The organism is Flavobacterium sp. CAU 1735, assembly GCF_039888695.1.
Classification (GTDB): Bacteria; Bacteroidota; Bacteroidia; order Flavobacteriales; family Flavobacteriaceae; genus Flavobacterium.
This window is the reverse complement of the sequence record NZ_JBDQQQ010000010.1, coordinates 57672-115342: the sequence shown is the minus strand read 5'-3', so window position 1 is coordinate 115342 and position 57671 is coordinate 57672. Positions and strand designations below refer to the sequence as shown.

Below are 57671 nucleotides of genomic sequence, written 5' to 3'. Positions count from 1 at the left end.
TGTCCTAAAGATACCGTTGTAAAATAGAACGGTCCGGCCCAGTTACTTGGAACACCACCGGTACAGATAGAACGAACGCGATACTGATAAACAGTTCCTGGTGCTATAGGTGCACCCGTTGAAGTTGTAGTAGCCGTATATGGATTCGAGTTAATAACTTGTCCTACTCCGGTTAAAGGATCGGCAGAAGGGATTAATTCGATTTCCCACTGTGTAGAACCACTTGGATTCGTCCATGTTAATACAGCTGAATTCGTTGTAACATTGCTCGCTACCCCATTGCTAGGATCCAAACACTGCTGAACCAAATTGATATCATCAATTACAAAACGGTCACCATCGGCTGCAGTTCCAACTTGTGTATGCTCTCTTACAAAAGCAATATACACTTGCTGGTTAGCTGCTACAGCTGGCGACAGGTTCACTACCACCTCTCTGTATTCCCCTGCAACAGGAGATACCTGAGTTTCAGTCAAGTTGGCCACCTCGGTAGTAAAACTAGCCAAGTTGGTTTGTGACGACGTTGATATTTTAATTTTCAGTTTTGATCCCTGATCTCCGGCGCGGCCGTGAAGTCCATAGAAACGTAACTGCCCATTAGCCGGCACAGTAACCAAAGGAGAGATTAACCAATCCTGCTCGGTGTTTCCGTCTCCAATATTCACTCTTTCAACCATCGCGGCATAATTGCCTGTGTGGGGAGGGGATGCTGTGGAATTTAGCGGTGTACGCACCCACAGGTTCGCGTTAGCGGGTCCCATTCCTATGCCATTATGAGAGACAACCCAAGCTCCCCCAGGTCCTGACGGCGGAAAAGCACCTTCAAATCCTTCTGGGAAAACCTGTGAGTAACTCACAAAACTCAATAATGACATAAGAATTAATAATGTAATTTTTTTCATAATTAATCCTATGATTTTTGATAAGTTTAATCCCCAAATATAAAATAAAATTAGCAATAACTTAACGTTATATGTTAAAATTCACAAAAAAACCAGCTTAATAGCTCACTCTTTTTGTATTGTTAAATTATTTTATTATCAATTTCTTAACAATTCTCAATTCGAATGTTTGGTATTTCACATTTTCCCTCAAATACAACCGTCACAGCCTATCTCCTTGAAACCAGTCTCTTATAATTTTACTGCAATCATCTCAGTAAAAAGTTTTTCAAAAAGTCCAATAGCACTACTATTTTGGGTAATTCCGTAGCCAAAAAGAGGCTAACAACCCCATTTCCGTTAGTCATTAACAGGAAAATAATGACTATAAAATTTCAAAAACTTTATTTTTCGTTCACAAAGGAGTAAAAAACACTTTAATACGCTTCTGATATATTTTAATATTTATTACCATTAATCGCGAAATGTTTATTTTTGTGCTTTAATAGAAAAGAATGTTAGAGAAAGAAGTAATCAATTTTGAAAAAACCGTAATTGTCGGAATCATTACCAAAGAGCAAAGCGAAGAAAAACTTAGCGAGTATCTGGATGAACTGGAATTCCTGACTTTTACTGCCGGAGGTGAAGTGGTGAAGCGTTTTTCTCAAAAAATGGACAAGCCCAACCCCAAAACATTTGTGGGAACCGGTAAAATGGAAGAGATCCAATACTATATAAAAGATAACGACGTTAAAACTGTGATTTTTGACGACGAGCTTACACCGGCACAACAAAAAAACATTTCCAAAGTATTGGATTGTAAAGTGCTGGATCGTACCAACCTTATTCTGGATATTTTTGCCCAAAGAGCCGAAACATCCTATGCCCGTACACAGGTAGAATTGGCACAGTGTCAGTATTTGCTACCGCGCCTTTCGGGTATGTGGACGCACCTTGAACGACAGCGAGGTGGTATTGGTATGCGTGGCCCCGGTGAAACCGAGATTGAAACCGACCGTCGTATTGTTAGGGATCGTATTGCTTTATTAAAAGAAAAAATCAAAACCATCGACCGCCAGATGTCGGTACAACGAAGCAATCGCGGCGCTATGGTTCGCGTAGCCTTGGTGGGTTATACCAACGTAGGAAAATCAACTTTAATGAATGCCATTGGTAAAAGTGATGTGTTTGTTGAAAACAAATTATTCGCTACTTTGGATACAACCGTTCGTAAAGTCGTGATCAAAAATTTACCATTCCTGTTATCGGATACCGTTGGATTTATCCGCAAATTACCAACACAATTGGTGGAATCCTTTAAAAGTACGCTGGACGAAGTACGCGAAGCCGATTTATTACTACATGTGGTGGATATTTCGCATCCGGACTTTGAAGATCATATCGCCTCTGTAAATCAGATTTTACAAGATATTAAAAGTGCCGATAAACCGACGATCATGGTATTTAACAAGATCGACGCTTATAAACACCTGACGATTGACTCCGATGATCTGATTACCGAACGGACAACCAAACACTATACGCTGGACGAATGGAAAAACACATGGATGTCGAAGGTGGGTGAAAACAATGCCTTATTTATTTCGGCAACCAGTAAGCAAAATTTCGAGGAATTCCGTGAAAAAGTATACGAAGCCGTACGAACGATTCATATTACGCGCTTCCCTTATAATAATTTCCTGTATCCCGATTATAAGGATGCTATTGAAAAGGAAGAAGAATAAAAAAAGGCTGTCGATCGACAGCCTTTTTCTATTTATTTACACCTCTATATTACACCTGACAGGTTTTAAAAACCTGTCAGGTGTAAATTTTAAAATCCGTAATTGATTCCAAGTCCCAATACCTGACGGATCTGAAATCCTTTAAAAGCATTGTCGTCATAAATGGTTTGGAAAGCCAGATTGGTCGATAAATATTTGTTGATCTTCATCACTATATTTAACTGATAATCCAAATCGACGTTTTGCGGATCCTCCAGATAATTGGAGTACAGGTTTAGTATGTTTTCAACCGATACGTTTTCCATCAGGCTAAACTTATAATAAGCCGATGCATTAAAACCCAGTTCATACCGCATACTTTTTCCTTCATCCACGCCAAAATAGGCCTGATTGGGCAAGGTAAAATTCTTGTCAACAAACGTTAGTTTAGACGTCGCCGGTGACAGGTTTACTTTTAGATTATCGCTTTTTTTCCAAAGCATACCCGGACCAAAAGACAGGTATCCCGGAGACAAAATGTTAGTGTATTCACTTCGGGTTTCGGCACCGTCGGCATCTGTACCATACGTATACCCTTTTGTCATCTGCGTTTTAAAGTTTAAAAAAGCAGAATAATACCAATAGCCTGATGCTTTTTTACCCAATAGCGAGTTTAACTCCAATCGGTCGTCCGTTTTCTTTTCAAAAGCGGAGTTCTTCGTTTTTACAAGCCCGTAAGCGGCAATAATTTTATTGTCCCAGGACCAGTCACCCTTCTTATAATTAAAATCGTAATTCACGCCGAGATTACCGGCGATATTGTTTTCTCCCCCGGCAACCCAATTGTTAAAGGCCGATTGATTAAGAAGGAATGAGATATTCCCTTTGGTTGTCCAGTGTTTTGTAGTATCCTGAACAGGTTCCTGTGCTTGAACGGCCATAGTACCGATAAAACAAAGCAGTGTCAATGCAATTTTTCTCATAGGTAGAATTTTCTGTTTCACACAAAGTAACAAAAATTCACAAAAAAATCACAAAAAACAGTGTAAAAACCGACAAATACTATTTGCGTTTATAAACCGGAACGGCCGAACAGGCTTCGCCAAACATAATGCTTTTGGCAACTGGCATCAGCTTTTGTGTAGCCAGCACATAGACTTCCTGCGGAACCGGTTTGCGGGAACATCCTTTGATGATCACCGGTTTATCCTGATAACTGCTATAATCCAGCTTTTGCAGGATTTCCTGATACAATCCGATTTCCATTTGCGGAATCGTTCCCCAGAAAACATTTTTGGCAACCGGCTCCAAATAAGCTGTGATCAACATAAACGCCCATGCGGGAACAATCGCATCCGTACTACAGGATAACGCCACAAAACCGTCTTTATAGGTTTCCCAGTTATGGTTTTTAAGTTGCTCGCGAAAATCTTTTTCGCGCAGCACCAAGCCTTCGTATAGCCATTGCGAAACATCAAGGGAAAAACGAGGTCCTTCCGGATAATAGTCTTCCAGGTCAAAAACCTGCAAGACACTATTCGCGACTCTGTTTACAATCTCTTCCATTATAGCATTCCCAGTTCGAGTTTGGCTTCTTCGCTCATCAGGTCTTTACTCCATGGCGGATCGAAAGTGATTTCCACTTCACAGGATTTTACCGCATCGATGGATTTGATTTTTTCTTCTACCTCCATCGGTAAGGTTTCCGCTACCGGACAGTTTGGTGAAGTAAGTGTCATTAGGATTTTTACATCGTTGTCTTCGTTGATCATCACATCATAGATAAGACCCAATTCGTAAATATCCACCGGGATTTCGGGATCATAAATACCTTTCAGTACTTTTACCACATTTTCTCCCAGATTTATAGTATCGTTAAATTCTTCCATAACATTTAATTTTTGGACTGAAACGCCAAAGCATACATTTTAATTTGTTTGATCATCGACACCAGTCCGTTCGCACGAGTTGGTGATAAGTGTTCTTTCAGGCCGATCTCGTCGATAAAATCGGTGTTGGCTTCTAAAATAGCCTGCGCCGACTGGTTCGAAAAGGTACGGATCAGGATGGCAATAATCCCTTTGGTCAGGATCGCATCGCTATCGGCTGTAAAAACGATATTTCCGTCTTTTTCTTCCGCATACAACCATACTTTCGACTGACAGCCTTTAATAATATTTTCGTCTTTTTTATACTGTTCTTCAATGAGAGGCAGACTTTTACCCAGTTCAATGATGTATTCGTACCGTTGCATCCAGTCTTCAAACATCGAGAATTCGTCTACAATCTCCTCCTGAATTGCTTTTATCGTCATCTTCTTATTTTTTGTCGGCTAATTCATTTAGCTTATTTACAATTTTTTCAATCGCTGCCGGCGGAAATCCGTGGTCAAATGTAGGCGCGGTATACGTTCCGTCTTTGGTTTGTATCGTAAAATTGGCCATCGCAGCACCGTCATAAAACCTTTTTTCGGTAGGCGCTTTTAATTCCGGCACCGCTTTCAGATCTACTTTTTTAAAGTTGGCCAGAATAGCATTCCATTCCTGATCCGAAAGTTTTATCACCGTAGGTTCGCCCATATCGTCCCTTTTACTGGTCACACGTAACTCCTTATTGTCCAGTACGATTTTTCGATAGAATCCTCTTGATGAAGCATCATATTCAAAAACCGGGTTTTGTTGTTCCTGTTTCATCGTTAGTTCGGTTTCTTTTTCTGTCGATCCGGCTATATTTTTCTTCGTACAGTTACATCCTGTACAGGTAATAATAACCGATGCCAAAAGGGTTACTAGTCTCATAGGCTTGTTTTTAGGATAACATTTGTTTTGCTTTTTTTACCGCTTCCACAAAGATATCAATTTCTTCTTTCGTATTGTAAAACGCAAACGATGCACGAACCGTACCCGGAATATCAAAGAAATTCATTACCGGCTGCGCACAATGGTGACCGGTTCTAACGGCGATTCCCAGTTTGTCTACAATCGTACCGATATCATACGGGTGTATTCCTTCGATATTAAATGAAATCAGCGAAGCTTTATGCGCTCCGGTTCCGTATATTTTTACGCCTTCAATTTCCAATAATTTTTCGGTTCCGTAGGCTAGCAATTCCTGTTCGTAGGCTTCGATCGCTTCAAATCCGATTCCATTCATATAATCGATAGCGGTTCCTAAAACGATTCCACCTGCGATATTGGGCGTTCCGGCTTCAAATTTATGGGGTAAATCGGCATAGGTTGTTTTCGCAAAGGTAACTTCTTTGATCATTTCACCTCCACCCTGATAAGGCGGTAGTCGGTTTAACCAGCTTTCTTTTCCGTACAGGATTCCCACTCCGGTTGGTCCGCAAACCTTATGACCGGAAAACACATAGAAATCACAATCCAGTTCCTGTACATCGGGACGTAAATGGGGTGTCGCCTGCGCACCATCAATCAAAACCGCAGCACCAATTTGATGCGCTTTTTCAATGATTTCGGCAATTGGGTTAACCGTTCCCAAAGCGTTGGAAATATGATTTACCGCAATGATTTTCACCTTTTCATTTAGCAACCTGTCGAATTCCGAAAGGATCAATTCTCCTTTTTCGTTCATCGGAATCACCACCAGTTTTGCACCGGTCCGCTCGCATAAAAACTGCCACGGTACGATATTACTATGGTGTTCGATAGCCGAAACCATCACTTCATCGCCCGGTTGTAACAGTGCGGCAAAACCATTGGCCACCAAATTAATTCCGTGTGTCGTCCCCGAAGTAAAAATAATCTCGTGATTGTGTTTGGCATTCAGGTGTTTCTGAATCGTATTACGGGAAACTTCATAAGCATCGGTTGCCAACTGGCTCAATGTATGCACTCCTCTATGGATATTCGCATTGATTTCCTCGTAATATTTTGTAATCGCATCGATTACCACTTTAGGTTTTTGGGCGGTAGCACCATTATCGAAATAGACCAGCGGTTTTCCGTTTACCGTTTGTGAAAGTATTGGAAAATCGGCTCTTACGGCCTGAATATCTAGTTTTTTCATCTGATTACACTGTTTTTTGTCAGATGGAATTGCAGACAAGTGAATCACCTGTTCCTCCATTTTTTTAATCCTTGCAAATTTACGGGATGTTTCTTTAAAAGACGCATAAATTAAGACAGATTTAAGGGAGCCTTCCCGGAAAGCAAAAAAGGCTGTCCAAAAGCAGACAACCTTTTTATTTATACCGTACCGACCTCGCATTTCGGTACGGCTTTATCATTTAGATAACGTATTATATTTTCTTCGAATAAACCTGACAGGTCTTCGAGACCTGTCAGGTTTTAAGTATTATATTTTCTTTGTTGGATGGATCCAGTAATACAAGGCCGGAATGATTAGCGGTGCAAAAACAAGCGTACTTAACAATCCTCCGATAATTACCGTAGCCAACGGACGTTGTACATCGGAACCGATTCCGGTTGATGTTGCCGCCGGTATCAATCCCAATACGGCCAATACCAGAATGGACAAGATCGCCCGCAATTGCTCTTTGGAGACTTTTTCGACCGTCTCTCGCGAACTTTCTCCGGTAATCCCTACATTGGCCCTGTTGAGCGCCGAGACGAGCAATACTCCGGCCATTACCGATATACCAAATATCGATACAAATCCTACACCTGCCGAAACGTTAAAGTAGTAACCACGCAATAACAAGGCTGTGATTCCGCCACCAAGGGCAAATAAGATACAAGCCATCGTAATCAACGTGTCTTTAAAGTTTTTATAAAGTGAGAACAGTAATATAAACACCAATCCGATCGTTAACGGAATCGTCAATAATAATTGTTTTCCGGCACGTTCCAGGTTTTCATATTGTCCACCGTAAATGATCTGGTAGCCTTTTGGTACTTTCACCGTTTTGTTGATTTTTCCTTCCAGTTCTTTTACAAAACTCACCTGATCGCGTCCTACGATATTGGTACGTACGGTAATCATACGTTTGCCATTGTAGTGGTAGATATTGGTTTGTCCCTGAATAAAGCTTACATCCGCCAATTGATCAATCGGAATTAAAGCACCGTTGGTTGACGTCACCAACAACGATTTGATCTCGTCGATGTTCGCACGGTGTTGTGGCAAATACCGCACTACAATATCGTATCGTTTTACACCGTCGTACAAGGTAGTGATCGCTTTTCCACCGATGGCGGCTTCGATAATATCTTGAACATCGGAAACATTAATTCCGAAACGGGCCGTTTTTTCACGGTCGATATGGATCGACAACTGTTCCTGTGGCCCTTCCTGTTCGATATTAACCGCGGCACTTCCTTTCATTTTATTGACAATCGACACAATACTGTCGGCTTTAGAACGCATCAACTGCAAGTCGTCTCCTACAATACTCACGGCTAAATCGGCCGCACTACCCGTTACGATTTCCATCACCTGGTCAATAATGGGCTGACCGGACGAGAAGCGTACACTTGGCAACGCATGTTCAAGGTCGGTACGAACCATTTTTACCAGTTCTTTTTTGGTAATCGTATCACTCCACAATTTATAATCTTTTAATCCGATCAGAATTTCATTACGGTTGGCCGGGAACGGGTCGGTTCCATCGTCATTTCGTCCCGCCTGCGTAATGATATAGGAAATCTGCGGATATTTGGAAATCACTTTTCGGATTTTAGGCGAATAGGTCGAGTTTTCCTGAATCGAAATACCGGCCGGGAAATTTCCACGGATAAAGATAGATCCTTCGTCCAGTTCCGGTAAGAACTCCGATCCCAAACGCGATCCGAAAGCAATCAGTACGAATACCACCGCCATTCCGATGTATACGGTTTTCTTATAGTTATTCAACAGTCCGTTAAGGAGTTTGCTGTACTTTTTATCCAGATAATCCAGTACAATATTTTTATGTTCCTTGATTTCCGAATCGATATTCGAAACCACTTTGTTGTACACAAACGAGATCAGTACCGGTATCAGTGTTAACGCTGCCAACATCGAACCTACTACCGCAAACGACAGTGTTAACGCCATTGGAGAGAACAGTTTCCCTTCTACACGAGTCATCAATAAGATCGGCATATAGGCCAGAATGATAATCGCCACCGAGAAGAAAATCTCCCGTCCCACTTCCTGAGCCGAAAGCATGGTGATTTTCACAATTCCTTCTTTGCGTTCTTCGATTGTGGCCTTTTTATAACGCCTGATCAGGTGTTCGGCCATTACCACGGCACCATCTACGATAATCCCGAAGTCGATTGCTCCCAACGATAGTAAGTTGGCCGGAATACCGGTTAATCGCATAATGATAAAGGCAAACAATAACGAAAACGGAATGGTAAGCGCTACCACTAACGCACTTCGCCAGCTTCCAAGGAAAAAGATCAATACGATAATCACAATACTGATTCCTTCGAATAACGTATGCCCTACGGTTTCCAGCGAGTGGTTGATCAGGAAGCTACGATCGTACATCGTACGGATTTTCACCCCTTCCGGCAATTCGTGATCCTGTAGGTCGGCAATACGTTGTTTTAGGGCTTTTAAAACCTCACTCGGGTTTTCGTAACGGCGTAATAAAACGATCCCTTCCACCCCATTATTTACATCTACTTTTTCGTCCGGGAACGTATAACCCAAAACGCCACTTGGCGGTGGTGGCATGATTTCCACTTCCCCTACATCGCGGATAAAAACCGGAAGTCCGTTGGCTGTTTTGATTACGATGTTTTCAATATCTTTTTCACTTTTAATCGCTCCGAGTCCGCGAACCGCGAAAGCCTGTCCGCCACGTTCGATTGTATTCCCTCCGGAGTTGATATTATTGGCAACCACTTTTTCTTCGATATCGGAGATTTTAAGGTCGTATTTTCGCAGTTTTTCAGGCGATAGCTGGATATGAAACTGTTTTAACGGTCCGCCAAAGGTTGTAATATCGGCAATACCGTCGGTTTGCAGCAAATACGGTTTGATCACCCAGTCCTGTAAATCCCGGATCTGAATCGGCGTAAAACTTGGCGGTGCTTCCACCACATAACGGAAAATCTCTCCAACTGCAGTTGACAATGGCGCCAGTTCGACTTCCACACCATCCGGCAGATCGGCTGTTGCCAATCGCTCCATAACCTGTTGTCGGGCGAAATAATCGTCTGTTCCGTCTTTAAACGTCAACTGAACGATTCCCAGTCCGAAAATCGTACGGCTTCTTCTGTCCAGTACGTTCGGTGTATTTTGCAGCGCCCGTTCGATCGCCACCGTAACCTGTTGTTCCACCTCTTCGGCAGCACGCCCTTTGTATTGGGCCACAACAATTACATTGGTATCGGCAATATCCGGATACGCTTCAATTTTTAATTGCGTAAAGCAAAAATAGCCCACCAGCATCAAAGCGATACTGATCCCCACTACAATCCATCGGTTTCTAAGTGAGAATAAAAGTAAATTCTTAATCATTTTTTACCATTGTTCCACAGCATGTGTGATAATTAATCCTCCGCTGTACACGTTTCGCAATTCTTTTATAGCTTCTTCCACATTTTCTTTTGTATCGACAAAAGAGATCACCAGAGGTGTTTCGTCAAAAGAAAATTCGCGGTTAGGCCTCTTTAGCTTTTGGTGTTTGCCAAAGCCCATAAATCCGTTAAATGCTGTTGCGCCTGCAATGTTTTTTTCCAGCAGGAACAATAAGATGAATTCGTATAAAGGACGCGCGCCTCTCAATTCGTCTTTGTCAATAAAAATCTGAGCCTGTACCATTGTATAACTTTTTAGTAACCGAATGACAATCCTTTAAGCTGCATTACTCCGTCTTTTACGACTTTACTTCCATTGTCGACACCTCCGAAGATGATAATACGATCGCCAATCTGTTGTCCGATCTGTACTTCTTTTCGTTCAAACTGAGAGTCGCTTTTCTGTATAAACACATAGTTTTTCCCTTGTACCGTTACGATAGCGGTTTTCGGAACACTAATCGAATTATTACTTTTTAAACCGAAAGCCACATTGGCATACATCCCCACTTTTAGTCGGTCGTCGGAATTATTTAATCCGATTCGCAGTTTCACCATACGCGTGGTAAAATCCACACGGTCGGCAATGGCTTCAATTTTACCTGTAAAGGTTTCGTTCGGATAGGCGGTAAACTGAATGCTACAGGTATCTCCTTTTTTTAATTTGCTGATTTGATTTTCCGGGATATCACTCACCAGATACGCAGCTCCTTTTTGTGCTCTTCGCAACAAATCCGGATCGAAACCAGCCGATTTTAACATGGCTTCGTGTTCGATAATCGCTGCTTTTTCGTTCGACAAATTGGTCATCTCCATCGATAAAGCTGTCTGCGCATTTAACAACTCCTGACCGGTCATCGCGCCATGCTGATTCAGGTCTTTTGCCCGAGCCAACTCAATCTGACGTTGTTTGATATTGACATTACTAATTTGTTTAATGTTGATCTGGTGTTGGATCAACTGGGTATAATTGGAGGACAGTTCGGGGTTTTCGAACAACACAATATTGTTGGAACTACCGGAATCCGATCCCAGTACTGTTGCGCCCACCTGACCAACCGCCATCAAATCGCCGGTTAAGGAACCGTTACCGATTACTTCGGTTTTAAAGAGATTGAATATACTCTTATCCTTGAACGTGATAAGGCTTCCGTCGTTTTCTACTTTCGGAGGCTGTGGGTCTTCTACTTTCTTTTTCTCTTTGGAATTGCAGGAAAGCAAGAGCCCTAAAACTAAAATTGAAAAAACACGTTTCATTATTGTGCAATTTGATTTATTAAACCTGTAGTGTATAGTAATTGGATATAACTTTCTTTATGTTGGTATACCGCTTCGTAATAATTCTCCTGACTGTCATACCAGGTACGCTGTGCTTCCAGAAAGTCGATTAAAGTGGTTCCGCCGCGCATATAGGCATATTTCACATTACTTAAAATCTGATACGACTGTTCTTTCATCTTCTTCAGATTGCCGGCATTCTGTTCGAACTGTTTGTAACTGGCATAGGCATTTCCAATTTCTGTTTTAATACGCTCCTGAGAAGTCGCCAGTTCTTGTTCGGCTTTATCTTTCGTTACCTGTGATTTTTTGATTTCACCTTGATTTCTATCGAAAAACGGCAGATCGATCGTAGCATAAATCCCGACATACGGAACACTGTTTTGCGGATTATAAACGGCACCCAATTCCGGTTGCGGATAGGCCATGCTTTTCTGAAGGGAGATATTGCTTTTCATCATCTCCACATTGTTTTTCAGCACGTTGATATCGCTTCGGTTTTCAATGGCATTTTGCAACATCTGATCCTGATTTTGCAGTGCCGAAAGTTCGACCGCATCATCAGAAGCAATCGCAATATCGTTGCTTACACCCAAAGAAAATTTCAGTGTATTCAGTTTGTTCAGGTAATCCTGTTTTGAAGTTTGCGACAACAGGTTGTATTGATTGGCTACCAATTCGGTACGATTGTAATCGGTCGTCGTAATCACCTGATTTTTCAATCGGTTTTTATTGATCGTTACCAGCGTATCCCAGTTGTTTTTGGCCATCAAAGCCGTTTGCCATTTTTTTTGCGCCAACCATACATCAAGCCATTTCATCGCCACATCGGTAAGCAGGTTGCGTTCGAAATCCTTGTAGGTTGCTTCCGAAACCGCTACGCTTTTGTTGGCCACATCGATTTTATTTTTCCGTTGTGACGGAAGCTGGAATTGTTTGGTTAACTGCCACCAAACCTGACGGTTTTGGGAATTACTCCATTTGGTATCGGGCGCATAATGTGCCGACTCAGCCAGTTGTAGTGTCTGATTGTTTAAGGTAAGATTGGGCCGTAATTTCGCCGTAACCACGTCGGCTTGCGCCACCTGCACGGTGAGCTGTTCCGATTTGAGTTCCCGGTTATTGGCTTTTGCGGTTTGTAGTGCCGTTTTGATATCGTAAACCGTTTGCGATACCATAACGTCTTTTGCCATAACTACCAGGGCAAAAGTGAGCAATAGTTTCAATTTCATATAAAAACAGTATTGAAATTTGTCTTCAACAACGAATCCTAATTCTGCAACAAAATTCCACCTTCACCCAAATAAAAGCTAATTTATCTCATTAGATTTTTATTAGATTTTCATTAAGCCTCTGCATCTCGCAACTAAAATTAACAATAAAAATCGTAATATACTCGTATAAAATCATTTAAAATTCGCAAAATGCATCTTAAAACAAAAAAAGCCTGACAATTATGTCAGGCTTTCATTTATTTTTAGTGGTCTTATATTACAAATCGAATCCCATATTAACCCCTAATTTAGTGGCAATGATACGGGCAATTTTGTTTTTTAATTCCGGTATTTTAATACTTGCCGTAACCTCACTTGTAAAGGCATACATCAATAAGGCTTTTGCTTCTTTTCTCGGAATTCCGCGTTGTTGCATATAGAACATCGCGTTTTCGTCCAATTGTCCGATCGTACAACCGTGCGAACATTTTACGTCATCGGCAAAGATTTCCAATTGCGGTTTAGCATTTATCGTCGCTTTATCGCTCAACAAAATGTTGTTATTTTGCTGGAAAGCATCCGTTTTTTGTGCTTCTTTTTCCACATAAATCTTTCCGTTAAACACACCGGTTGAATTGTCCCCAAAAATACCTTTGTAATTCTGGTGGCTTTCACAATTAGGCTGTGAATGGTGTACCAACGTATAGTGATCCACGTGCTGCTTATCGCCAATAATTGTAATTCCTTTTAACGTACTGTCGATACGCTCTCCTTCGTGATAGAAGTTCAGGTTATTACGGGTAATATTTCCACCAAACGTAAAGGTATGTACCGAAACGATACTTTCCTGTTTTTGGGAAATATAGGTATTGTCGATCAATGTGGTGGTTTGCACATCATTCTGAATTTTATAGAAATCGACAATAGCACGCTTGTGCGCGAAGATTTCGGTAACAGAATTGATCAATACCGGATTCTCGTTTAAGCTTTGATGACGCTCTGTAATTTGCACATGTGCGTTTTCCCCCACGATAATCAGATTTCGGGGTTGTACCATTAAAGCGGCTTCGTTTCCGGTGGAAAAGTAGATAATTTCGATCGGTTTGTCGGCTACTTTACTTTTTGGGATATTGATATACGCTCCTTCATAGGCAAAAGCCGTATTCAGAGACGTCAGACTTTCTTCTTTACTCGCTACCTGATTAAAATAGGTATCGATAATCATTTTGTATTTGGGTTTTGTCAATGCCGATGACATGAGACAAACATCCAGTCCGTCGTGAGTAGTCGATGACAAAAACGAACTAAAAACCCCGTCCACAAAAACCACTTTATAGGTATCCACATCATTCAGGAAGTATTTTTTTACCTCCTTAAAATCAACGGCACTTTCTTCTTTCGGAAATACACTGAAATCCTTTTTTAAAACCGCGTTTAGCGATGTATATTTCCAGGCTTCCTCCTTTTTGGTTGGAAAACCTTTATTTTCAAAGTTCTTCAAGGCTTCGGTACGAACGTCGTGCAGGGTTGCCTGTACATCTACTCGTTCTTCAAAAGCCATAAAAGAGGCTAACAGTTTTTCTTTTAAATCCATGTTTATGCGTTTCAAAACCGGAACTACCGGTTATACCGAAATCTAGTTTTCGTTTTTAATCCAATCGTATCCTTTTTCTTCCAGCTCTAATGCCAGTTCTTTTCCTCCGGTTTTAACGATTTTACCATCGTGTAAAACGTGAACGAAATCCGGAACGATATAGTCCAAAAGTCTTTGGTAGTGTGTAATTACGATTACGGCGTTGTCTTTACTTTTCAGTTTATTTACCCCGTTGGCAACGATACGCAAAGCATCGATATCCAAACCGGAATCCGTTTCGTCCAGAATAGCCAGTTTCGGCTCCAACATCGCCATTTGGAAAATCTCGTTTCTCTTTTTCTCACCACCCGAAAAACCTTCGTTTAACGAACGGGATAAGAATTTACGGTCGATTTCCAGTAATTCGGATTTTTCGCGAATCATTTTCAGCATTTCATTGGCCGGCATTTCTTCCAGACCTTGTGCTTTACGGGTTTCGTTGATCGCCGTTTTCATAAAGTTGGTTACGGAAACTCCCGGAATTTCAATTGGATACTGGAAGGATAAGAATACACCTTTGTGCGCTCTTTCTTCCGGTGCCAGTTCGATCAGTTCTTCACCTTCCAAAAGGATTTCTCCTTCGGTCACTTCATAATCTTCACGACCTGCAATTACCGAAGAAAGCGTACTTTTTCCGGCTCCGTTTGGTCCCATGATTGCGTGAACTTCTCCGGCTTTTACTTCCAGATTGATCCCCTTTAATATCTCTTTATCTTCTACGCTAGCGTGTAAATTTTTGATAACTAACATTTTCGCTTCTAATGTTTAATTTTTATTTGTAACGTTTCCGTTGCTTTTATACTGTTTGAAAGATTCGGATTAACCTACCGATCCTTCTAATGAAATTTCAAGTAATTTTTGTGCTTCCACAGCAAACTCCATCGGAAGTTTGTTTAGGACATCTTTACTGAATCCGTTTACGATTAGTGCAATCGCTTTTTCGGTTGGAATACCACGCTGATTACAGTAGAATACCTGATCTTCTCCAATTTTACTGGTCGTTGCTTCGTGTTCGATCTTCGCCGTACTGTTTTTGGATTCAATATACGGGAACGTATGCGCTCCACAATTGTTACCCATTAGTAACGAGTCACATTGCGAGAAATTACGAGCATTTTCGGCTCTGGCACTAACCTGAACCAATCCACGGTAACTGTTTTGTGATTTTCCGGCAGAAATACCTTTGGAAATAATTGTACTCTTGGTATTATTTCCTAAGTGAATCATTTTGGTTCCGGTATCGGCTTGCTGGAAGTTATTGGTAACGGCAATGGAGTAGAATTCGCCTACCGAGTTATCCCCTTTTAATACACATGACGGGTATTTCCAGGTTACCGCTGATCCGGTTTCAACCTGCGTCCAGGAGATTTTGGCGTTTTTCTCGCACAATCCTCTTTTGGTTACGAAGTTAAAAACCCCACCTTTTCCTTCTTTATTCCCCGGGAACCAGTTCTGAACCGTCGAATATTTAATTTCGGCATTGTCAAGAGCGATTAGTTCTACAACGGCAGCGTGTAATTGGTTTTCGTCACGCGATGGCGCGGTACATCCTTCCAAGTAACTCACATAACTACCCTCGTCGGCAACGACAAGCGTTCTTTCAAACTGCCCTGTTCCGGCCTGATTGATACGGAAATAGGTTGATAATTCCATCGGGCAACGAACGCCTTTCGGAATATAACAAAACGATCCATCGGAGAATACCGCCGAGTTTAATGCGGCATAAAAGTTGTCTTTTTGCGGTACAACCGAACCGATATATTGACGAACCAATTCCGGGTGTTCCTGAATGGCTTCCGAAATGGAACAGAAAATAATTCCTTTTTCGGCCAAAGTCTTTTTAAACGTAGTGGCCACGGAAACCGAGTCCATTACGATATCGACCGCCACACCGGCCAGTTTCTTTTGTTCGTCTATAGAGATACCCAGTTTTTTAAAGGTTTCCAGTAATTCCGGATCCACCTCATCCAAACTTTCGTATTTATCTTTTTTCTTAGGAGCAGAATAATAGGAGATCGCCTGGAAATCCGGTTTTTCGTAGTGTACGTTAGCCCATTCCGGTTCGATCATTTCCGTCCAGGCACGGAAAGCCTCCAGTCGCCAGTCGGTCATCCATTCCGGTTCCCCTTTCTTTTTCGAAATGGCCCGAACGATGTCTTCATTTAACCCAACAGGAAACGTTTCCGATTCGATATCGGTATAGAAACCATATTCATACTCTTTGGTTTCCAGTTCTTTTTTTAATTCTTCTTCAGTATACTTACTCATTTCTATATGCTTGTTCTTATACTTTTACCATGCGTCCGAAACGCGGATACATGGTAAAAGTGTAATGACTTATCTTTTAAAGTGAAAAACTTTCACCACAACCGCAGGTTCTGTTCGCGTTAGGATTGTTAAAAACAAATCCTTTTCCGTTTAATCCTCCGGAATATTCCAAAGTAGTTCCCACTAAATACAAAAAGCTTTTTTTATCAACCGCTATTTTTATATTATTGTCTTCGAACACTTTATCATCATCGCCTAAGCTTTTATCAAACTTTAAGTCATACGATAAGCCTGAACAACCGCCACTTTTTACGCCTACGCGAACATAATCGGTAGCAGCGTCAAAACCATCGTCTTCCATTAAATTGACGATTCTTTTTTTTGCTGTTTCAGATACTTTTATCATAATGTTTAAACAGATTATTTCTAATTTCCTGCAAAGATATTACAAATATTGCGGTTTGCCACACTACCTAACATTTTTATAACGAATAGCTTGATAGAAAATAGTTATAACATGATATTTGTCATTTTTAAATCCTAAAAAGTCCCTTACTATTGTAAGTTTTTACCTTTTTTATTCAAACCGGTTGCGGTTTCGCTGTATTTATTTTTCCTGATTTAGCATTAAAAAGTATCTTTACATTCCAAATTAAAACGAATGCAATGAAATTATATCCTATAGAAAGCGGCAACTTTAAACTGGATGGTGGCGCTATGTTTGGCGTGGTTCCGAAAACCATCTGGAACAAAACCAATCCTGCCGACGAAAATAACCTTATTGATATAGCAGCCCGATGCCTGTTGATAGAAGACGGCAACCGACTGATTCTGATCGATACCGGAATGGGTAACAAACAATCGGACAAATTTTTCGGGTATTATTCCCTTTGGGGCGATCATACGATTGACAAATCATTGGCGCAACACGGTTTTCACCGCGACGATATTACCGATGTGTTTATGACGCACCTGCATTTTGATCATTGCGGCGGTAGCGTTGTCTGGAATAAAGACCGGACCGGATATGAAGTCGGTTTTAAAAATGCGACGTTCTGGACCAACGAAAACCATTGGGAATGGGCGACCAAACCAAATGCCCGCGAAAAAGCCTCTTTTTTAAGTGAAAACATTTTACCGATACAGGAAAGCGGTCAGCTAAAATTTATACAACGCCCGGAAGGTGATTTCCTAGAAAAATCGGAATTGGGCTTCGGCATCTTTTTTGTCGACGGTCATACCGAAAAGCAAATGATTCCGCATATCGAATACAACGGCAAAACACTTGTTTTTTGTGCCGATCTTTTGGCTACTGCCGGTCATATCCCGATTCCATATGTTATGGGATACGACACCCGTCCGTTGTTAACACTGGACGAAAAAACCAAATTCATGAACCATGCTGCCGATAAAAACTATCTTTTGTTTTTAGAACACGATGCGCACAACCCAATCATTACCGTCGAACATACCGAAAAAGGTGTACGTCTAAAAGAGGTATTTACTTGTGATGAAATACTAAAGTAGTGTTAATCTCAACCCTTTTTGTAACAAAAACAAATACTTTCGACCTATAAAATCAGAAAAAACAAAGAATATGAAACTAATAAAACCGCTTTACTTAACTGCCGCACTAGCTTTAGCCCTGGCAAGCTGCAGCACACAAAAAACAAGTGTTTACGCACCTATTTCCGCACCGGATAATATGCCGGTTAAAGTGGGTAAACTGGCTGAAAAAGATTTAAAACGCTGGAGTCATCTGGATCTTATTAAAGATACGGTTCCCGGAATGAGTGTAGACAGAGCCTATGAATTTTTAAAAGGTAAAAAAAGTAAAAAAATAATCGTTGGTGTAGTTGATTCCGGAGTGGATATCGACCATGAAGATTTAAAACCGGTTATCTGGAACAATCCAAAAGAAACCCCTGGAAATGGTATCGACGATGATAAAAACGGATTTATCGATGACATCCACGGATGGAATTTCTTAGGAAAAGCAGAACATGAAAACATGGAATTTACCCGTATCCTGAAAAAAGGAGACACAAATTCCGAAGCCTATAAAAAAGCAAAAGAGGCCTACGATAAAGAATACAATGAAGTAATTCAGGCCAAACAACAATTGGATTTTATCTTAAATGCCAGCAATACCCTTAAAAAGCATTTAAAGAAAGACACCTATACTTTAGAGGATATTCAGAAAATCCAGACAACCGATCCGGCTGTAAATCAGGCGAGAATGGTTATGTCGCAGGTATTACCACAAACAGGGAACGACCTGAAGAAAATCGACGAGTTTAAAGACCAGGTATACAGTCAGGTGAACTACCACTTAAACCTTGAATTTAACGGAAGAAAGCTGGTTGGTGACAATCCGGACGATATTAAAGACGTAAAATACGGAGACAATAACGTAATCGGACCTGAAAAAGAAGGTGCAAAACACGGAACCCACGTAGCCGGTATTATCGCACAAACCCGCGGAAACGGATTGGGTGGCGACGGTGTTGCAAGTAATAACGTAGAAATCATGGCCGTAAGAGCGGTGCCGGATGGAGACGAATATGATAAAGATATCGCATTGGCAATTCGTTATGCAGTAGACAACGGTGCTAAAGTGATCAACGGAAGTTTCGGAAAATACTTCGCACAACATCCGGAATGGGTATATGATGCGATCAAATATGCCGCTTCAAAAGACGTACTACTTGTAGTAGCAGCCGGTAACGAAGGTTTAGACCTGAATGCTGATGGCGGTGTAGATCGTTTTCCGAACGACAACATCAAAATGGGACCAGAAATTGCAAACAACTTCCTTACGGTAGGTGCCTTAAACTATGTGTACGGACCGGAATTGGTTGCCGATTTCTCCAACTACGGTAAATCGGATGTGGACGTATTTGCACCGGGTGAAAAAATCTATGCGACTACGCCAAATCAAAGCTACGAATACCTACAGGGAACGTCAATGGCATCGCCAAATGTTGCCGGAGTAGCAGCCTTGATTCGTTCGTACTATCCAAGCCTGACAGCGGCTCAGGTAAAACAGATCATTATGGATTCCGGTATTGCGGTAAAACAGGATGTCATTTTAGGAGGTGATCCAAACAATGTACGCCCGTTTAGCGAAGTATCCAAATCCGGAAAAATGGTAAATGCTTATAACGCATTGATCATGGCCGACAAGATGGCTTCTAAAAAATAATTCCAAAACACGCTGAAATGGAAGGGACTCCCCTTCCATTTTGGCTATTATACCGATCGGCAACGATCCAAAAATCAATTACTACAAAATGAAAAAGTTATTCTTACTTTCTTTACTGAGCATTGGCAGTTTGTGGGCACAAAAGAATCCGGATCCGGGTTACTGGCAACAACATGTTGACTACAAAATGGAGGTAAACATGGATGTGAAAAACTTCCAGTACAAAGGAAAACAAACACTCGTTTACACCAACAATTCGCCCGATACCTTACGCAAGGTATTTTACCATTTGTATTTTAACGCGTTCCAACCGGGAAGCGAAATGGATGCCCGTTTAAAAACCATTTCCGATCCGGACAAACGGATGGTCAAAAGCTTTAAAACCGGAGACAAAACGGTAAAAGAAAGTAGAATCAGTACCTTAAAACCAAACGAAATCGGTTATCTTAAAGTGGCTAATTTCAAACAGGATGGTGTTGCCACCACTAGTCGCGTAGTGGGAACCGTACTGGAAGTTGAATTGGCCAAGCCTATTTTACCTGGAAAGTCCACTACATTTGCTTTGGATTTTGACGGACAGGTTCCGCTTCAAATCCGTCGTTCCGGAAGAAATTCCGACGAAGGTGTCGCGCTTTCGATGACACAATGGTATCCTAAAATTGCTGAATTCGATTTCGAAGGATGGCATGCCGATCCCTATATCGGGCGTGAATTCCACGGTGTTTGGGGTGATTTCGACGTAAAAATTACGATCGACAAAGACTATGTAATCGGATCGACCGGTTATTTACAAAACAAAAACGAGATTGGTCACGGATACGAAGACAAAGGCACTACGGTGACCTATCCTAAAAAGACCAAAACGCTTACCTGGCATTTTGTGGCACCAATGGTACACGATTTCGCATGGGGCGCCGACAAAGATTTTATCCACGATATCTATCCGGGACCAAACAATGTAGAACTACACTTTTTCTACAAAAACAACCCGAAATACATGGACAAATGGAAAGAGCTACAGCCAAAAACAGCCGCTCTAATGGACTTTTTCAATAAATCCGTAGGCGAATACCCTTACAAACAATATTCTGTGATTCAGGGTGGCGACGGCGGTATGGAGTATGCTATGTGTACCTTGATTACCGGCGACAGAAGTCTTCCGAGTTTAATCGGTGTAACGGCGCACGAAATGGCGCACTCCTGGTTTCAGCACGTTTTAGCGACCAACGAAAGCAAGCACTTCTGGATGGACGAAGGATTTACTTCTTTTATTTCGGATCTTGCAATGATCAAGGTAATGGATAAAAAACTTCAGGAAGACGAAAACCCCTTCCAATCGGCCTATAACAACTATTTCTATATGGTCAATACCGGTCATGAGCAACCACAATCCACACATGCGGATCGCTTTGACGAAAACATGATTTATAGTATTTCGGCTTATAGCAAAGGGGAAGTATTTTTAACCCAGTTGGGCTATGTAATCGGAATGGACAAAATGATGGAAACACTAAAACGTTATTTCCACGATTATAAATTTACGCACCCAACGCCAAACGACTTTAAACGTACAGCCGAACGTGTTTCGGGAGCGTCATTGGATTGGTATCTGAACGACTGGACCAAAACAACGAACACGATCGATTACGGAATCAAATCGGTTACGGAAGACGGGAAAAACACTAAAGTAACGTTAGAAAGAATCGGAAGAATGCCAATGCCATTGGATATTCTTGTAGTATATCAGGACGGAACCAAAGAAAGTTTCTATATCCCGAATACCTTAATGCGCTGGAACAAAGAGAATCCGTTCCCGGAAATCCAACGAACCGTTTTAGGAGGATGGGATTGGGCTTTTACCACGTATGATTTCACCATCGGAAAAGAGAAAAAAGCCATCAAAGCCATTGTGATTGATCCAAGTGATCTAATGGCCGATGTTAAAAAAGAAAATAACGTTTATGAGTCAAAACCATAAACGGACACAAACCAAAAAAAGCGGCTTTAGAGCCGCTTTTTTTATGGCTATATAGTATTGAATCCCAAACGGTCAGTCCAATTCATTTATTTACAATATTTTACCTGTCGGATACCAACCATCGTTTTTAATTTAATAGTACATTTACAGGGCTAAACAAAACCAAAACAACATGGACAAAGCTACACAGGATCGAATCAACAGGTTACATCCGTCGGTACGGGAAGAAGTAACCCGAATCATACAGGATTGTGACAAACAACTCACCGGAAGAGCCAAAATCCGGATTGCACAGGGATTGCGAACCAACAAGGAACAGGACGAACTGTATGCCATCGGGCGGACAAAACCCGGAAAGAAAGTCACCAATGCCAAAGGCGGACAATCCATTCATAACTACGGATTTGCTATCGATATCGTTTTGATTATTGACGGAAAAACCGCTTCGTGGGACACTAAAAAAGACTGGGACAACGACAGGATCGCCGACTGGTACGAATGTGTGAGTATTTTTGCCAAATATGGCTGGGAATGGGGCGGCAACTGGAAAACCTTTAAAGATTTGCCACACTTTGACAAACGCGGTTATAACGACTGGAAAAAATTATCAAAATTGAAGACCGATAAAAACGGTTATGTAATCCTTTTGTAATACATTAGCCACAACAAAATCCCCTGTAAACCGGGAAGGTAACCTCTTTGTTCCATGTCAAAAAAAATACGCATATTAAGCCTTGATGGTGGTGGTATCCGCGGAATCATTACCTGCGTGATCCTGAAATATATCGAAGAAGAATTGCAAAAACTGGATAATCCCAATGCAAAACTAGGCGACTATTTCGATTTGGTTGCCGGAAGCAGTACCGGCGGACTATTAACGTCCATTCTGTTATTTCCGGACAAAAACAAAAAAGCGAAATTTTCGGTAGAAGCCGCTTTGGATTTATACGCCAAAAAAGGGGAAAGTATTTTTAATGTTTCGCTTTGGGAACACATGATCAACCCGTTTGGATTGTTTAACGAAAAGATTTCGCAACGCAATCTGGAAAAACAATTACTAGAAGTTTTTGGCGATTTGCAGTTACAGCAATTTATCAAGCCCTGTCTGATCACATCCTACGATATTGGTCAGCGGAAAGCCAAATTTTTTACCAGTCACGAAGCCGAATCGACACTGGAAAACTTTTACGTCAGAGATGTTTGTCGGGCAACAAGTGCCGCACCGACTTACTTTGAACCGGCCAAAATAAAATCATTATACGGGCAGGAATTTACGTTGATCGACGGTGGCGTTTATGCCAATAATCCGGCGTTGTGTGCCTATGCCGAAGCGCGGAAAATTGCCTTTTCGAAAATTTTAGGCGATAAGGAAAAAATCGATTATCCGGCTATTAATGACATGATCATTGTTTCAGTCGGAACCGGAGAAGTACACAAACCGTATACCTTCGAAAAGTTTGAAAACGCCGGTAAAATCAAATGGATCGGGCCGTTAATCGACATATTGTTGTCGGCCAACGTGGAAACCGTCGATTACCATTTAACCAAAATGTACGAAACCTTAGGGCCACGTAACCAGAAAAATTATTACCGACTGATGCCACAATTAAAAAATGCTTCACCGGAAATGGATGACACCTCACAAAAAAACATCTACGAACTCATTCAGGCCGGTTTGTTTTATGTGGATCAGAATCGGGAAATGCTACGGGAAATCGCCAAGAAACTGATCAAAAACAAATAGTTCCGGTGTCGACCTCATACAAACCTGTCCCAGTTTTATACTACCTGACCCGTTTTATACTACCTTTTTGTACCTTTGCCGAATGAAGCATACCTATCCGAAAACCGAAAAACTCAAAAGCCGAAGCACAATCGACTTATTGTTCTCTCAGGGGAAGTCGGTTTCCAAATACCCGTTGCGTTTGGTATATGTCCCTTTGGAATCGGATGAATCGGATGAAAAAATCAAAATGGGTGTTTCCGTTTCGAAAAAATATTTTAAAAAAGCCGTAGACCGCAATTATTTTAAACGGGTGTTACGCGAAACCTATCGGTTAAACAAAAACATGCTATTGGATACGACCGACAAACCCTATGCCTTTATGTTTTTGTATCAAACCAAAGAGCGCTTGTCGTATCAGGAAATCGAAGAAAAAACCGTGCAGCTTTTTGAAAAGTTTGCCGATTCCATCCAAAACAAAGAATTGTAAGATTTTTCATTGTAGCGAATTCCAATTCCATCTAAAATTGTACTTTTAGTTGTGATTTTACGTTGTATATCAAACTAATGGTGTTTTCTATGAAAAAAATTCTCCTTGTTGTAGCGGTCCTTATCTTTTCTATTAGCTGTAAAAACCAGCATTCCGAAGATGTGGCTGTGGCGGAATCCCTGGATGTCAAAATGATGAATCTGGAAGCCGCACCTGTGGCTGCTTCTGAAACATCAGGTTCCGGTGGATCGGAAACCCTTATCGAAGCCAAAATCATTAAAAATGCCAACCTCCGGTTTGAAACATCCGACCTCAACCAGTCGTATGCCTATATTCAGAAAGCCCTTGTAAAATATAAGGCTACCATCCAAAACGATGTGACCGGAAAAAATAACAATTCGGTGTACCGCGACCTGACGATTCGGATTCCGAATACGGCTTTTGACGCATTTATCAACGATATCGGCAAAGGCGTTTCTCATTTTGATCGGAAAGAAATTTCATCCGAGGATGTAACCGAAGAGTATATCGATATCGAATCGCGTATCAACACCAAAAAAACGTTGGAAAAACGCTACCTGGATTTATTAAACAAAGCGACTAAAGTTTCCGAAATACTGGAAATCGAAAAAGGACTGGCTACGGTTCGCGAGGAAATCGAATCGATCGAAGGGCGATTAAAATATTTACAAAGCCGGATTGCGATGAGTACCATCACGATCGATATGTATACTCAAAATGCCTCCGAAAGTGGCGCAACCGTTTCCTACGGCAGTAAAATGTGGAATTCGTTTAAAGAAGGCTTTTTCGGAATTTCAACTTTCTTTCTTGACCTACTGCAAGTTTGGCCATTTATCCTTATTTTCGTGTTACTTTTGATTTATATACGCAAAAGATTTACCAAAAAATCCGTTTAAAAAATGCTACGTCAGTTTAAAAAAAGATATATCATTCCTGTAGTTGCAGGAGGTTTTTTGTTTGTAGGTGCCAGTTTCAGGGATGACTTTTTTGAGATTGCCAAGCAGATTGAAATCTTCACAACCCTATTTAAAACCGTTAATCAGAATTATGTAGACGAGACCAATCCGGCCGATTTGATGGACAAAGCCATTAAAAACATGTTGCTGGATCTCGATCCGTATACGGTTTACTTTAACGAACAGGATGTTGCGAAATTCAAGATCAATTCGACCGGGGAATATACCGGAATCGGCGCGTATATTTCACGCCGTGAAGGTCGGTTGATCATTCGTGAACCGTACAAAAACTTTCCGGCGGACAAAGCCGGTTTAAAAGCCGGTGACGAAATTGTCCAGATTGGCGATGTAAACCTGGTTGATTTTAAAGACGATGCCGCCCAACTTTTAAAAGGTTCTAAAAATTCCAAGATCGACATACAATACAAACGTCAGGGAAAACTAATGAATACGCAGATTGTACTGGATGAAGTCGAAATTAAGGCCGTGCCTTTTTATGCTTTGCTAGCTGACAAAACAACCGGTTATATTGTATTGTCGCAGTTTAATGCCAAAGCATCGGCTGAAACCAAAGACGCACTGGAAAAATTAAAAAGTCAGGGCGCGACCCGCATTATTTTGGATTTACGCGGAAACCCGGGTGGTCTACTGCATGAAGCCGTGAACATCTGTAATCTTTTTGTACCGCAAAACGAGGTAATCGTAACCACAAAATCAAAAATTGAAAAACACAATAACAGTTATAAAACACAAAAACAACCGGTTGACCTTACGATTCCACTGGCTGTTTTGGTTGATGGAAAAAGTGCTTCCGCGTCCGAAATTGTAGCCGGAGCGTTACAGGATCTGGACAGAGCCGTAATTGTGGGTGCCAGAAGTTTCGGAAAAGGACTGGTACAACGTCCGTTGGATTTAACCTACGGAACACAGGTAAAAGTAACTATTTCCCGCTACTATACGCCATCCGGAAGATGTATTCAGGCATTGGATTATTCCAAAAAAGATAAAAACGGAAAAGCGATTCGTACCGATGCGAGTCAGTATAACGCTTTTAAAACCCGTAAAGGAAGAACCGTTTATGATGGTGGTGGTATTCAACCCGACATCGAACTTTCGGAAGCGAAAACCAGTACCATCTCGGATGCTTTGCTAAAAAACGACGGGATTTTCAACTACGTAACGCAGTATTATTATAAAAATCCGAATTTAGGAACAACCATTCCGACTTTTTCGGACACCGATTTTACGGAATTCAAAGCCTTTTTGAAAAAGGAAAAATTCGAATTCGATACCGAAACCGAACTGGCTTTAAAAAATACCTTAGCCACGGCCAAAAAGGAAAAAATCGAAGAAAGTATTACTGCCGAATATCAGCAACTACTGGCCGCAGTACAACGAAGTGAAGAAAAAGAACTGGATAAAAACAAGTCTGAAATCAAAAAACTTATCGTTGACGAAATCATAAAACGCTATCAGTATAAAGAAGGATTGTATCAATATTACACAAAAAGTAACATAGAAATAACAAAAGCGCAAGCATTACTCAATAATCAGGCAGAATACAATAAAATTCTTAAAAATTAATTTTCGCAAGAATTGTGTAGGACTTTCGTTTTTTATGATAATTTTGTGATTTTAAATATTTCACATCGTGAGTTCTACACACAGCAGTAACCACCTTAATAAAGTGACCTTAGGTGGTTTAATTGTCACATTAGGAATTATTTATGGAGATATCGGTACCTCTCCATTATACGTAATGAAAGCCATTGTTGGAAAACAGGCTATCGATCCGGATGTGGTACTTGGTGCGATTTCCTGTATTTTCTGGACGCTAACCATTCAGACAACTTTTAAGTATGTAATTCTCACACTACGTGCCGACAATAAAGGGGAAGGAGGAATATTTTCGCTATACACCCTTGTCAAAAAACTCAAAAAGCGCTGGCTGATCGTTCCCGCCATTCTCGGAGGAAGCGCCCTGCTTGCCGACGGTATTATTACACCGCCCATTTCCGTTTCTTCGGCTATCGAAGGATTGCGAACCTATAATCCGGAATTAAACACCATCCCGATTGTTATTGGAATTTTATTTGTTTTATTCTTTATTCAGCGATTCGGAACCAAACTGGTTGGAAAATTCTTCGGACCCTTAATGTTATTATGGTTTGGAATGCTCGGAACATTGGGTGTGATCCATTTATTGGGTAATGTGTCTGTTTTAAAGGCATTAAATCCGTATTATGCTTTTCATTTATTAAAAATACACCACGAAGGATTCTATGTTTTAGGCTATGTATTCCTGTGTACCACAGGAGCCGAAGCTTTATATAGCGACCTTGGACATTGTGGTATCAAAAACATCCGAATCAGCTGGATATTTGTAAAAAGTATGCTGGTACTGAACTACTTCGGTCAGGGTGCTTATCTGATTTCCAATACCGGAAGTACTTTAGTGGAACTAAGCGGAAACGCAAACAATCCCGGAAATCCATTCTACCTTGTGATGCCGGATTGGTTTTTACCATTCGGAATTGCGATCGCAACGATGGCTGCGGTAATTGCCTCTCAGGCTTTAATTAGCGGATCGTTTACACTGATCAGTGAAGCGATGCGTCTAAACCTATGGCCAAAAGTACGCATCAAATACCCAACCGAATTAAAAGGGCAATTATATATCCCATCGATCAACTGGTTGTTATTTATCGGATGTGTATTTATCGTGGTACACTTCGAAGAATCCGGAAATATGGAAGCCGCCTACGGATTGGCGATTGTGATGTGTATGATTATGACCACCATTTTACTAGGCTTCTTTATGGTTTTAAAACGATATAACCCAATCTTTATCGTCTTGGTTATCGCGTTATACTTAACCATTGAGATCTCGTTCTTCCTGGCCAATATCGAAAAATTCCCACATGGTGGTTACGTTTCGGTATTCATTGCCGGTTTACTGGCCTTTATTATGATTGCCTGGTTTACGGCTAAAAAGATCCGAAAAGACTATACCGAATTCGTTAAAATCGACAAGTTTAAAAATGTTATTTCCGAGTTGAGTAACGACCTTTCGATACCAAAATATGCCACGCATTTGGTTTATATGACCAATGCCAGTCACGGAGACGAAGTGGAATCAAAAATTATTTATTCCATTCTTCAAAAACGTCCGAAACGAGCCGATATTTACTGGCTGATTCACGTAAACGTAGTCGACGAACCGTATGAAATGGAATACCGTGTTCGTGAGATTGTAAAAGACGATATTATCCGGGTGGATTTCTATTTGGGATTCCGTGTCGCACCGCGCATTAACCTGTTGTTTAAAAAAGTAGTTCAGGATATGGTTAAAAACGGCGAAGTAGACATTACCAGTCGTTATGAATCCCTAAACCGAAATAACGTACTGGGTGATTTCAAATTTGTACTGATCGAAAAATTTATGTCCTACGACAACGATTTCCCTTGGTACCAACGTATTATCCTGGATATTTATTTCTTCCTGAAAAAAATCAGTTTATCCGAAGAACAGGCATTCGGATTGGATAGCAGCTCGGTAAAAATCGAACAATATCCAATTGTGATCCATCCGCCGGAAGACATCAGTCTGACCCGAATTAAAGACCGAAAATAACCTTTGAAATATGAAACGTATTGCGCTTGTTTTTCTTTTTTTGCTGACGTGTCAGTTTCTGACAGCACAGGAAGAGGTTGTACATTCTGTTTATTTTGAATTTGACAAATTTAACCTGGAAGAAAAACAGGCCAATGACGTAGTAGCTTTCGTAAAGGCGATCGATACTTCCCGCATCGAGAGCATCCAGATTTACGGTTATTGCGACGATCGCGGTAAAGATGCCTATAACTATAAGCTTTCGAACAATCGGGCCAATACGATCAAGAATAAGCTTATTGAAAAGGGAATCAAAAACAAGATCATTGTAACGATCGAAGGAAAAGGTCGGGTTTTAATTGACGACGATATTGTGGATAACCTTCCGGAAGTACGCCAGAAAAACCGACGTGTCGATGTGGTAATGAACTTTAAACCGGTTCCACCAAAACCGATTCCCGGAATGCATTCGACCATTAAAGGCGATCTGATTGTTGGCGACCGAATCTATCTTGAAAAAATTCTTTTTGATAAGGGAAGCAGTCGTTTAACGCTAAAATCGAAAAACGAACTGGAGCGGGTGGCCAAGTTATTACACAAATACAAAAATCTGGAATTCGAAATTCAGGGACATATTTGCTGTACGCCAACATTCCAAAAAGAAGCGATCGACAAAGACACCAAAAAGAGAATGCTTTCGCACAACCGCGCACAGGCCGTTTATAAATTTCTGATTCAGAAAAAAATAGACAAAAAACGAATGACGTTTAAAGGCTACGGAAACACGCAACCTTTAGGCAACGGCCCGGATCAGGACCGTCGCGTGGAATTGGTTATTACGAAAGTGTAAATCGTTATTTTATCTGCATTTCGATATGCGGAATATTATCTTCCAGGTATTCGTCCGAAACCTGAACAAACCCGTGGGATTCGTAAAAACGTTTCAGGTACAGTTGTGCCGAAATGGTAATCGTGTCGGTACCGTAATGCGACTGGATTCCGTTTTTTGCTTCGCGGATCAGATCATGGCCCCATTTGCGGTCGCGGTACGATTGTTTCACCACTACCCTTCCGATGGATGCGGCATTTGGAAAATAATCGCCCGGCTGAAACAAACGGCAATACGCCACTAATTCGCCGTTAAAAGTCCCCATTAGGTGTAATGCTTTCTGATCTTTACCATCAATATCCTGATAAACGCAATCCTGCTCCACTACAAAGATTTCCGAACGCAGTTGTAAGGCAGAATATAGATCAGCAAGCGAAAGTTCGTTAAATCGCTTTATTTCGAATTTTAGAGTCATGTCTGTATGGTTGTTACTAAATTATTGCAGTATGTGAACGGATTTCATAATCGCCTCCAGTTCGAAAATCATATCTCTTTTGGCATTGGACGGATCATAAACAAAACCTTCCAAAATCAGATAGCGTTTATTTTTTTCATCGCGGATGGCATAATTCAGAAACGGTCCGCTCATAAAGTTATTCTGAAGTTCCCAGGTTCCTTTGGTTTCATAGGCGGTTTTGCCGTCGAGTCGCGTATTCATAAAATACGGCGAATAGCCTTCTTCGGTAATCATCGAGGAATGTTCCATCGTTCCGCGAATATACAAAGCACCAACAGAATCCCGAACTTTTATAATATTTCCGACGATGTCATTGTTTCTTTCGATTTGCGAAATAGGAACCTGATAAACCAAAAGACTGGAGCTACCGGAAGGAATGTCTTTCTTCATCCAATAAAAATATTCCTTTTCATCGGCATAACGATAGGTATCCGGAATCTCAATATTGATCATAAAAACACCACGGAGTTTATCGTCACTTAATCGGGCTTTCTCCATTTTCTGCTGGATATAATGTATTTCGGAATACTTGATAATCGAAATAAGGGTTTCCGAATGGGTTTCGATCAGGTCGAGAATCTCGTGAATGGAATAGCCGGTGATATAGAAAACATTTTGCGGTTTGGCATATTTGTTTTCCACGTGTTTGAATTCTTTGTTCAGTCCTTTAGACACGACCAAAATATTCCGACTTTGTGTTACGACACCTTCAAAAATTTTCGGAGAGTACTGGTTGATGGTAAAAATCGGTTCTTCCTGCGGCAATCCGTCAACCGGATAAGCCAGTTTTTTACGAAGACTATCGCCTACTTCCCCGTTCCACATTACATCGTCGATCACAATGGCAATCTCATTAATATTTCCTTTTGATTCAGGCAAAAATGCTTCCCCTTGTTTCTGTCTGTCTTTACAGGAAACAAGAGAAAGCATTGGTAAGAGTATTGCAAATAAGATTGCTTTTTTCACGGATTCTTTGGGGAAATCTACCCGTTGATTTTAAGTTTCATTCCGGGTTTGATATTTTCGTTATCGATGTTATTCCATTTTTTAATTTCGGCTACCGTAATACCCGGGTGCTTTTTAGCGATGCTAAACAGTGAATCTCCTTTCTGAACGATATACATTCTTTCTTTATTGTAGTTGCGTTCTTTGCTGTTATCACGGTTTATGATTTCTTTTTTAACTTCTTTTTCAGCTTTTTCAACCACTGCTACCGTTTCCTGAGCCGGCTCCTGAATGGTTAGTTTCTGACCGATTTTGATTTCGTTACTTTCGATGTTGTTCCACTCTTTCAGTTGATCGATGGTCACTTTGTTCTTTTCGGCAATGGCGGTAAGATTATCCCCTTTCTGAACAACATACAAATCGTTTTCGATAGCTTTTGGCTCTACAATTTTAGGCTCGGCCACTTTTGGTTCCGCCGTTTTCTTTTTGGCTGCCGATCGGTCGGCTACCATAACATTGGTTTCGAATTCAATTTTTAGTTTTTGTCCCGCATTAACGGTATTCTTTTTCAGCTTGTTCCATTTCTTCAATTCGGCAACGGTCACATTGTTTTTTGAAGAAATCTCCGAAAGGTTATCACCACGCTTAACGGTATAATATCTAATACGCGTCTTTTTAACCGACTTCATCGGGAAATCTTCGACATTGGCTATAGCAAGCGAATCGCGTTTTGTGGTACGTTGTGCAATGGCATCTTTACGAATGTTGGTCGTGGTAAACGGTTTTTCACGTTTCTCTTCTTCATATTGCACGTATGCATAAATCTTATCTTCATTCGAAACAAACATTCCTGCTTTTTGTTTTGGCAAACGAATGTAATGGGCTTTATCGGTTACATAAGGAACCACATCCAGTTTATAGATTGGGTTTAACAAACGTAATTGTTCTACCGGTACATCCAATAAATCGGAAAGTTGTTTGAACGACATTTTTTGTTTTACCATTAGCGTATCGGTTTCAAAATACGTCAATGGTGCGCGTTTCGGAACGATTCCGTGTTCTTTGCGGTATTCGTAGATATACATGGTTGCCAGGAAAGCCGGAAGATAGCCTTGTGTTTCCTTGTGCATGTATTTACGGATATTCCAATAATTTGTCAATCCTCCGGAACGACGGATTGCTTTGGCTACGTTTCCAGGTCCGGTGTTATAGGATGCCAGAACCAAATCCCAGTCTCCAAAAATACCGTACATGGTCGACAAATACTGACAAGCGGCTTCGGTTGCTTTCATCGGATCGCTACGTTCGTCTACATAGGAATTCACTTCCAGGTTGTATTGTTTTCCGGTAGCATACATAAACTGCCATAATCCGGTAGCGCCGACTCTTGATTTTGCTTTTGGATTTAAAGCCGATTCCACAACCGCTAAATATTTAACTTCCAATGGAATATTATATTTGGCAAGCTTTTCTTCAAACATCGGGAAATAATATTCCGAAATGGCCATCATTCTTTCGAAAGCCTTCGGTCTGTTTTTCAGGAATGATTTAATAATATTTTCAAGTCCCTGATTGTATTCGATGTTGAAAGGTGATTTTTCGTCCAGTCTTTTTAAGCGGTCTTTCAGTAAATCCGTTGGCAGGTCGTAGGCTACTTCCTGATCGATATTTACTTTGGCAAGATCGGATTCCATATCGGTAAACAAATCCTGATTGCTTAATTCCTTCATCCACATTTCGTCGATGCAGGCACTGGTTTCATATTTTACGAACGTCGATTTTAGAGAGTCCAGATAGGACAATTTGATTTCCGGTTTAGCCGGGACTTCATTTTCGGCTGTCTCCTGAGCCATAGCGCCCAGACTGATCAGACCTAAAAACAAAGACAATAATTTTTTATTATCCATACATTCTATCTTATAACATATTAAAGTTCAATTTCTTATGTAAGCCATGCAAACATAATAGCTAATAACTTATATTTTGTTTAAATATTGTTAAAAATGGCAATTTATTCCAAAATGGCCGCGATTCCGGGCAATGTTTTCCCTTCCAGCATTTCCAACATTGCTCCTCCACCGGTGGAAACATAGCTCATTTTCGGTTCCAATCCAAATTGTTTTACTGCAGCTACAGAATCACCACCGCCTACAAGTGAAAAAGCACCGTTTTTAGTGGCTTCGGCAATAAAGTTTCCAAGGGTAATGGTTCCTTCTGCAAATTTTTCCAATTCAAAAACACCCAATGGTCCGTTCCATAAAATTGTTTTTGAGTTTTTGATTACGTCTTTTAACGCTTCCAATGATTTTGGTCCCACGTCCAATCCCTGCCATCCATCCGGAATCTGATTTACATCAACAATTTGGGTATTGGCTTCGTTTGAAAAAGCATCAGCAGCCACTACATCTACCGGAAGGTGAATTTGTACATTCTTGGCTTTGGCTTGTTCTATAATGTCTAATGCTAATTCCAGCTTATCGTCTTCACAAATGGAATTTCCGATATGGCCGCCCAATGCTTTGATAAAGGTAAAGGTCATTCCGCCACCAATAATCATATGGTCAATTTTATCCAGGATATTCTCAATTACGGTAATTTTAGACGATACTTTGGATCCGCCCAAAACAGCCGTTACCGGTTTTTCGGCTTGGTGTAGTACTTTGTTTAAACTTTCGATTTCTTTTGCCAACAGGAATCCGAAGCATTTGCTTTCCGGGAAGAACTGGGCAATAATCGTTGTTGAAGCATGCGCTCTGTGTGCCGTTCCGAAAGCATCATTCACATAGATGTCTCCCAGTTTGGCTAGTTTTTTAGCAAATTCCACATCGCCTTTTTCTTCTTCGGCGTGGAAACGCAGGTTTTCCAATAGCAATACTTCACCCGGTTTTAAGTTGGCTGCCGCATTTTCGGCTACCGAACCAATACAATCGGATGCAAATGTTACCGGAACACCTAATACCTCAGCGGTTTTTGCTACAATATGTTTTAATGAATATTTTTCTTCTACGCCTTTCGGACGTCCTAAGTGGGACATCAGAATAACGCTTCCACCCTCATTTAAAATTTTATCGATCGTTGGTTTGGCTGCTTCGATACGGGTTGCATCGGTTACTTCGAAATTTTCGTTAAGCGGCACATTAAAGTCAACACGGATAATCGCTTTTTTATCTTTAAAATTAAAATCTGTAAGGGTTTTCATTATATTTTCTTTGTTGATTGTTTGTTTAATAATCTACAAATATAGTATTTTTATTTTTTATGCCCTTTTTTCTATTTTATTTAAATTTTTTAAGTGGGTAAATGCGTAATGTTTATTTATCCGAGCCGAAATGCGGCTTTTACTGCGGAAATGATTTTTGAAAAGAAATGCGTAATTCCCGGTTATTCGTTTTCTTTTTCGAGATAGCAAATCGCCAGATTGGGATGCATCGGGAACGAAAGGATTTCCCAGTGCGCCGTAGCATCGGTATCTGTGGAAAGCAAATAATGCCTGTCGACAATATCGACCAGTACCATGAGCGGCGTATAAAATGTAATTCCGATTTTATGACGCGACTGGTCGTTGCTATCGGTATTCACAATGTCGAGTTTATAATTTACAAACGGCAAATAGGAATTTCCCAGCGCATCCTGCAACTCGTAGATGTTTCCTTTAAGCTGACGGATATAGGGTTCGGCCGCCATTCCGGTTAAAAAATGCAGCTTTTCGGCTTTTTCATTTTCGTATAACAACTCCCGAAAAGTCGGTTTTGGATTTTCCGGATTATTGTACAACTGTTGTTGCATCCGGTATTCCCGATAGGTATCTTCAAAAACATACTTTTGCCAGGTCACAGTGGTGGAGCTATCGATCACCAATCGGAAAGCCATTCGGATTTTAGAAAACTTCATCTTACAACGTGTTAAAGCAAAAAAGAAGATACCGTTTCGAGTATCTTCTTCTGTTTGCCTGAGTTATTATTGGACTATCATTTTTTTACTTTCTGTGAAAACACCGTTTTCATTTTCTATTATAACTCTGTAAATATAATAACCGCTACTCAGACTTTTTCTGCTGATCAACAAATAATTGGTTCCTGCCGGATACTCCTCATTTATGGGTGTATCGATGAGTCTTCCGGTAAGATCGTATAATTCCATTTTTACTTTTGAATAGGAATTTAACTCCAGTGGAATTTTGGTGCTATCGGTAAATGGATTCGGAAAATTCTGACTTAACTGGAATTCAGAAATAGCAACATCCTCAATTCCAAGCGTCGGTCCGGCTACAAAAATCGTATGGGATAACGTAAAGCCTTCGGCGATGCTTCCGGTAACCGCACCAAGCTCGTTGGTAACGCCATCCGAAAAAACATTATCGGTTGCATTGTATGTATAACCCGACATTCCTTTGGTATAACCATAACTCGTAGCCGAATTCACCTGAACCACCGCACTGTTAGCTCCTTCCGGGAAAGCAATTTGGGTGATCAGAAGTGAGGTTCCGGACGCATTGTAAATATGCACGTGAATATGCGTCGCTCTTCCGGTATACCATCCCGGAAAAATGGAGGTATAACTAACAAGTCCGTTAGCATCAGTAGTTTGTCTTCCTCTTAAAAAGTGGTTGGTTGTATAATTGGTTGGTTGCATACCGGTTCCGCCATATTCGGAATAATTACCGTCTTTATCGCAATGCCAGATATCGACAATAGCACCGGAAAAAGCATTGCAATTTCCATTGACATTTTTTACGGTAATATTAATCGTAAAAGGAACACCGGTACGGTCGCCAATAATGTTGGTTCGTACCCATGAAGCCGGCGAAATAGTTGGAAAAGGTCCTGCCGTTTCACTGTTGGTCACACTACACGCCAATGCGGCTGTTTCTTCCGGCATTTCTTTTTCGGTACCCATAGCACGCAAAAGTGATGGTGCCGCAGCAACCATTCCAAGGAAACCCAGACTGTTTTTTAAAAATACTTTTCTTTCCATACTCTTTTAGCTTTTTCGTTACTCAAAATTAAATTTGTTAACAGGGAAAGCCAAAAAAATGAGGTAAACTGTTTTTATTTTGCGGTAAATGTCATTTTAAGCATAGCATTCGAACAGCAAAAGCATACTGTTTTCGGCAAGCGATTCGAATTCAATGGTTTCGGAGGCATCGATAGCCAGGCCATCGCGGTTTTCGATGAGTCGGTTCTGAAATTCGAAAGCGCCGTTTAGTACAAAGGCAAAAATACCGTTGTTTTTATTTTGCGGAATATAGACATCTTCTTTCCGTCCGTCGAATATTCCGATGCGCATGGCAAAATCCGGATGTTCGATAACGTGTAACATTTCGTTCCTTTGATTCAAATCAAACGAAAATAAAGCCAACTCCAATTCCGCTGTTGTTTTGAAACGAATTTGAAGGTAATTCACCTGTCTGTTTTCGTAGGGATTCTGTAACGCAAAACCTTGTCCATCGGAAGCAGAAAAAAAATAACATTCCTCGATGTGGATAAAATACGTTCCGGAAGCCGTTATACAATCGATCGCACCAGCTAACGGAACAATCAGAATACTTTGATTATCGGCAACGGAATACCGAACTGTTTCTTTGGCCGCCAGCATTTCTTCGTTCAACACCTCTAGCAAATGATACGGTTTCCGGCTTTCCTCCTGATAGGTTTCAAAGTTAAAAGTGGTCAGACAACGATGGATATCCGTTTCAAAATGACCTCTCAAATGCGCTTTATAGATTTGCGCCTGTTGTTGTATGAATTTTGTCATTTACCTGTTTTCTAAAATTTTAAAAAAATCAGCTTCGTAGGTGGCGCTAACCGGTATTTCCTCTTTATCGATAAAAATGATTTTACTTTTCACCCGATCGATTTTGGATAACGAAACGATAAACGAACGATGCACTCTAAAAAAGGCATCCGTCGGTAATTTCTCCAGAATGCTTTTCATCGTCATTCGAGCCACCACGGTTTTCTGATTCCGGATATGGATTTTCAGATAATCGTCGAGACCTTCAATAAACAGGATTTCGGTAACCGGAATTTTTATCAGACTATAATCCGCGCGAATAAAAAGAAACTGCGAATCGGTTGCCGTATTTTTCTGATCCTGTACCAACTGGCTTTTAGCTTTTTCAACCGCCTGTTCAAAGCGTGAAAACGAAAACGGTTTTAGCAGGTAATCCGTAGCGTTGAGCGTAAAACCTTCCACTGCAAATTCCGAATAAGCCGTTGTAAAAATCACACTGATTTTATGGGGTACTTTTTTAAAAAAATCAATACCCGAAATCGATGGCATATTGATATCGAGAAACAGTAAATCCGTTGGATATTTTTTCAGGTATTTTAATGCTTCGTCCGATCGGGTAAATGTTTTTTTCAATTCAATGCCTTCGATCTGGTCGCAAAAACTTTGCAACACTTCCAAAGCAGGCGGTTCATCGTCGAGTGCTATAGCGTAAATCATAATTCGAGCGTTAGTACGGTAGTATAACTTTCTTTTGTTTCGGTAATTTCCAGATCGTATTTATCGGGATAAAGACGTTCCAGTCGTTCCATCGTGTTTTGCAATCCCATTCCTTTTTCGGTTTGAACCGAACTGACTTTTTTATTAAAAACCAACAATTGCAAAGTCGTATCGTTAATTAGAATCTGAATCCGGATTTCCGAATTCTCATCCGGATTTACCCCATGTTTAAAGGCATTTTCGATAAACGAAATCAGAAGCAACGGTGTAATTTTCTTTTCGAAATGTCCTTCCGGAGCGTCATACCCAATCGCAACGGTATTCCCGAGACGCGATCGTTGCAATTCGATATAATTGTGGATATAATTTAATTCCTTATCCAATGCAATGGTATCGTCGTGTGCATCGCGGATGATATAGCGCATCAGTTCCGAAAGCTGCACAATGGCATCGGCGGTACGATTATCTTTCCGAATCGCCAATGCATAAATACTGTTGAGTGTATTAAACAAAAAGTGCGGATTGATTTGCGCTTTAAGCAATGAAATTTCAGCCTGCATTTTATCGCGCTCCACATGTTGCAATCTTGTATTAATTGATAAGAAAAGACTTGTTAAAACACCAATTAAATAAATCAATACCGTATTAAAGTGTTCATTAGGTTTTTGCATCGGACCGGGTCCAAATCCGGGTTTTGGTCCCGGCGGATGAATTGGTTTTGGGCGTGCCATTCTTTCGATATTAAAAAGATCGATATCCGGTTTGTCGAAAAAATGAGAGGTAAAAAGCAATACGATCAGAAAAACAAAAAGCAACACAAAATAGAGCGTCTTCTTATTTGAAAAATAAAGCTTTGGAATAAAATAGTAATAGTTCACATAGAAAAAAACGAGCAAGCCTACATAAACCGAAAAGTACGTCCGGTCGTGGCCATTATGAAGAATATCCGGAATCCGGATAATACTCGTTTGCGAAGATAACAGATACGGCAATACCAGAAATGACAGGCAAATGCAAAAGTGGTAGGCATAAAACGAAATCTTCTTTTTCATTTTTCTAACAGTTAACCTATCAAAAATACAGTTATTTGATTGAAGCGATAAATAATTGCGGTAAATAATGCAATTTTTGCGGTGAGCGAGAAAGCTGTTTTTACTGTTGGTGTTTTATTCTATATTTGCTCTATGCTATTTTCAGAAATTTTAGGACAAGCCCATATTAAAAGCCATCTGACCAAAAGCGCCGATTCCGGACGCATCCCACATGCACAGCTTTTTGTTGGTCCGGAAGGATCGGGTACACTGGCGATGGCCATTTCGTATGCCCAATATATTTTATGTTCCAATACCAACGGAGAAAACACTTCGGGAAATGAAGCCTGTAATCTGAAATTCGAACATTTTTCACATCCCGATTTGCATTTTGTATTTCCGGTTTCGACCAATGACGAAATAAAAAGTCACCCGGTAAGTGCCAATTTTCTAAAATACTGGCGTGAGTTTGTAACCCAAACACCCTACGGTAGTCTTTTTGATTGGTATAAAACTATTGGGATTCAGAACAAACAGGGACAAATTGGTGTAGACGAAGCACAGGAAATTGTAAAATCCTTATCGCTCAAAGCCTACGAAGGCGGTTATAAAGTGATGATTATCTGGATGGCCGATAAAATGAATATCGCCACGTCGAACAAACTTTTAAAATTACTGGAAGAACCACCACAAAAAACGGTATTCCTATTGATCACCGAAAATGAAAACGATATCCTGCAAACGATTTTATCCCGTTGTCAGGTATTGCATTTTGGCGGACTTCCGGAAAGTATTATCGCCGACGCTTTGGTTTCACGTGAAAAAACAGACGAAAAAGCGGCTTTTAAAATAGCGCACCAAGCACAGGGAAATTATAATAAAGCCTTACAATTGCTACACAAAACCGAGGACGATTATCCGTTTGAAGCCTGGTTTGTACAATGGGTACGGGCAGCGTTTCGCGCCAAAGGAAATGCAGCGGCGATTCAGGATCTGATTTCCTGGAGTGAGTCTATTGCCGGAATTGGTCGTGAAGCACAAAAACAATTTTTGCATTTTTGTATTGAAATGTTCCGTCAGGCCTTATTACTCAACTACCAATCCCCTTCCCTGGTTTATATAGAACCAACGGTTGAAAAATTTAAACTGGAGAATTTTGCACCTTTCGTAAACGGTAACAATATCAACGATATTTTTAAAGAATTGTCGGATGCGATTTACCATATTGAGCGTAACGGAAATGCTAAAATTATCCTGACCGATTTATCGATAAAACTAACACGTTTAATTCATAAAAAATAAACACCATGACGAATACGGAAATTTTCGGAATTTTAATTCTGGCTTTTTTGGCCATCACTTTTTTACAATCCGGCTATGATAAAATTATGGACTGGAAAGGAAACGTAGCATGGCTTAAAGGTCATTTTGCACAAACATTTATCAAAAATCAGGTACCGCAATCGCTTTTTTTAATTTTAGTACTGGAAGTAATTGCCGGCGCTTTATGTGTTATCGGAATTGCGCAACTGGTAATGAACGGTGTAACGACATTTGGTCATTATGGTGCGACTTTTTCCTGCGTTACGCTATTGTTTTTATTATTCGGACAACGTATTGCGAAAGATTATGACGGTGCGCGAACCATTGTAATTTATTTTATTCCAGCTATTTTAGCGGTTTACTGGTTATAAGAAATTACTTTCTTTTTTAAAATATTACACCTGTCAGGTTTTCGAAACCTGTCAGGTGTTTTAGTTTTTAAGTAAAACGGCTTTATACAAGCGAAGTTCTTCCCAGCTAAATTCGTCGCCGTATTTTTCTTTTATTTCTCCCAATCCTTCTCCGCTATATTCTTTAAAAGCCGATGCCAGTTTTTTGAGTTTATCCTGTGGCAAAACTTCCGAAATTTCAATTGCTTCCATCTGAATCAGTTTCGAAAAATGGGTATATACCGTACCTACGGTAAGTTTTCGGATTCCCGCAATTTCAGCAATCGAAAGGTTTTGTGACCACAGTTCCAGCGTCTCTTCGTAGGTTGATTTTTTCGGTTCTTTTGTTTTTTTCTTTTTGGATGTATACCGTTCGATATCGTCTTCATCCTCGATAAGCGTAACCGCTGTTTTGCGCAAGGCTTCCCGGATAATTTCTATTTTATCCTGTTTGTATTTTTGCAAGTACGGCGACACCAATACTTCTTTTGATATTTCTTTGTTTTCCAGAACGGCACGTACCAATAATTTGACTTTTAGCAATCGTAAAACCGCGTTGGTCTGCAGTTCTTCCAGTTCTGACAATTCTTCAAAAAAGGCTTTTACTTTTTTTAGCCGTTTTATTTCCTCTATTTTCCAGTACAGCTCAAACGTCAGCTCATCCAATTTCGGGAAAAAATAATCGAATGCTTTGTTGATTCGCTCTTCGATAAAAGTGAGATCGACCGGCTCCTGCTGAAATAATTTTGTTAACTGCGCAATAAATTTTTGCGACGGTTCCCGTAATTCATGTACGGCCAATGACTGTTGTTGCGCCCATACCTTCGACTGTCCTTTAGGCGATTTTCCGGTTTCAGACAAATAGGTTTGCTGGTGCTTACTCCATTGCGTGGCCAGTTCGTGCCAGTTAAAACTGTCTTTCAGATAATTAAGCAAAAAAACACGTGTTTCGGATACCAATTCTCCTTCCAGTTTTTCGACCGAAACCCTACTTTGTGCATAATCCATCACATCGGCGTCGTTGGAAATACCATTCATTTGTATCGCAGAAAGCAAAATAAGCCCTTTTAACGAACGCAAACGCGAAAGAGCAACATAGGCCTGTCCGGGTAGGAAAACCTGTGATACATCGAGCGCTGCTTTGTCGAACGTCAAACCCTGGCTTTTGTGTACGGTAATCGCCCAGGCCAATTTGATCGGATAATGCGTAAAAGTGCCTAAAATCTCTTCTTCGATTTCCTTTGTCATCTCGTCTACATAGTAGCGGATGTTTTTCCATTCATAGCGTTCGACTTCAATGGTTTTATTTTCTTCCGGAAAATGCACAAAAATTTCGCGGGGCGAAATCGATTTTACAACGCCCATTTTTCCGTTAAAATATTGCTTTTCAAACGAAAGATCATTTTTCACAAACATAACCTGTGCGCCAACTTTTAATTTGAGCTGTTCTTCCACCGGATAAATCTTATCCGGGAAGTCACCTACAATTTCCGGTTGAAAGGTATATGCTTCTCCATCGAGCTCCGCCAAGGCATTACTGTTTATTGCATCGGCTTTAGCATTGTGCGTGGTAAGCGTAATAAAACCGGGATTCTTTTTAAAATCGAAATTCGGCTGAACATATTGGTTTAAAATAGCCAGGTCATTTGTAGTGACGGTATTGTTTCGCAGGTTGTTTAAAACGGAAATAAATTCGGAATCCGTTTGCCGGAAAATTTTATCCAGTTCGATATACAATGGCGGGTTTTGCTGAATCACATGCGAATGAAAAAAGAATTTTCCACGATAGTAACGCTGTAAGACCGACCATTCTTCATTTTTGATAACGGGTGGTAATTGTAGTAAATCTCCTATAAATAATACTTGAACGCCACCAAAAGGCATTTCATTTCTACGGACTTTACGAAGCATAAAATCCATAGCATCCATGATATCCACACGAAGCATACTGACTTCGTCGATTACCAGCAATTCCATGTTCTGAATTACGGCGCGCTTGGCACCATTCATTTTAAAATGCCGGCTTAAGGTATTTCTATTTTCGAAACGTGAATTTTCGGAAATATACGGATCCGTATTGGCATCCGGAAGAAACGCGGCAAATGGTAACTGAAACATCGAATGTATTGTAACACCACCTGCATTCAAAGCAGCAATACCCGTAGGTGCTACAACAACAGTATTCTTGTGTGTTGTAGTAATGATTTCACGGAGTAGTGTTGTTTTACCGGTTCCGGCTTTACCCGTAAGGAAAACCGACTTTTGCGTTTGGTTGATAAAACGCAATACATAGGCTGCAGCATTCGAAATAGTTTCCATTTGGCGTATATTTAAAAACTAAAAATACAATTATTTATCTGATTTTCAATAAAAAAGCCTTCACAAGGAAGGCTTTTCATTATTTCTTTTCTTCAGTTTTCTCTTCTTTCTTATCGGAAGATTTGTACTTATCGTTTAATTCTTTACTGATTTTCTCCGTTATATCCAGACCATCCTTACCATATAAGATTGAAGCGGCATCACCTGTTCCGTAGATATATTCGTAATTGTTTTTCTTACCGTAGTCTTTGATATATTCTTTAATTCTTTTTACCAAAGAATCCATTTCTTTACCACTTTCCTGTTGCAATGTTTGTAGCATCGCTTGTTGTTTCATACTGATTTGTTGCTCTCTTTTTTGCAACTCAGCTCCTTTTTGTTGTGCCCAGGCCATACCTTTAACTTGTGCGTCTCTTTGAAAATTAGCAGCGTCAGATTGGAATTGTTTGGCTTCACCTTCTAATTCTCTTCCCATCTCTTGCGACTTGGTTTTGTATTTTGACTCAATATCTTTAGCCTCTTGGTTTTCTTCTATCAATTTAGAAGTATCCACATAAGCCGTTTTATTTCCAGAAGCAGTCGTTGCTCCTTCTTTGTTGCAAGAAAACATTGCCAACGCAAGTCCGATAATTAAAAAGGATTTTTTCATTTTATCAATTGTGATTTTTAAAATTTATGTAAAAATAAGAATTCGTATTAAAGTTCCAAAAGTTGTGCGACCTAAAGTTTAAAATAAGATTTTAAACCATTTTTTCAATCTATAAAGTTTTCTTATCTGTTATTTAAAAAATAATAAGAAAATCTTATAAAAAACGGCCTTAAATAAAGCGTTTTAAGCGACTTTTAAAAAATCCCCGATAGATGGCACATTTCAACCTTTGATCGTGGATTATTTAATTCTATTTTAATTTTTCTCTGTTTTTTAGAATGTAAATATGCGATGAATACTCAAAATTTTGCTTTGCAGCTATATTTGATCGCAAACCAATCCAAAAGCCCTTTAAAAAATTCATTTTCCCGTTTTTATATTTTTCAGATAAAAGGGAAACATAAAAACTGTCAAAAAGCATCGGTTTGATTTTTACCAGTTGGATATGTTCACGTCCAAAAAGTTTTTCAATCGAAGTTTTCGAAAAATGCCAAAGGTGACGTGGTACATCATAGGCCGCCCAAAAGGCACCGTAATAATTTGCATCGTATGATTTATAATTGGGAACGGCAATAATTATAGTACCGGTTGGTTTTAATAATCGTTTTAAAGTTGCAATCTGATTTTCTAAATCCGGAACATGTTCCAATACATGCCACATCGTAATCACATCGAACGATTGATTTTCCAATTGTTCTAGAGTATCCGAAAATTGAATTCCTTTTCCGATAGCAATTCCTTTTGCTTTTTCACTTGGTTCAATTCCGATTGCATTCCATCCCTGACTTTGTGCTTCCAAAAGAAAATCACCTGTTCCGGCACCGATATCCAAAAGCGCTCCTCTTTCCGGTTGAAAAGAAGAAATTAATTTTACTTTATCGCGAATGGCTTTTCGTTTGATTAAATGATACACTTTTTCGAATAGCGAACGTTTTCCATCGGTATGCGAAATGTAATCATCGCTTTCATAATAAGACGGTAATTTTTCCAGGCTAGGTTGCGGAGCTGTTTTTAATAATTGTAATTCTTCGTCCAAAAGCAATTCAAAATTTTCTTTGGAAACGGAATGGTCTTTTACTTTTATAAAAACGGTATTATTTGAAAAATTCATTAATGCTAAAAAATTTATTTTTTTAAAGATTCCTTTGTTTATAAGGCTTCGCGGGATAGTTTCACGTGGAACATAAAATAAAAACAGCCAAAGATACTTTATCTATCATGGCTGTTTTTATTTTGTTTAAATATTTATCGTCCCATATGGACCAACAAAACCGAAACATCACTTGGCGAAACACCACTGATTCGGGAAGCCTGCGAAACGGAAACCGGTTTAATTTTCTTTAATTTTTCCCGAGCTTCAAACGAAAGCGATTTTATTTTATCGTAATCGAAGTTTTCCGGAATACGTACATCTTCGAGTCGGTTTAACTTATCGGCGTTATTTTTTTCTTTTTCAATATAACCGGAATATTTTACCTGGATTTCGGCTTGTTCGATTACTTCCAAATCCAATTCGTGTTCGGCTACATATTCTTTTACTTTTTCGAATTTTAAAATATCTTCCAAATCCAATTGCGGACGGGAAAATACTTTAAACATTTTATCCGGTTGCGAAATCGGTGCTGAACCTTTAGATTCTAAAATTGGATTTGCTTCTGCTACTTTTACACTCGTTTCTTTAAAAAACGAAACAAAAGCATCTGACTGACTTTGCTTCTGCTCCATTCGTTTTAATCGTTCATCGGTAGCCAAACCAACTGCATGTGCCATTGGCGTTAAACGGAAATCCGCATTATCCTGTCGTAATAACGTACGGTATTCGGCACGTGACGTAAACATACGATACGGTTCTTCCGTTCCTTTGGTAATTAAATCATCAATCAATACTCCGATATACGCTTCGTTACGTTTTAAAACAAACGGATCCTGATCGTATGCTTTTAAGTGTGCATTCATTCCGGCGATCAAACCTTGTGAAGCTGCTTCCTCATATCCGGTTGTACCATTAATCTGTCCGGCAAAAAACAAGCCCTCAATTAATTTGGTTTCCAACGTATGCTTTAATTGCGTTGGTGGAAAATAATCGTATTCGATGGCATATCCCGGACGGAAGAATTTTACATTTTCAAAACCAACTACCGAACGCAACGCTTTAAACTGTACATCTTCCGGTAATGAAGTTGAAAATCCGTTTACATATACTTCAACTGTATTCCATCCTTCCGGTTCTACAAAAAGCTGGTGGCGTTCTTTATCGGCAAATCGATTGATTTTATCTTCAATCGACGGACAATAACGTGGTCCTAAACTTTTGATTCGCCCATTAAACATAGGCGAACGATCGAAACCTTCACGAAGCAAATCGTGAACCAGTTCCGAAGTGTAGGTCATATGACACGGTTTCTGAACCGTTAATGGTTTTGTGATATCCAGATACGAAAATTTCGAAGGATTCTCATCCCCCGGTTGAATCTCCATTTTCGAATAATCCAGCGAACGACCATCTACACGTGGTGGTGTTCCTGTTTTCATTCGACCCGAAGTAAATCCTAACTTTATCAAATCTTCAGTGATTCCATGAGCAGCACTTTCGCCTGCACGTCCACCACCAAATTGTTTTTCTCCGATATGAATCAAACCATTTAAAAAAGTACCATTCGTTAGCACTACCGTTTTCGCTTTGATTTCGATTCCAAGCGAAGTCCGCACACCGACGATCTTTCCATTTTCGGTTAGAATTCCGGACACCATTTCCTGATAAAAATCCAGATTTGGCGTTTGTTCCAACATCAATCGCCACTCTTCTGCAAAACGCATACGATCGGATTGCACACGCGGCGACCACATAGCGGGTCCTTTCGATTTGTTCAGCATCTTGAACTGGATGGCTGTTTTATCCGATACAATTCCGGAATAACCTCCCAACGCATCAATCTCCCGAACGATTTGTCCTTTTGCAATACCACCCATTGCCGGGTTACACGACATCTGTGCGATGTTTTGCAAACTCATTGTAATCAGCAGCGTTTTGGATCCCATATTCGCGGCCGAGGCTGCCGCCTCGGAACCAGCGTGACCGGCACCCACTACGATTACATCATATTTATCTTGAAATAAACTCATTGTTCCACGTGAAACATTTTACTGTTTCAATTAATTTTAAAAAATATTTTCTACAAAGCTACGTAGAAGTAGAAAACCAAATAAAAACTTTATAAAAGAATTAAGATGTTTAATGTTCCACGTGGAACATAGCAACTTTTTCATCTTCCTTAGCACGCATCAATAGCTCGTCTTTTTCTGATTTATCTTTATAGCCACAGTAATGTAATATACCGTGAATCATCACTCTTTTCATTTCTTCTTCAAAAGAAACATTAAAATCAGCCGCATTATCCCGTACACGTTCCACAGAAACAAATATATCCCCATGTAATTCGTTTCCTACAGTGTAATCGAAGCTAATAATATCAGTAAGCGTGTCATGATCGAGGTATTCTACATTGATTTTATGCAAATACTCGTCGTCACAAAATATATAATTGATCTCTCCTTCGTGCTTGTTTTCCGATTCGATTACAGCAGTAATCCATTCTTCATAAGCTGTCTCATTTTCTAAAGAGAAATCTGTTTCGTAATTAAAACTAATCATCTTTCTTAAAATAGTTTTGAACCTTCTGGTTAAAATTTGGGCGCAAAGGTAAGCTTTGTCGGTTTAAAATTTCAACACTATTCAAATATTCTTTTAAAGCAGCAGGTAATTGATTACCAGAACCATTAAATTCTTTTTTATTGGTTTGCGACTGTCTCTTGTTTTCTTCCCCCTGTTGCTGGATTGCATTATCCAATTTTAATAGTTCATGCTTCAGGTTTAACATCCGTTGTAAGGTTTCGTTTTTAAAACCTTTGTTTAATAGTTGCTTCTCAATATCCTTCATCTGGTTCAGTGCATTCTGACCATTTCCTCCCATTCCTTCTTTTTCCAAAGCCTTTTGTAATGCTTCACGAAGTCGCTGTTGCTCTTTATAAATTTCTAAAATTTCACCCGCAACGCCTTCTCCATCATTCCCGTCTTTTCCATCCGATCCTTCTTTTCCCTCTTTACCGCCTTTGTTCGGTTTTCCATCACCAGGCTTTTCACCTTTTCCTTTTTTCATTCCCTCTTTCATCTTTTCACTCAGCCCTTCCTGCTTTTTGATGATGTCCGGTAATTGCATACCACTTCCTTTACTACCCGGTTTCGGTTTTCCTTTTCCCTGACCGGACGATTGCATTTGCATTTCCATCTGCATTTGGTTCATCACATCACTTAGAAAATCAGCTAATTTATTCGAAGACGTAATCGTATACTGTTGATGCGACACACCACGACCGATGTTATTATCTGTAAAATTGGTTAGCGATTTATCGATGTTGTAATGTACGTTCCCTACTTCACTCGTGATCATTTCGGTGATTTTAGGATTACGCAGTGACATGGCAAAAAGACTATCATCGACATGTTTGAACTGTAATTTTAAATCCTGTTGCTTTTTCAACATCTTATTAAAACCAAGACTTCGATCACCAGACGATTTAAAACTCTTCATCAAACTTTCCTGAGAAAACGAAAAGGCTAATAGATTATCCAGAATCTGACGTAACATTTTAGTGTCTTCTTCCAGCTGGTCCATTTCACCAGATTCCATAGACGACTGCATTTGCTGCGCCATCTTTTTCATTTTCTGAGAAGCCGATTTTTGCTTCGGTTTTGCTTTTGACTGATTTTGCTTTTGCAATTCGTCCGAAGCATTTTTCATATCTTCTTTGATTCCTTTCTCCTCTTCTTTGTTTGAAGGAATATCCATTGGTGCTTTTAAATCCTGATTTTGTTTTTCAAGGTCGCGAAGATCTTCCTGAAGTTTATTAAAATCTTCGTTAATCTTATCCTGATCCTTTTTATTGTTGTCGTTACTATCGGAAAGTTTGTCTTGTTTTTCACTTAACTTATCCAGTTTGTCCGCTAACTGTTCCGCCTTTTTTTCAACATAAAAACGTTTCGTAAGTTCAACCAGCTGCTCCAGATTTTTTGACTGATCCTTTGTATTTTGTTTTAACTTATCAATCTTTTCAAAAAGTTCTTCCTCTTTTAACTTGTTGGTTAATTCATCAAGTTCTTTTAAAAGCTTTTCATTTTTTTCAATTTCCTTTTCATTCTTTTCCAATCGGCGCATCAATTCGTCTTTGAACTCATCCTTTTTTTCCGGATTAAATTGCTCCAGATTGTCTTGCATTTTCTTAGAAAACTCTTTCATCATCTCGTCCTGTTGTTTCTGACGGTTAATGAAATCCTGCACTTTTTTCTGATCTTTAAAATCCAGGTTTGTTTTTTCTTTTCCTAATTTCTGTAATTTATCCAGTTCGGATAATTGCTTATCCTGATTTTTAATTGACTTTTCAAGACTGTTGATATTACTATTTTGTTCCTGTAAAATCTTATCCTCTTTTTCTTCGGCCGTTAATTCACGATGTGAAAAAACAGAAGACTTGGAACTTTTAAAATTATGAATGGCATCATTATCAAAAATTTCAAAATAATAATCGTATTCCACACCGGGTTGAATCGTTAAACCATTTGGAAACGTATATACAAACTGATCAAATGTTTCACGTTTTACCGGAATGGTTCCACGAGAAACCTGATTTGGTTTTTCTTTCGGATAATACACCACGTGTAATTTTGTCAATCCATAATCGTCAGAAACCTGACCAATCACCATATTCTTTTTCAACTTTAACGAATCCGGAGCCAATTGTACCGAAATAGTCGGAAACTGATCTTTAACTGTCGTAATCTGGTACTGTAATTTTTCGTGATCCGTTACCTTTTCATTTGAAGTAAGTATTTGATATTCTGTATTTTGAAGTATTCTTTTGGATAAACTAAATTGATTTTCATTGCGTTTAAACGCATCATTAACCGTAGCATCTTTCCAAACTACTTTACTCGTTGCCAACGCATTAACTTTCCAGGTAATTGATGTTCCTTCCGGTACGATGGCATTACCACTACCTTGAATCAATTCCGGTTTTTTCCCGAGATAGGAAGGAAAGTTCAATACCATTTCAAAATTAGCAATGGTTGGAACCGCCACGACATTTACCTGATAGGTATTCGAAACGACTTCGTTGGCCAACAGTTTAAAATCAGTATTCTTTGTAATCTTTTCAAACTGATATTGAAATACTCCCGGTCGTACCGTTTCTAAATAATAATTTTCATTACCAATGGCAATCATGGCATTTTCGGGAATCACATTTCCATTGGTCTTGACCTGTAGTAAAAAATCCTGACCTTGCTCTGCAGTTAAATTTTTATTGATAATCTGAAAACTAAATGGAGCCGGTGGCGTATATTCTTTTTTGTAATGCACTACCCGATCCAAACTTTCGGTAATCAGATTTGAATTTCCGGAAACCATAAAAAATAATAAAACCAACAACGGGATTATAGCATATGGAAGATACTTGGTATTCTTTTTAAAGTTAATCGCATTCCCAAACGGAACCGGTTTTAACGATATTGCTTTTTGTTCGATCGAAGCCAATAGTAATTCCGATTGATCACTTTGTCCATACAACTGTAAAAAATTAGTCAGTTTATCATTTACTTCCGAAAAGTGATTACCGATAATTAGTGACGCCTGTTTGTAATCGATACCCTTTTGTAATTTGAAAAGTTTAAACAACGGAAACAAAATAAACCGTAGCAAAAAGAAAAGTTCTACCAAAATGAATAGCCAGAACAAGACTGTTCTACCCTTTGGTGAAAGCCATAAAAAATGTTCCACGAGCAACGTGACCATAAAATACAGCAAACCAAAACCGGTAAAAAGAATAATTCCTTTTAGCAATTCGTTCGTATAAAACTTTTTTATAAAGTCTTCAAGCTTTTGAAATATCAGTTCTTTCGTTTCCAAATTATCAAAATTTGTTTATAACCGATAAAATTACAATTTTAATCGAAACAGGAATTAACTATTTTACAGAAGAAACAACGTTTGGAGAGGAAAGAATAAAGAAGGAAGAAACAAGAGAAATGAATTAATTCAAAGAAGTTGTCAACAAACATTAAAATAATAAAAAAAGATCTTTTAAAAATTTTAAAAAATTTGTTTGTTATTATAGCTTGTTAATAGTGGCAATAACTTTTAAATTTTTCTTCTTATTTTGGAGTTATACAATTTTATCCGGTTTTATTAACAGTGTTGTTTATCGATAAAGCTTTAGAAATGAAGTCTTTTCAAAACGTTATTAACAATGGTGGATAAACCGTTTATACTTATTTTTATTAATAAGTTTACTTGTTAATTTCTGTTAATAACTGTTGACTATCTATTAATAATTTCAAAACAAATTTTAAAAAATAGATTTGGTTATTTCATTTGGGTTTTGGATTAGTAAATTTTAGGATACAACCAAAAATCTTTTATAAATTTCTATCTAAAGTTATAAACAATCTATGTTAACTTATAATTAACTGAAAATCAATACTATGTAAATTTGTATTAACATAGCTCATTTTTAATGTTAAAATGATATAAAGTTTACTGATTTACAGGGTTTTATATTGAATAATCAGCAATGCCAATTTGTTAATTACCTTATATACTATAGTGTATTTTGAAGAACGTTACCAATTTGATAAAGCAAAGGTATTTTTATCGGGAATGATTGCGAAAAATACTTTTCACATAGGATAAACAGTAAATGAACCTATTTATAAACAGTATCGGATAAAATAATTCGAAGGAAAAAAGCATAATTGTATCTTTGCGTAAAATTTTTAAAAAATGTCAAAGCCAGTTCGTGTGCGATTTGCACCTAGTCCTACAGGACCTTTACATATAGGAGGCGTTAGAACCGCTTTATTTAATTATTTATTTGCTAAAAAACACGGTGGTACGTTTTACCTTCGGATAGAAGATACCGATCAGAACCGTTTTGTACCCGGAGCGGAAGCATATATTATGGAAGCTTTGGAATGGTTAGGTATTGCACCGGATGAAACAATTGGTAAAAACGAAAAATTCGGACCGTACCGTCAGAGTGAACGTAAAGAACTTTATAAGGGATATGCCGACCAACTTATTAACAGTGGTTGGGCGTATTATGCTTTTGATACAGCCGAAAGTCTGGATAACCTGCGTAAAACAGCCGAACAGGAAGGAAAAACCTTTATCTACAACCATACAGTTCGCGAGCAATTGGATAATTCACTTACCAATTCGGCCGAACAAGTTGCGGAGCGTATTAACAATGGCGAAGAATATGTGATCCGTTTTAAAACACCGGTTGGAGAAACTTTACACCTGAATGACATTATCCGTGGCGATATTAAATTTGATACCAATTTATTAGACGATAAAGTATTGTTTAAAAGTGACGGAATGCCAACCTATCACCTGGCGAATATTGTAGACGACCATTTAATGGAAACGTCACACGTGATTCGTGGTGAAGAATGGTTGCCTTCCCTACCCTTACACGAATTGTTATACAAAGCTTTCGGATGGGAAGCTCCAAAATTTGCACACTTACCCTTGATTTTAAAACCGGTTGGAAATGGAAAACTTTCCAAACGTGACGGAGATAAATTAGGGTTTCCGGTATTTCCATTGGATTGGAACGATCCGGTTTCGGGAGAAAAATCGTCGGGATACCGCGAAAAAGGATTTTTCCCGGGCGCCGTTGTCAACTTCCTGGCTTTATTAGGATGGAACGACGGAACCGATCAGGAGTTATTCACATTGGAAGAATTGGTTGCGAAGTTTGATTTAGGACGTGTACACAAAGCCGGTGCGAAATTCGATCCGGAAAAAAACAAATGGTTCAACCACCATTATCTGGTACAACAATCCGATGCTTCTCTTGCTCTGCCATTTGATGGTATTTTAAAAGAAAAAGGAATTAACAAAGACATCGCTTATGTTGAAAAAGTAGTAGGACTGGTAAAAGAGCGTGCTACTTTTGTAACCGACTTATACGATTTATCGGATTTCTTTTTTGTAGCGCCAGCTGCCTACGATGAAAAAGCCGCTAAAAACTGGAAAGAAGACACCGGTTCGATCATGCAGGAATTGATTTCAGTTGTTGAAAACATTGGTGATTTTACTTCGGTAAACGTTGAAACGATTGTAAAGGACTGGATGACCAAAAATGAGATTGGAATGGGCAAAGTGATGCAACCGTTCCGTTTGAGCCTTGTAGGTGCTTTAAAAGGCCCACATTTGTTCGATATCGTCGAAATGATCGGAAAAGAAGAAACCGTACAGCGAATACAGAAAGCGATTAGTACTTTATAACGACCAAACCTCCTTTATAGGAGGTTTTTTTATAGAATTTCGTATCTTAACCGAATAAACCATTAAAACTACATTTTATGTTTAGTTACGTTATTATTGTTATTCTCGTATTTCTCTTTTTAGCCTCGTTTTTCACGGTTAAACAGCAAACATCCGCGATTGTGGAACGTTTTGGAAGATTCAACAGCATCCGTCATTCCGGATTACAATTAAAAATTCCGGTTATCGACCGTATTGCCGGTAAAGTGAATTTAAGAATCCAACAGTTGGATGTGATCATTGAAACGAAAACAAAAGATAACGTATTCGTTAAAATGAAAGTTTCCGTTCAGTTTAAAGTGATTCAGGATAAAGTATATGATGCGTTTTATAAACTGGAATACCCACACGATCAGATTACGTCGTATGTATTTGACGTGGTACGTGCCGAGGTACCAAAATTAAAACTGGATGATGTTTTTGAAAGAAAAGATGACGTTGCAATTGCTGTAAAACGCGAGTTAAATGAAGCGATGACAACTTATGGATACGATATTATCAATACGTTGATTACGGATATTGATCCGGATATTCAGGTTAAAAATGCGATGAACCGTATTAATGCTGCCGATCGTGAAAAAACAGCTGCAGAATATGAAGCGGAAGCCAGTAGAATCCGTATTGTAGCCAAAGCGAAAGCCGAAGCCGAAAGTAAGCGTTTACAAGGTCAGGGTATTGCCGATCAGCGTCGTGAAATTGCCCGCGGATTGGTAGAAAGTGTGGATGTATTAAATAAAGTAGGAATCAACTCGCAGGAAGCTTCAGCATTAATCGTTGTAACCCAACATTATGATACCTTACAAGCGATCGGATCGGATACGAATTCGAACCTTATTTTATTACCGAATTCACCACAAGCCGGAAGTGATATGTTAAACAACATGGTAGCTTCTTTTACGGCTTCGAATCAGGTTGGTGAAGCGATGAAGAAAGCACAGGGAAAGAAGAAATCGGATGATTCCCACTCCCACAAATCGGATCATAACGATACCACAGCATTTCCGGAAACGGAATAAATAAAACAAAAAAAGCGGCATTAGCCGCTTTTTTATTTGAATAACCGGTTAAAAATAAAACCGATTAAAAGATTTTGAAGTGTTCCCGATTTCGTAAAAAATGAACCTATGGAACGAACCACTCCGGAAGTAAATACTCCTGGTGTAAGGTCATCCCGTGTTTTTTCGACTGCATAGACCAAACGTCTGTAATCCAGTTCTTTCTGTACTTTTAAGATTTCCAGTTCACGGTTGATTTCATCATATGACGAATATTTTTTTCTTTCCATAATTAATCATTAAAAAAGAATTCGGAGAATTTTTCCAGTATCGGGCCTTCCACGATTTTATCTTTGATATAGTAAACCACGATACAAAGGATCAGATAAATGACACCCACAATTAAAAAACCGAGTGCATAACTACCCAACATATTACCTAAAGCAAAGGCACCGGCTATAGACAAGAAAAGTACCATCAACATCAGGAAAATACTCAAAAGAAAAATTTTAAGTATCATCGTAGTCGATTTCATGGCTACTCTAAAAAACCAAAGTTTATAGTAGGCCACGTTGGAGTCGAATAATGCTTTGGCATTATCCTGGATTTGTTCGGTATTTTCTTTTAATTTTTCAAAAGCCATAGCCTACTTTATTTTGTTGCTTTAGCGTGTTGTTTTTTAAGATCGTCCAGTTTTTTTTCTAATGTTGCGATAATATCTTCGGTCTTATTATCAACGTTGGATACTAGATGATCAAATTCACTTTCCAAATCCATTTTGGCTCTGCTGAATTTATTTTTGAGGTTATGGGTTGCCTCGTTAAACTTGTCTCGTAAGTGATCTCTTTCATGATCGAAACCATCTTTAATTTTTTTTCGGGTTTTAGATCCTTTATCGGGAGCAAATAAAATTCCGACACCGGCACCGATAGCTGCTCCGGCTAAAAGTGCCAATAATGTGTTACCTGTGTTATTAGACATAATCTCACTTTTTAAAAATTAATAATTATAAACTTACGAATTTAATATTCATAAATACGTTAATAAGTCGTTAATAAAAACTTGTTTTTTAAAATAATGTGATTAAAAGCTATTTTAAAGTGTATTTTTTTAAAGATGTAAAATCTATTTACCTGAAAAAGATAATTGATTTAAAAGCGTTTTATGAAGTCAGTTTTAATAGATTTTAATAATAATTATTTTTATTTTAATTGATATAATATATAATAGAAAAAGGCTTCTTTTTAGAAGCCTTTTATCATTTTTGTCTATTTGCTTTTTCTTCAGCCCGAAGTTTAGCAGACGTTTTAAAATCTCCGGTATGTGACCATCCCGGTGGATAAAAAATATATTTTAGACGATCGGAAAATTTTAGCCCCGGTTGGGAAGCATCTCTCCAGATATCTTTCCATTCGTGGAATACAATATTAAGAGGTCCTTTATCTTCTATTTCGGAAGTAAGTCCGAAACGGACTTCCTCATAATTCGGATCTTCTTTTTCAAAAGTTCCAAACATACGATCCCAGATAATTAATCCCATTCCCATATTACGATCCAGGTAACGAGCGTTCGAAGCATGGTGTACTCTGTGATGGGATGGTGTTACCAGAATCCATTCTAAAATACCCATACTTTTCACGGTTTTGGTATGTACCCAGGTTCCGTAGATCTGAATAATCGCATAAGCGGCCATGATATGCCACGGATTAAAACCTAAAAATGCTATCGGTGAAAAGAACAAATAGCGGTATAAAGGCTGTAAAACCGGTGATCTAAACCCTGTGGTAATATTAAAATAACCGGAATTATGGTGCGTTACGTGTACAGCCCAGAACATTCTGGAGTGATGATCCACATAATGATGTACATAATAGGCGAAATCCTGTAAAAGGAAAACACCAATCCAATACCAAACACTGCTGTATTCCAGATCGAAAATGCGGTGTTCGTAAAAGTAGAACATAACCCCAATAGCAAAGGCTTTCATGATAATGTCCAAACCATAGTTTAGACATGCCATATAAATATTGGTAAGCGTATCTTTGGTATTATAGAAATGCTTTTTATGCGAATAGCTGTAAAACATTTCAAATAAGATGATTAGGATATGCAACGGAGCCGAATATAAATATACATTGGCTACGGCCTGTTCTCCAAAAAAATGATCTAACATAACTTTATTCTTTACTTTCTACTTTTGCCCATGTATCGCGAAGGCCAACGGTTTTGTTAAAAACCAGCTTATCAGCAGTAGTGTCGCGATCTACACAGAAATATCCCAAACGTTGGAACTGGAATCGGTCACCATCGACAGCCGTTTTCAGGCTAGGCTCCAGGTATCCGGTAATGATTTCCAATGAATTAGGATTTAAAAACTCCTTGAAATTAATATCTTTATTACCATCCGGATTTTCATGTGAAAACAAACGGTCGTAGATTCGGATCTCAGCCGGAACAGCATGTGCAACCGATACCCAGTGAATGGTACCTTTTACTTTACGCTGACTTGCTTCCGAACCACTTCCACTTCTACTGTCTTCATCATATGTAGCATGGATTTCGGTAATATTTCCATCAGCATCTTTAACCACGCTTTCCCCTTTAATGATATAGGCATTTTTTAAACGCACTTCTTTTCCAAGGGTCAAACGGAAAAATTTACTGTTAGCTTCTTCTAAAAAGTCTTCTCTTTCAATATATAATTCTTTTGAAAAAGGTACTTTTCTATAGGTCATTATTTCTTCTTCCTGATTGTTTTCGGCATCCAACCACTCCTCTTTTCCTTCCGGATAATTGGTAAGGATCAGTTTAACCGGATCCAATACGGCCATTACACGTGGTGCCGTTTTGTTTAGATCTTCACGAACGCAGAATTCCAGTAAGGAAACGTCAATCAGGTTATCGCGTTTGGCAATACCAATCGTATCGGCAAAATTACGGATGGCAGTTGGTGTATAACCTCTTCTGCGCATTCCGGAAATGGTCGACATTCTCGGATCGTCCCATCCGGTAACATGCCCTTCCTGAACCAGTTGTAATAATTTACGCTTACTAACAACAGTATGCGAAAGATTTCTACGTGCAAATTCACGTTGTTTCGGACGTACTTTGCCGGTATCAATAATCTGATCTAAAAACCAGTCGTACAATTCACGGTGCGGTAAAAACTCCAGCGTACAGAACGAATGTGAAATCTGCTCCAGGTAATCGCTTTCGCCATGTGCCCAGTCGTACATTGGATAAATACACCATTTTTCACCGGTTCTGTGGTGGTGTTTGTGTAAAATACGGTACATGATCGGATCACGCATTAGCATGTTGGTAGAAGCCATATCGATTTTGGCTCTTAAAATATGCGTACCTTCTTCGAATTCACCGTTTTTCATTCGTTCGAATAAATCCAGGTTTTCTTCTACCGAACGGTTTCGGTACGGACTATCAACACCCGCTTGTGTAGGCGTTCCTTTTTGTTTGGCCATTTCTTCCGAAGTCTGACTGTCGACATAGGCTTTTCCTTTTTTGATCAGCGCTACGGTCCAGTCATACAATTGTTGAAAATAGTCGGAAGCATAACATTCTTCTGCCCATTGGTATCCTAACCATTGTACGTCTTTTTTGATTGCATCTACGTATTCCTGCTCCTCTTTTGCCGGGTTGGTATCATCAAAACGCAGGTTAACCGGCGCCTGATAATCCAATCCTAATCCAAAATTAAGACATATGGAACTCGCATGGCCAATGTGTAAATAGCCATTAGGTTCCGGTGGAAAACGGAATCGCAATTTATCTTGAGATAAACCATTTTTTAAATCTTCCTCAATGATTTGTTCGATAAAATTTAATGATTTTTCTTTTGTTGACATAAAATAAAATTAGAAAGGCAAATTTACCAAAAATGTTGTTTATGTCGGTATAACTTTAAGGGGTTATTATCAAAATGGCTTTAAAAATTCGTACTTTTATCCGTCGAAGGACTAATCTATTATTGAATACGTTTAAAAATGGGAATCATTAAGTTAAAAAACATCCGTACCTTTTCGTTTCACGGATGTTTGGAAGAAGAAAGTAAAATCGGATCGGATTACAGTGTGGATTTGGAAGTAAAAACAGATTTACGGAAGCCGTCGGAAACAGATGAATTGGTCGATACGGTCGATTATGTACATTTAAACCGGATTGTTCGGGAAGAAATGGCGATCCGTTCGAAATTATTGGAACATGTAGCGAAGCGTATTCTGGTTCGGATTTTTAAGGAAATTCCTTCAGTATCGAGAATTACGGTAGCGGTCTCCAAGCTAAACCCACCAATTGGCGGCGATGTGGAAGCGGTTACGGTTCAAATGGAAGAATACCGTAGTTAA

General features: G+C 39.4%; 51 protein-coding genes (1 of these 51 only partly in view). 16 read left to right on the top strand and 35 right to left on the bottom strand.

Features of this window, described 5'->3' with window-relative positions; translation table 11 throughout:
* A protein-coding gene (locus AAFN64_RS17355) for a fibronectin type III domain-containing protein (RefSeq protein WP_347761437.1) crosses the window boundary here: on the bottom strand, nt 1-902 show its beginning. It extends 5365 nt beyond the left edge of the window; 902 of the gene's 6267 nt are visible here — the first part of the coding sequence; it begins with the start codon at nt 900-902; its stop codon lies off the left edge, out of view.
* 494 nt (nt 903-1396) lie between these two features.
* Between AAFN64_RS17355 and hflX the strand changes: the two genes are divergently transcribed.
* Nucleotides 1397-2626 carry a GTPase HflX gene (hflX, locus tag AAFN64_RS17350; protein ID WP_347761436.1) on the top strand — a complete coding sequence of 410 codons (1230 nt, stop codon included), beginning with the start codon at nt 1397-1399 and terminating at the stop codon, nt 2624-2626.
* An 89-nt stretch (nt 2627-2715) separates the two neighbouring features.
* Here the strand turns inward: hflX and AAFN64_RS17345 are convergent, their stop codons facing one another.
* From AAFN64_RS17345 to AAFN64_RS17280, 14 genes are all read right to left on the bottom strand, one after another.
* Nucleotides 2716-3588, bottom strand: coding sequence for a DUF3078 domain-containing protein (locus tag AAFN64_RS17345; RefSeq protein ID WP_347761435.1), 873 nt, complete (start codon nt 3586-3588; stop codon nt 2716-2718).
* Between the two features lie 79 nt (nt 3589-3667).
* A complete protein-coding gene (locus AAFN64_RS17340) occupies nt 3668-4171 on the bottom strand; it encodes a DUF2480 family protein (protein ID WP_347761434.1) in 504 nt (167 codons plus the stop codon).
* On the bottom strand, nt 4171-4494 hold the full coding sequence (locus AAFN64_RS17335) for an SUF system Fe-S cluster assembly protein (protein WP_136404384.1): 324 nt from the start codon (nt 4492-4494) through the stop codon (nt 4171-4173). Before AAFN64_RS17335 ends, AAFN64_RS17340 begins: the two co-directional genes overlap by 1 nt.
* Before the next feature lie 5 nt (nt 4495-4499).
* Complete coding sequence (locus AAFN64_RS17330; protein WP_136404383.1) at nt 4500-4919, bottom strand: SufE family protein; 420 nt, start codon at nt 4917-4919, stop codon at nt 4500-4502.
* A 4-nt stretch (nt 4920-4923) separates the two neighbouring features.
* Nucleotides 4924-5403 carry a hypothetical protein gene (locus AAFN64_RS17325; RefSeq protein ID WP_347761433.1) on the bottom strand — a complete coding sequence of 160 codons (480 nt, stop codon included), beginning with the start codon at nt 5401-5403 and terminating at the stop codon, nt 4924-4926.
* Between the two features lie 10 nt (nt 5404-5413).
* Nucleotides 5414-6634: a cysteine desulfurase gene (locus AAFN64_RS17320; RefSeq protein WP_347761432.1), complete on the bottom strand. Its 1221-nt coding sequence runs from the start codon at nt 6632-6634 to the stop codon at nt 5414-5416.
* A gap of 288 nt (nt 6635-6922) precedes the next feature.
* Entirely contained in the window at nt 6923-10042 is a 3120-nt protein-coding gene (locus tag AAFN64_RS17315) for a CusA/CzcA family heavy metal efflux RND transporter (protein ID WP_347761431.1), read from the bottom strand.
* Nucleotides 10043-10045: 3 nt separating this feature from the next.
* Nucleotides 10046-10345 (bottom strand): DUF190 domain-containing protein, encoded by a 300-nt coding sequence (locus AAFN64_RS17310; protein WP_300490672.1) that lies wholly within the window; start codon nt 10343-10345, stop codon nt 10046-10048.
* Between the two features lie 11 nt (nt 10346-10356).
* Nucleotides 10357-11358, bottom strand: coding sequence for an efflux RND transporter periplasmic adaptor subunit (locus AAFN64_RS17305; protein WP_347761430.1), 1002 nt, complete (start codon nt 11356-11358; stop codon nt 10357-10359).
* Nucleotides 11358-12611 carry a TolC family protein gene (locus AAFN64_RS17300; protein ID WP_300490674.1) on the bottom strand — a complete coding sequence of 418 codons (1254 nt, stop codon included), beginning with the start codon at nt 12609-12611 and terminating at the stop codon, nt 11358-11360. Before AAFN64_RS17300 ends, AAFN64_RS17305 begins: the two co-directional genes overlap by 1 nt.
* Before the next feature lie 259 nt (nt 12612-12870).
* Nucleotides 12871-14187, bottom strand: a complete 1317-nt coding sequence (gene sufD, locus AAFN64_RS17295) for a Fe-S cluster assembly protein SufD (RefSeq protein WP_300490676.1) — start codon at nt 14185-14187, stop codon at nt 12871-12873.
* 42 nt (nt 14188-14229) lie between these two features.
* Entirely contained in the window at nt 14230-14976 is a 747-nt protein-coding gene (sufC, locus tag AAFN64_RS17290; protein WP_136404375.1) for a Fe-S cluster assembly ATPase SufC, read from the bottom strand.
* A 69-nt stretch (nt 14977-15045) separates the two neighbouring features.
* Complete coding sequence (sufB, locus tag AAFN64_RS17285) at nt 15046-16494, bottom strand: Fe-S cluster assembly protein SufB (RefSeq protein WP_347761429.1); 1449 nt, start codon at nt 16492-16494, stop codon at nt 15046-15048.
* Nucleotides 16495-16570: 76 nt separating this feature from the next.
* On the bottom strand, nt 16571-16900 hold the full coding sequence (locus tag AAFN64_RS17280) for an iron-sulfur cluster assembly accessory protein (RefSeq protein WP_300486036.1): 330 nt from the start codon (nt 16898-16900) through the stop codon (nt 16571-16573).
* Nucleotides 16901-17160: 260 nt separating this feature from the next.
* Here AAFN64_RS17280 and AAFN64_RS17275 point away from each other — a divergent pair, with 260 nt between their 5' ends.
* The 10 genes from AAFN64_RS17275 (at nt 17161) to AAFN64_RS17230 (ending at nt 29330) form a co-directional block, all read left to right on the top strand.
* Complete coding sequence (locus tag AAFN64_RS17275) at nt 17161-18021, top strand: MBL fold metallo-hydrolase (protein ID WP_347761428.1); 861 nt, start codon at nt 17161-17163, stop codon at nt 18019-18021.
* A 70-nt stretch (nt 18022-18091) separates the two neighbouring features.
* Nucleotides 18092-19699, top strand: a complete 1608-nt coding sequence (locus AAFN64_RS17270; RefSeq protein ID WP_347761427.1) for a S8 family peptidase — start codon at nt 18092-18094, stop codon at nt 19697-19699.
* A gap of 88 nt (nt 19700-19787) precedes the next feature.
* Nucleotides 19788-21677 carry a M1 family metallopeptidase gene (locus tag AAFN64_RS17265; protein WP_347761426.1) on the top strand — a complete coding sequence of 630 codons (1890 nt, stop codon included), beginning with the start codon at nt 19788-19790 and terminating at the stop codon, nt 21675-21677.
* A gap of 172 nt (nt 21678-21849) precedes the next feature.
* A complete protein-coding gene (locus AAFN64_RS17260; RefSeq protein WP_300486028.1) occupies nt 21850-22329 on the top strand; it encodes a M15 family metallopeptidase in 480 nt (159 codons plus the stop codon).
* 54 nt (nt 22330-22383) lie between these two features.
* Nucleotides 22384-23421 (top strand): patatin-like phospholipase family protein, encoded by a 1038-nt coding sequence (locus AAFN64_RS17255; protein ID WP_347761425.1) that lies wholly within the window; start codon nt 22384-22386, stop codon nt 23419-23421.
* An 82-nt stretch (nt 23422-23503) separates the two neighbouring features.
* Nucleotides 23504-23890 carry a ribonuclease P protein component gene (rnpA, locus tag AAFN64_RS17250; RefSeq protein ID WP_347761424.1) on the top strand — a complete coding sequence of 129 codons (387 nt, stop codon included), beginning with the start codon at nt 23504-23506 and terminating at the stop codon, nt 23888-23890.
* A gap of 89 nt (nt 23891-23979) precedes the next feature.
* The gene (locus AAFN64_RS17245; protein ID WP_347761423.1) at nt 23980-24807 is read left to right on the top strand and encodes a DUF4349 domain-containing protein; all 828 of its coding nucleotides are present in this window, start codon (nt 23980-23982) and stop codon (nt 24805-24807) included.
* Nucleotides 24808-24810: 3 nt separating this feature from the next.
* Nucleotides 24811-26451, top strand: a complete 1641-nt coding sequence (locus AAFN64_RS17240) for a S41 family peptidase (RefSeq protein WP_347761422.1) — start codon at nt 24811-24813, stop codon at nt 26449-26451.
* A 67-nt stretch (nt 26452-26518) separates the two neighbouring features.
* Nucleotides 26519-28501, top strand: a complete 1983-nt coding sequence (locus AAFN64_RS17235; protein WP_300488676.1) for a KUP/HAK/KT family potassium transporter — start codon at nt 26519-26521, stop codon at nt 28499-28501.
* Between the two features lie 10 nt (nt 28502-28511).
* Nucleotides 28512-29330 carry an OmpA family protein gene (locus AAFN64_RS17230; RefSeq protein ID WP_300488678.1) on the top strand — a complete coding sequence of 273 codons (819 nt, stop codon included), beginning with the start codon at nt 28512-28514 and terminating at the stop codon, nt 29328-29330.
* Between the two features lie 4 nt (nt 29331-29334).
* Here the strand turns inward: AAFN64_RS17230 and AAFN64_RS17225 are convergent, their stop codons facing one another.
* The 9 genes from AAFN64_RS17225 to AAFN64_RS17185 all read right to left on the bottom strand — a co-directional run bounded on the left by AAFN64_RS17225 (nt 29335) and on the right by AAFN64_RS17185 (nt 38273).
* Nucleotides 29335-29784, bottom strand: coding sequence for a GNAT family N-acetyltransferase (locus AAFN64_RS17225; protein ID WP_347761421.1), 450 nt, complete (start codon nt 29782-29784; stop codon nt 29335-29337).
* A 21-nt stretch (nt 29785-29805) separates the two neighbouring features.
* Nucleotides 29806-30792, bottom strand: coding sequence for a DUF4837 family protein (locus tag AAFN64_RS17220; RefSeq protein ID WP_347761420.1), 987 nt, complete (start codon nt 30790-30792; stop codon nt 29806-29808).
* A 17-nt stretch (nt 30793-30809) separates the two neighbouring features.
* Nucleotides 30810-32678: a LysM peptidoglycan-binding domain-containing protein gene (locus AAFN64_RS17215; protein WP_347761419.1), complete on the bottom strand. Its 1869-nt coding sequence runs from the start codon at nt 32676-32678 to the stop codon at nt 30810-30812.
* 104 nt (nt 32679-32782) lie between these two features.
* Nucleotides 32783-33970 carry a phosphoglycerate kinase gene (locus tag AAFN64_RS17210; RefSeq protein ID WP_347761418.1) on the bottom strand — a complete coding sequence of 396 codons (1188 nt, stop codon included), beginning with the start codon at nt 33968-33970 and terminating at the stop codon, nt 32783-32785.
* 182 nt (nt 33971-34152) lie between these two features.
* Nucleotides 34153-34662 carry a hypothetical protein gene (locus AAFN64_RS17205; protein WP_347761417.1) on the bottom strand — a complete coding sequence of 170 codons (510 nt, stop codon included), beginning with the start codon at nt 34660-34662 and terminating at the stop codon, nt 34153-34155.
* Nucleotides 34663-34728: 66 nt separating this feature from the next.
* Nucleotides 34729-35745, bottom strand: a complete 1017-nt coding sequence (locus AAFN64_RS17200; protein WP_347761416.1) for a T9SS type A sorting domain-containing protein — start codon at nt 35743-35745, stop codon at nt 34729-34731.
* 96 nt (nt 35746-35841) lie between these two features.
* Nucleotides 35842-36525: a hypothetical protein gene (locus AAFN64_RS17195; RefSeq protein ID WP_347761415.1), complete on the bottom strand. Its 684-nt coding sequence runs from the start codon at nt 36523-36525 to the stop codon at nt 35842-35844.
* Entirely contained in the window at nt 36526-37221 is a 696-nt protein-coding gene (locus tag AAFN64_RS17190) for a LytTR family DNA-binding domain-containing protein (protein ID WP_347761414.1), read from the bottom strand.
* Nucleotides 37218-38273, bottom strand: coding sequence for a histidine kinase (locus AAFN64_RS17185; protein WP_347761413.1), 1056 nt, complete (start codon nt 38271-38273; stop codon nt 37218-37220). Before AAFN64_RS17185 ends, AAFN64_RS17190 begins: the two co-directional genes overlap by 4 nt.
* A 132-nt stretch (nt 38274-38405) precedes the next feature.
* On the opposite strand from AAFN64_RS17185, the gene AAFN64_RS17180 reads away from it, so the two are divergent.
* Together AAFN64_RS17180 and AAFN64_RS17175 are read left to right on the top strand one after the other, a co-directional pair.
* On the top strand, nt 38406-39554 hold the full coding sequence (locus AAFN64_RS17180; RefSeq protein ID WP_347761412.1) for a DNA polymerase III subunit delta': 1149 nt from the start codon (nt 38406-38408) through the stop codon (nt 39552-39554).
* A 5-nt stretch (nt 39555-39559) separates the two neighbouring features.
* Nucleotides 39560-39946, top strand: a complete 387-nt coding sequence (locus AAFN64_RS17175) for a DoxX family protein (RefSeq protein ID WP_300488711.1) — start codon at nt 39560-39562, stop codon at nt 39944-39946.
* 60 nt (nt 39947-40006) lie between these two features.
* Here AAFN64_RS17175 and AAFN64_RS17170 read toward each other — a convergent pair whose 3' ends face one another.
* The 6 genes from AAFN64_RS17170 to AAFN64_RS17145 form a co-directional block, all read right to left on the bottom strand.
* Nucleotides 40007-42283, bottom strand: coding sequence for a helix-turn-helix domain-containing protein (locus AAFN64_RS17170; RefSeq protein WP_347761411.1), 2277 nt, complete (start codon nt 42281-42283; stop codon nt 40007-40009).
* A gap of 79 nt (nt 42284-42362) precedes the next feature.
* Complete coding sequence (locus AAFN64_RS17165) at nt 42363-42932, bottom strand: OmpH family outer membrane protein (protein ID WP_300488716.1); 570 nt, start codon at nt 42930-42932, stop codon at nt 42363-42365.
* Nucleotides 42933-43182: 250 nt separating this feature from the next.
* Entirely contained in the window at nt 43183-44043 is an 861-nt protein-coding gene (locus AAFN64_RS17160; RefSeq protein WP_347761410.1) for a class I SAM-dependent methyltransferase, read from the bottom strand.
* A gap of 134 nt (nt 44044-44177) precedes the next feature.
* Nucleotides 44178-46055 carry a tRNA uridine-5-carboxymethylaminomethyl(34) synthesis enzyme MnmG gene (gene mnmG, locus AAFN64_RS17155; protein ID WP_300488722.1) on the bottom strand — a complete coding sequence of 626 codons (1878 nt, stop codon included), beginning with the start codon at nt 46053-46055 and terminating at the stop codon, nt 44178-44180.
* 109 nt (nt 46056-46164) lie between these two features.
* On the bottom strand, nt 46165-46584 hold the full coding sequence (gene ybeY / locus AAFN64_RS17150) for an rRNA maturation RNase YbeY (RefSeq protein WP_347761409.1): 420 nt from the start codon (nt 46582-46584) through the stop codon (nt 46165-46167).
* Complete coding sequence (locus AAFN64_RS17145; RefSeq protein ID WP_347761408.1) at nt 46577-49891, bottom strand: DUF4175 family protein; 3315 nt, start codon at nt 49889-49891, stop codon at nt 46577-46579. The genes ybeY and AAFN64_RS17145 overlap by 8 nt, the downstream gene beginning before the upstream one ends.
* Nucleotides 49892-50764: 873 nt before the next feature.
* Here AAFN64_RS17145 and gltX point away from each other — a divergent pair.
* Together gltX and AAFN64_RS17135 are read left to right on the top strand one after the other, a co-directional pair.
* Nucleotides 50765-52276: a glutamate--tRNA ligase gene (gene gltX / locus AAFN64_RS17140; protein ID WP_347761407.1), complete on the top strand. Its 1512-nt coding sequence runs from the start codon at nt 50765-50767 to the stop codon at nt 52274-52276.
* A 77-nt stretch (nt 52277-52353) separates the two neighbouring features.
* Nucleotides 52354-53331 (top strand): SPFH domain-containing protein, encoded by a 978-nt coding sequence (locus AAFN64_RS17135; protein WP_300488734.1) that lies wholly within the window; start codon nt 52354-52356, stop codon nt 53329-53331.
* A gap of 32 nt (nt 53332-53363) precedes the next feature.
* Here the strand turns inward: AAFN64_RS17135 and AAFN64_RS17130 are convergent, their stop codons facing one another.
* From AAFN64_RS17130 to AAFN64_RS17110, 5 genes are all read right to left on the bottom strand, one after another.
* The gene (locus AAFN64_RS17130) at nt 53364-53600 is read right to left on the bottom strand and encodes a DUF6327 family protein (protein WP_347761406.1); all 237 of its coding nucleotides are present in this window, start codon (nt 53598-53600) and stop codon (nt 53364-53366) included.
* A gap of 2 nt (nt 53601-53602) precedes the next feature.
* Nucleotides 53603-53953: a phage holin family protein gene (locus tag AAFN64_RS17125; RefSeq protein ID WP_300488740.1), complete on the bottom strand. Its 351-nt coding sequence runs from the start codon at nt 53951-53953 to the stop codon at nt 53603-53605.
* Nucleotides 53954-53961: 8 nt separating this feature from the next.
* Nucleotides 53962-54291 (bottom strand): YtxH domain-containing protein, encoded by a 330-nt coding sequence (locus tag AAFN64_RS17120; protein ID WP_300488743.1) that lies wholly within the window; start codon nt 54289-54291, stop codon nt 53962-53964.
* Nucleotides 54292-54568: 277 nt separating this feature from the next.
* On the bottom strand, nt 54569-55483 hold the full coding sequence (locus tag AAFN64_RS17115) for a sterol desaturase family protein (RefSeq protein ID WP_300488745.1): 915 nt from the start codon (nt 55481-55483) through the stop codon (nt 54569-54571).
* A gap of 4 nt (nt 55484-55487) precedes the next feature.
* Nucleotides 55488-57173, bottom strand: a complete 1686-nt coding sequence (locus AAFN64_RS17110; protein WP_347761405.1) for a glutamine--tRNA ligase/YqeY domain fusion protein — start codon at nt 57171-57173, stop codon at nt 55488-55490.
* Nucleotides 57174-57311: 138 nt separating this feature from the next.
* Here AAFN64_RS17110 and folB point away from each other — a divergent pair, with 138 nt between their 5' ends.
* Entirely contained in the window at nt 57312-57671 is a 360-nt protein-coding gene (gene folB, locus AAFN64_RS17105) for a dihydroneopterin aldolase (RefSeq protein ID WP_136404342.1), read from the top strand.

What these genes read in the sequence shown, in the direction of transcription:
- rnpA (WP_347761424.1), top strand. Translation starts at nt 23,504, where the DNA reads ATGAAGCATACCTATCCGAAAACCGAAAAACTCAAAAGCCGAAGCACA.
- AAFN64_RS17280 (WP_300486036.1), bottom strand. Translation starts at nt 16,900, where the DNA reads ATGATAAAAGTATCTGAAACAGCAAAAAAAAGAATCGTCAATTTAATG.
- AAFN64_RS17160 (WP_347761410.1), bottom strand. Translation starts at nt 44,043, where the DNA reads ATGAATTTTTCAAATAATACCGTTTTTATAAAAGTAAAAGACCATTCC.
- ybeY (WP_347761409.1), bottom strand. Translation starts at nt 46,584, where the DNA reads ATGATTAGTTTTAATTACGAAACAGATTTCTCTTTAGAAAATGAGACA.
- AAFN64_RS17115 (WP_300488745.1), bottom strand. Translation starts at nt 55,483, where the DNA reads ATGTTAGATCATTTTTTTGGAGAACAGGCCGTAGCCAATGTATATTTA.
- AAFN64_RS17175 (WP_300488711.1), top strand. Translation starts at nt 39,560, where the DNA reads ATGACGAATACGGAAATTTTCGGAATTTTAATTCTGGCTTTTTTGGCC.
- gltX (WP_347761407.1), top strand. Translation starts at nt 50,765, where the DNA reads ATGTCAAAGCCAGTTCGTGTGCGATTTGCACCTAGTCCTACAGGACCT.
- AAFN64_RS17125 (WP_300488740.1), bottom strand. Translation starts at nt 53,953, where the DNA reads ATGGCTTTTGAAAAATTAAAAGAAAATACCGAACAAATCCAGGATAAT.
- AAFN64_RS17345 (WP_347761435.1), bottom strand. Translation starts at nt 3,588, where the DNA reads ATGAGAAAAATTGCATTGACACTGCTTTGTTTTATCGGTACTATGGCC.
- AAFN64_RS17300 (WP_300490674.1), bottom strand. Translation starts at nt 12,611, where the DNA reads ATGAAATTGAAACTATTGCTCACTTTTGCCCTGGTAGTTATGGCAAAA.
- sufC (WP_136404375.1), bottom strand. Translation starts at nt 14,976, where the DNA reads ATGTTAGTTATCAAAAATTTACACGCTAGCGTAGAAGATAAAGAGATA.
- AAFN64_RS17190 (WP_347761414.1), bottom strand. Translation starts at nt 37,221, where the DNA reads ATGATTTACGCTATAGCACTCGACGATGAACCGCCTGCTTTGGAAGTG.
- AAFN64_RS17275 (WP_347761428.1), top strand. Translation starts at nt 17,161, where the DNA reads ATGAAATTATATCCTATAGAAAGCGGCAACTTTAAACTGGATGGTGGC.
- sufB (WP_347761429.1), bottom strand. Translation starts at nt 16,494, where the DNA reads ATGAGTAAGTATACTGAAGAAGAATTAAAAAAAGAACTGGAAACCAAA.
- AAFN64_RS17265 (WP_347761426.1), top strand. Translation starts at nt 19,788, where the DNA reads ATGAAAAAGTTATTCTTACTTTCTTTACTGAGCATTGGCAGTTTGTGG.
- hflX (WP_347761436.1), top strand. Translation starts at nt 1,397, where the DNA reads ATGTTAGAGAAAGAAGTAATCAATTTTGAAAAAACCGTAATTGTCGGA.
- AAFN64_RS17340 (WP_347761434.1), bottom strand. Translation starts at nt 4,171, where the DNA reads ATGGAAGAGATTGTAAACAGAGTCGCGAATAGTGTCTTGCAGGTTTTT.
- AAFN64_RS17330 (WP_136404383.1), bottom strand. Translation starts at nt 4,919, where the DNA reads ATGACGATAAAAGCAATTCAGGAGGAGATTGTAGACGAATTCTCGATG.
- AAFN64_RS17110 (WP_347761405.1), bottom strand. Translation starts at nt 57,173, where the DNA reads ATGTCAACAAAAGAAAAATCATTAAATTTTATCGAACAAATCATTGAG.
- AAFN64_RS17210 (WP_347761418.1), bottom strand. Translation starts at nt 33,970, where the DNA reads ATGAAAACCCTTACAGATTTTAATTTTAAAGATAAAAAAGCGATTATC.
- AAFN64_RS17200 (WP_347761416.1), bottom strand. Translation starts at nt 35,745, where the DNA reads ATGGAAAGAAAAGTATTTTTAAAAAACAGTCTGGGTTTCCTTGGAATG.
- AAFN64_RS17315 (WP_347761431.1), bottom strand. Translation starts at nt 10,042, where the DNA reads ATGATTAAGAATTTACTTTTATTCTCACTTAGAAACCGATGGATTGTA.
- sufD (WP_300490676.1), bottom strand. Translation starts at nt 14,187, where the DNA reads ATGGATTTAAAAGAAAAACTGTTAGCCTCTTTTATGGCTTTTGAAGAA.
- AAFN64_RS17135 (WP_300488734.1), top strand. Translation starts at nt 52,354, where the DNA reads ATGTTTAGTTACGTTATTATTGTTATTCTCGTATTTCTCTTTTTAGCC.
- AAFN64_RS17310 (WP_300490672.1), bottom strand. Translation starts at nt 10,345, where the DNA reads ATGGTACAGGCTCAGATTTTTATTGACAAAGACGAATTGAGAGGCGCG.
- AAFN64_RS17260 (WP_300486028.1), top strand. Translation starts at nt 21,850, where the DNA reads ATGGACAAAGCTACACAGGATCGAATCAACAGGTTACATCCGTCGGTA.
- AAFN64_RS17130 (WP_347761406.1), bottom strand. Translation starts at nt 53,600, where the DNA reads ATGGAAAGAAAAAAATATTCGTCATATGATGAAATCAACCGTGAACTG.
- AAFN64_RS17205 (WP_347761417.1), bottom strand. Translation starts at nt 34,662, where the DNA reads ATGAAGTTTTCTAAAATCCGAATGGCTTTCCGATTGGTGATCGATAGC.
- AAFN64_RS17325 (WP_347761433.1), bottom strand. Translation starts at nt 5,403, where the DNA reads ATGAGACTAGTAACCCTTTTGGCATCGGTTATTATTACCTGTACAGGA.
- AAFN64_RS17180 (WP_347761412.1), top strand. Translation starts at nt 38,406, where the DNA reads ATGCTATTTTCAGAAATTTTAGGACAAGCCCATATTAAAAGCCATCTG.
- AAFN64_RS17320 (WP_347761432.1), bottom strand. Translation starts at nt 6,634, where the DNA reads ATGAAAAAACTAGATATTCAGGCCGTAAGAGCCGATTTTCCAATACTT.
- AAFN64_RS17185 (WP_347761413.1), bottom strand. Translation starts at nt 38,273, where the DNA reads ATGAAAAAGAAGATTTCGTTTTATGCCTACCACTTTTGCATTTGCCTG.
- AAFN64_RS17170 (WP_347761411.1), bottom strand. Translation starts at nt 42,283, where the DNA reads ATGGAAACTATTTCGAATGCTGCAGCCTATGTATTGCGTTTTATCAAC.
- AAFN64_RS17165 (WP_300488716.1), bottom strand. Translation starts at nt 42,932, where the DNA reads ATGAAAAAATCCTTTTTAATTATCGGACTTGCGTTGGCAATGTTTTCT.
- AAFN64_RS17305 (WP_347761430.1), bottom strand. Translation starts at nt 11,358, where the DNA reads ATGAAACGTGTTTTTTCAATTTTAGTTTTAGGGCTCTTGCTTTCCTGC.
- mnmG (WP_300488722.1), bottom strand. Translation starts at nt 46,055, where the DNA reads ATGAGTTTATTTCAAGATAAATATGATGTAATCGTAGTGGGTGCCGGT.
- AAFN64_RS17230 (WP_300488678.1), top strand. Translation starts at nt 28,512, where the DNA reads ATGAAACGTATTGCGCTTGTTTTTCTTTTTTTGCTGACGTGTCAGTTT.
- AAFN64_RS17270 (WP_347761427.1), top strand. Translation starts at nt 18,092, where the DNA reads ATGAAACTAATAAAACCGCTTTACTTAACTGCCGCACTAGCTTTAGCC.
- AAFN64_RS17120 (WP_300488743.1), bottom strand. Translation starts at nt 54,291, where the DNA reads ATGTCTAATAACACAGGTAACACATTATTGGCACTTTTAGCCGGAGCA.
- AAFN64_RS17195 (WP_347761415.1), bottom strand. Translation starts at nt 36,525, where the DNA reads ATGACAAAATTCATACAACAACAGGCGCAAATCTATAAAGCGCATTTG.
- AAFN64_RS17215 (WP_347761419.1), bottom strand. Translation starts at nt 32,678, where the DNA reads ATGGATAATAAAAAATTATTGTCTTTGTTTTTAGGTCTGATCAGTCTG.
- AAFN64_RS17335 (WP_136404384.1), bottom strand. Translation starts at nt 4,494, where the DNA reads ATGGAAGAATTTAACGATACTATAAATCTGGGAGAAAATGTGGTAAAA.
- AAFN64_RS17245 (WP_347761423.1), top strand. Translation starts at nt 23,980, where the DNA reads ATGAAAAAAATTCTCCTTGTTGTAGCGGTCCTTATCTTTTCTATTAGC.
- AAFN64_RS17240 (WP_347761422.1), top strand. Translation starts at nt 24,811, where the DNA reads ATGCTACGTCAGTTTAAAAAAAGATATATCATTCCTGTAGTTGCAGGA.
- AAFN64_RS17255 (WP_347761425.1), top strand. Translation starts at nt 22,384, where the DNA reads ATGTCAAAAAAAATACGCATATTAAGCCTTGATGGTGGTGGTATCCGC.
- folB (WP_136404342.1), top strand. Translation starts at nt 57,312, where the DNA reads ATGGGAATCATTAAGTTAAAAAACATCCGTACCTTTTCGTTTCACGGA.
- AAFN64_RS17225 (WP_347761421.1), bottom strand. Translation starts at nt 29,784, where the DNA reads ATGACTCTAAAATTCGAAATAAAGCGATTTAACGAACTTTCGCTTGCT.